The sequence below is a fragment of the Mycobacterium sp. NGS40 genome (assembly GCF_059812735.1).
Genome location: NZ_JCALDG010000015.1, coordinates 1 through 57,671, shown reverse-complemented (window position 1 = coordinate 57,671; position 57,671 = coordinate 1). Strand labels below are relative to the sequence as shown.

Annotated in this window: 36 protein-coding genes and 1 riboswitch (1 of these 37 running past the window's edge); of the genes, 15 read left to right on the top strand and 21 right to left on the bottom strand. The window is 67.5% G+C overall.

Going from position 1 to position 57,671, the window contains the following annotated elements; genetic code table 11:
- The 4 genes from glgX to AC5Y5O_RS21755 all read left to right on the top strand — a co-directional run.
- Window positions 1-1,959, top strand: partial view of a glycogen debranching protein GlgX gene (glgX, locus tag AC5Y5O_RS21770; RefSeq protein WP_500027483.1) — the 3' portion only. The gene continues 189 nt to the left of window position 1, outside the view; the window shows 1,959 of its 2,148 coding nt (coding positions 190-2,148); its start codon lies off the left edge, out of view; it ends in the stop codon at window positions 1,957-1,959.
- Window positions 1,960-1,962: 3 nt separating this feature from the next.
- Window positions 1,963-4,263: a malto-oligosyltrehalose synthase gene (gene treY, locus AC5Y5O_RS21765; protein ID WP_500027389.1), complete on the top strand. Its 2,301-nt coding sequence runs from the start codon at window positions 1,963-1,965 to the stop codon at window positions 4,261-4,263.
- The gene (gene treZ / locus AC5Y5O_RS21760; RefSeq protein ID WP_500027388.1) at window positions 4,256-5,977 is read left to right on the top strand and encodes a malto-oligosyltrehalose trehalohydrolase; all 1,722 of its coding nucleotides are present in this window, start codon (window positions 4,256-4,258) and stop codon (window positions 5,975-5,977) included. The genes treY and treZ overlap by 8 nt, the downstream gene beginning before the upstream one ends.
- A gap of 69 nt (window positions 5,978-6,046) precedes the next feature.
- Window positions 6,047-7,276: a serine hydrolase domain-containing protein gene (locus tag AC5Y5O_RS21755; RefSeq protein WP_500027387.1), complete on the top strand. Its 1,230-nt coding sequence runs from the start codon at window positions 6,047-6,049 to the stop codon at window positions 7,274-7,276.
- On the opposite strand, the gene AC5Y5O_RS21750 is transcribed toward AC5Y5O_RS21755, so the two are convergent.
- Complete coding sequence (locus AC5Y5O_RS21750; RefSeq protein ID WP_500027383.1) at window positions 7,273-8,592, bottom strand: aminotransferase class I/II-fold pyridoxal phosphate-dependent enzyme; 1,320 nt, start codon at window positions 8,590-8,592, stop codon at window positions 7,273-7,275. The two genes, AC5Y5O_RS21755 and AC5Y5O_RS21750, sit on opposite strands and share 4 nt — an antisense overlap.
- A gap of 10 nt (window positions 8,593-8,602) precedes the next feature.
- On the opposite strand from AC5Y5O_RS21750, the gene AC5Y5O_RS21745 reads away from it, so the two are divergent.
- Entirely contained in the window at window positions 8,603-9,283 is a 681-nt protein-coding gene (locus AC5Y5O_RS21745; RefSeq protein ID WP_500027382.1) for a pyridoxamine 5'-phosphate oxidase family protein, read from the top strand.
- Here the strand turns inward: AC5Y5O_RS21745 and ilvA are convergent.
- The 3 genes from ilvA to AC5Y5O_RS21730 form a co-directional block, all read right to left on the bottom strand.
- On the bottom strand, window positions 9,280-10,575 hold the full coding sequence (gene ilvA, locus AC5Y5O_RS21740; RefSeq protein WP_500027380.1) for a threonine ammonia-lyase: 1,296 nt from the start codon (window positions 10,573-10,575) through the stop codon (window positions 9,280-9,282). The two genes, AC5Y5O_RS21745 and ilvA, sit on opposite strands and share 4 nt — an antisense overlap.
- Before the next feature lie 43 nt (window positions 10,576-10,618).
- Complete coding sequence (locus AC5Y5O_RS21735) at window positions 10,619-11,056, bottom strand: nitroreductase family deazaflavin-dependent oxidoreductase (protein WP_096291068.1); 438 nt, start codon at window positions 11,054-11,056, stop codon at window positions 10,619-10,621.
- A 67-nt stretch (window positions 11,057-11,123) separates the two neighbouring features.
- Window positions 11,124-13,016, bottom strand: a complete 1,893-nt coding sequence (locus tag AC5Y5O_RS21730) for a lysophospholipid acyltransferase (RefSeq protein ID WP_279304460.1) — start codon at window positions 13,014-13,016, stop codon at window positions 11,124-11,126.
- Window positions 13,017-13,166: 150 nt separating this feature from the next.
- Between AC5Y5O_RS21730 and AC5Y5O_RS21725 the strand changes: the two genes are divergently transcribed.
- Window positions 13,167-14,012, top strand: coding sequence for a class I SAM-dependent methyltransferase (locus tag AC5Y5O_RS21725; RefSeq protein WP_096287000.1), 846 nt, complete (start codon window positions 13,167-13,169; stop codon window positions 14,010-14,012).
- On the opposite strand, the gene AC5Y5O_RS21720 is transcribed toward AC5Y5O_RS21725, so the two are convergent.
- Window positions 14,009-14,404 carry a MerR family transcriptional regulator gene (locus tag AC5Y5O_RS21720; RefSeq protein ID WP_096286998.1) on the bottom strand — a complete coding sequence of 132 codons (396 nt, stop codon included), beginning with the start codon at window positions 14,402-14,404 and terminating at the stop codon, window positions 14,009-14,011. The two genes, AC5Y5O_RS21725 and AC5Y5O_RS21720, sit on opposite strands and share 4 nt — an antisense overlap.
- Before the next feature lie 60 nt (window positions 14,405-14,464).
- Between AC5Y5O_RS21720 and AC5Y5O_RS21715 the strand changes: the two genes are divergently transcribed.
- The gene (locus AC5Y5O_RS21715) at window positions 14,465-14,899 is read left to right on the top strand and encodes a PPOX class F420-dependent oxidoreductase (protein ID WP_096286997.1); all 435 of its coding nucleotides are present in this window, start codon (window positions 14,465-14,467) and stop codon (window positions 14,897-14,899) included.
- Between the two features lie 31 nt (window positions 14,900-14,930).
- On the opposite strand, the gene dnaE is transcribed toward AC5Y5O_RS21715, so the two are convergent.
- The 4 genes from dnaE to AC5Y5O_RS21695 all read right to left on the bottom strand — a co-directional run bounded on the left by dnaE (window position 14,931) and on the right by AC5Y5O_RS21695 (window position 20,927).
- The gene (dnaE, locus tag AC5Y5O_RS21710; protein WP_096286994.1) at window positions 14,931-18,497 is read right to left on the bottom strand and encodes a DNA polymerase III subunit alpha; all 3,567 of its coding nucleotides are present in this window, start codon (window positions 18,495-18,497) and stop codon (window positions 14,931-14,933) included.
- 67 nt (window positions 18,498-18,564) lie between these two features.
- Window positions 18,565-18,996: a type II toxin-antitoxin system Rv0910 family toxin gene (locus tag AC5Y5O_RS21705; protein ID WP_096286992.1), complete on the bottom strand. Its 432-nt coding sequence runs from the start codon at window positions 18,994-18,996 to the stop codon at window positions 18,565-18,567.
- Window positions 18,997-19,102: 106 nt separating this feature from the next.
- On the bottom strand, window positions 19,103-19,906 hold the full coding sequence (locus AC5Y5O_RS21700) for an SDR family NAD(P)-dependent oxidoreductase (protein ID WP_500027377.1): 804 nt from the start codon (window positions 19,904-19,906) through the stop codon (window positions 19,103-19,105).
- A gap of 4 nt (window positions 19,907-19,910) precedes the next feature.
- Complete coding sequence (locus AC5Y5O_RS21695) at window positions 19,911-20,927, bottom strand: SDR family NAD(P)-dependent oxidoreductase (protein WP_500027375.1); 1,017 nt, start codon at window positions 20,925-20,927, stop codon at window positions 19,911-19,913.
- Window positions 20,928-21,150: 223 nt separating this feature from the next.
- On the opposite strand from AC5Y5O_RS21695, the gene AC5Y5O_RS21690 reads away from it, so the two are divergent.
- From AC5Y5O_RS21690 to AC5Y5O_RS21675, 4 genes are all read left to right on the top strand, one after another.
- Window positions 21,151-21,561, top strand: coding sequence for a group I truncated hemoglobin (locus tag AC5Y5O_RS21690; RefSeq protein WP_096286987.1), 411 nt, complete (start codon window positions 21,151-21,153; stop codon window positions 21,559-21,561).
- 80 nt (window positions 21,562-21,641) lie between these two features.
- Window positions 21,642-22,265, top strand: a complete 624-nt coding sequence (locus AC5Y5O_RS21685; RefSeq protein WP_096286985.1) for a lysozyme inhibitor LprI family protein — start codon at window positions 21,642-21,644, stop codon at window positions 22,263-22,265.
- 18 nt (window positions 22,266-22,283) lie between these two features.
- Entirely contained in the window at window positions 22,284-23,048 is a 765-nt protein-coding gene (locus AC5Y5O_RS21680; protein ID WP_096286983.1) for a class I SAM-dependent methyltransferase, read from the top strand.
- 7 nt (window positions 23,049-23,055) lie between these two features.
- A complete protein-coding gene (locus AC5Y5O_RS21675) occupies window positions 23,056-23,814 on the top strand; it encodes a methyltransferase domain-containing protein (RefSeq protein WP_500027372.1) in 759 nt (252 codons plus the stop codon).
- On the opposite strand, the gene AC5Y5O_RS21670 is transcribed toward AC5Y5O_RS21675, so the two are convergent.
- The gene (locus AC5Y5O_RS21670) at window positions 23,815-24,741 is read right to left on the bottom strand and encodes an RluA family pseudouridine synthase (protein ID WP_096286979.1); all 927 of its coding nucleotides are present in this window, start codon (window positions 24,739-24,741) and stop codon (window positions 23,815-23,817) included.
- A complete protein-coding gene (gene lspA / locus AC5Y5O_RS21665; protein WP_096286977.1) occupies window positions 24,738-25,340 on the bottom strand; it encodes a signal peptidase II in 603 nt (200 codons plus the stop codon). The genes AC5Y5O_RS21670 and lspA overlap by 4 nt, the downstream gene beginning before the upstream one ends.
- A gap of 75 nt (window positions 25,341-25,415) precedes the next feature.
- Between lspA and AC5Y5O_RS21660 the strand changes: the two genes are divergently transcribed.
- Window positions 25,416-26,342: an asparaginase gene (locus AC5Y5O_RS21660; protein ID WP_500027371.1), complete on the top strand. Its 927-nt coding sequence runs from the start codon at window positions 25,416-25,418 to the stop codon at window positions 26,340-26,342.
- On the opposite strand, the gene AC5Y5O_RS21655 is transcribed toward AC5Y5O_RS21660, so the two are convergent.
- On the bottom strand, window positions 26,307-27,722 hold the full coding sequence (locus AC5Y5O_RS21655; protein WP_500027369.1) for a DNA polymerase IV: 1,416 nt from the start codon (window positions 27,720-27,722) through the stop codon (window positions 26,307-26,309). The genes AC5Y5O_RS21660 and AC5Y5O_RS21655 overlap by 36 nt on opposite strands.
- A 40-nt stretch (window positions 27,723-27,762) precedes the next feature.
- On the opposite strand from AC5Y5O_RS21655, the gene AC5Y5O_RS21650 reads away from it, so the two are divergent.
- Window positions 27,763-28,335 carry a class I SAM-dependent methyltransferase gene (locus tag AC5Y5O_RS21650; protein ID WP_096286971.1) on the top strand — a complete coding sequence of 191 codons (573 nt, stop codon included), beginning with the start codon at window positions 27,763-27,765 and terminating at the stop codon, window positions 28,333-28,335.
- Here AC5Y5O_RS21650 and AC5Y5O_RS21645 read toward each other — a convergent pair.
- Window positions 28,324-29,274 (bottom strand): NAD-dependent epimerase/dehydratase family protein, encoded by a 951-nt coding sequence (locus AC5Y5O_RS21645; RefSeq protein ID WP_096286969.1) that lies wholly within the window; start codon window positions 29,272-29,274, stop codon window positions 28,324-28,326. The genes AC5Y5O_RS21650 and AC5Y5O_RS21645 overlap by 12 nt on opposite strands.
- Window positions 29,275-29,436: 162 nt before the next feature.
- On the opposite strand from AC5Y5O_RS21645, the gene AC5Y5O_RS21640 reads away from it, so the two are divergent.
- The gene (locus tag AC5Y5O_RS21640) at window positions 29,437-30,447 is read left to right on the top strand and encodes a hypothetical protein (protein ID WP_096286967.1); all 1,011 of its coding nucleotides are present in this window, start codon (window positions 29,437-29,439) and stop codon (window positions 30,445-30,447) included.
- Here the strand turns inward: AC5Y5O_RS21640 and AC5Y5O_RS21635 are convergent.
- The 6 genes from AC5Y5O_RS21635 to AC5Y5O_RS21610 all read right to left on the bottom strand — a co-directional run bounded on the left by AC5Y5O_RS21635 (window position 30,437) and on the right by AC5Y5O_RS21610 (window position 38,764).
- Window positions 30,437-31,657 (bottom strand): peptidoglycan DD-metalloendopeptidase family protein, encoded by a 1,221-nt coding sequence (locus tag AC5Y5O_RS21635; RefSeq protein WP_500027479.1) that lies wholly within the window; start codon window positions 31,655-31,657, stop codon window positions 30,437-30,439. The genes AC5Y5O_RS21640 and AC5Y5O_RS21635 overlap by 11 nt on opposite strands.
- Before the next feature lie 150 nt (window positions 31,658-31,807).
- Window positions 31,808-32,668 carry a DUF559 domain-containing protein gene (locus tag AC5Y5O_RS21630; RefSeq protein ID WP_500027366.1) on the bottom strand — a complete coding sequence of 287 codons (861 nt, stop codon included), beginning with the start codon at window positions 32,666-32,668 and terminating at the stop codon, window positions 31,808-31,810.
- Window positions 32,669-32,763: 95 nt separating this feature from the next.
- Complete coding sequence (gene ileS, locus AC5Y5O_RS21625) at window positions 32,764-35,895, bottom strand: isoleucine--tRNA ligase (RefSeq protein WP_500027363.1); 3,132 nt, start codon at window positions 35,893-35,895, stop codon at window positions 32,764-32,766.
- A 282-nt stretch (window positions 35,896-36,177) separates the two neighbouring features.
- Window positions 36,178-36,417, bottom strand: coding sequence for an Rv1535 family protein (locus AC5Y5O_RS21620; RefSeq protein WP_096286963.1), 240 nt, complete (start codon window positions 36,415-36,417; stop codon window positions 36,178-36,180).
- Window positions 36,418-36,694: 277 nt separating this feature from the next.
- Window positions 36,695-36,864: riboswitch (M-box (ykoK) riboswitch) on the bottom strand.
- Between the two features lie 170 nt (window positions 36,865-37,034).
- Window positions 37,035-38,159: an NAD(P)H-dependent flavin oxidoreductase gene (locus AC5Y5O_RS21615; protein WP_096286961.1), complete on the bottom strand. Its 1,125-nt coding sequence runs from the start codon at window positions 38,157-38,159 to the stop codon at window positions 37,035-37,037.
- A gap of 35 nt (window positions 38,160-38,194) precedes the next feature.
- Window positions 38,195-38,764, bottom strand: a complete 570-nt coding sequence (locus AC5Y5O_RS21610) for a carboxymuconolactone decarboxylase family protein (protein WP_500027358.1) — start codon at window positions 38,762-38,764, stop codon at window positions 38,195-38,197.
- A gap of 264 nt (window positions 38,765-39,028) precedes the next feature.
- On the opposite strand from AC5Y5O_RS21610, the gene AC5Y5O_RS21605 reads away from it, so the two are divergent.
- A complete protein-coding gene (locus tag AC5Y5O_RS21605; RefSeq protein ID WP_500027356.1) occupies window positions 39,029-39,940 on the top strand; it encodes a glycosyltransferase family 2 protein in 912 nt (303 codons plus the stop codon).
- Here the strand turns inward: AC5Y5O_RS21605 and AC5Y5O_RS21600 are convergent.
- Together AC5Y5O_RS21600 and AC5Y5O_RS21595 are read right to left on the bottom strand one after the other, a co-directional pair.
- Entirely contained in the window at window positions 39,937-47,607 is a 7,671-nt protein-coding gene (locus tag AC5Y5O_RS21600) for a non-ribosomal peptide synthetase (protein WP_500027352.1), read from the bottom strand. The genes AC5Y5O_RS21605 and AC5Y5O_RS21600 overlap by 4 nt on opposite strands.
- A partial coding sequence (locus AC5Y5O_RS21595) for an amino acid adenylation domain-containing protein (RefSeq protein WP_500027349.1) occupies window positions 47,607-57,671 on the bottom strand: 10,065 nt, incomplete at its 5' end. The genes AC5Y5O_RS21595 and AC5Y5O_RS21600, both read right to left, overlap by 1 nt.

The window sequence follows — 57,671 nt, the reverse complement described above, 5'->3', positions numbered from 1 at the left end:
CTGCCGAACATCACCCCCGGTCAGCGCTACGGATTCCGGGTGCACGGACCGTTCGATCCGGCGGCCGGCCAACGGTGCGATCCGAGCAAGCTGCTGCTTGACCCGTATGGGAAGTCGTTCGACGGGGATTTCACCTGGGGACAGGCGCTGTTCTCCTATGACCTGAAGGCCGTCGACCCGAACGGCGACACCGCCGCCACCGGCACTCCCCCGATGATCGACTCCCTGGGACACACGATGACCAGCGTGGTGATCAACCCGTTCTTCGACTGGGCCTTCGATCGCGCGCCGCTGACCCCGTACCACGAGACGGTCATCTACGAGGCCCACGTCAAGGGCCTGACCAAAACCCATCCCGGCATACCCGAGGGTCTGCGCGGCACCTATGCCGCGCTGGCCCATCCCGTGATCATCGATCACCTGAAGTCGCTCAACGTCACCGCGCTGGAACTCATGCCGGTACACCAGTTCATGCACGACGAGCGGCTACTCGACCTCGGGTTGCGAAACTACTGGGGCTACAACACATTCGGGTTCTTCGCTCCGCACTACCAGTACGCGTCGAACCGGCAGGCGGGCGGCGCGGTCGCCGAATTCAAGATGATGGTGCGCAGCCTGCACGAAGCCGGCATCGAGGTCATCCTCGACGTCGTTTACAACCACACCGCCGAGGGCAACCACCTGGGGCCGACGATCAACTTCCGCGGCATCGACAACCGCGCCTACTACCGGCTGGTCGATGAGGACCTGCGGCTGTACAAGGACTACACGGGCACCGGCAACAGCCTCAACCCGCGCCACCCGCACGTCCTGCAGCTGATCATGGACTCGCTGCGCTACTGGGTGATCGAGATGCACGTCGACGGGTTCCGCTTCGACCTGGCCGCCACGCTGGCCCGCGAACTGCACGACGTGGACCGATTGAGCGCGTTCTTCGATCTGGTGCAACAGGATCCGATCGTCAGCCAGGTCAAACTGATCGCGGAACCCTGGGATGTCGGCGAGGGGGGTTATCAGGTCGGCAACTTCCCGGGTTTGTGGACCGAGTGGAACGGGAAGTATCGCGATACTGTGCGTGACTACTGGCGGGGCGAGCCCGCAACCCTCGGCGAGTTCGCTTCCCGGCTGACCGGGTCGTCGGACCTGTATGAGTCGAGCAGCCGGCGCCCCAGCGCCAGCATCAACTTCGTCACCGCGCACGACGGGTTCACCCTCAACGACCTGGTCTCCTACAACGAGAAACACAACGAGGCCAACGGAGAGGACAACCGCGACGGGGAAAGTCACAACCGGTCCTGGAACTGCGGGGTCGAGGGTCCCACCGACGACCCCGAGATCACCGAGCTGCGCTGCCGGCAGATGCGCAACTTCTGGGCCACCCTGATGGTCAGCCAGGGCACGCCGATGATCGCGCACGGCGACGAGCTGGGACGAACCCAGCTCGGCAACAACAACGTGTACTGCCAGGACTCCGAATTAGCTTGGATGGACTGGTCTTTGGTGGACAAGAATGCCGACCTGCTGGCCTTCACCCGTAAGGTGACCAAGCTGCGCAGGAAGCATCCGGTGTTCCGTCGGCGCCGCTTCTTCGACGGCGAGCCGATTCGCAGCGGGGACGAAGTCCGCGATATCGCCTGGCTGACGGCCAGTGGCCGGGAGATGACGCACGACGACTGGAACCAGGGTTTGGACAAGTGTGTCGGGGTATTCCTCAACGGTGAGGCGATTACCGCGCCCAACGCCCGGGGGGAACGAGTTGTGGACGACTCATTCCTGTTGTGTTTCAACGCCCACAGCCGCGACGTGGAATTCGTCACGCCGCACGACGACTACGCACAGGAATGGACCGTGGAGCTGGATACCAATCATCCCGCCGGCAAGGCCGATCTGGTTGTTGCGGCCGAAGAAAAGATCACAGTGCCTGGGCGCTCGGTACTGATCCTGCGAAAGACCGCCTAACACATGGCCTTTCCGGTGCGCGCTACCTACCGGTTACAGTTGCGCGGAGCCTCCAGTGGCAGCGCCTTCACTTTCGCCGATGCCGAAAACCTGCTGGACTACCTCGACGAACTCGGGGTGTCGCATCTGTATCTGTCCCCGATCCTGACCGCGGTGAGCGGCTCGGGTCACGGTTACGACGTCACGGATCCGACCACGGTGTCGCCGGAGCTGGGCGGTGCCGAGGGATTGGCACGACTGTCGGCCGCGGCGCGGGCGCGCGGCATGGGGCTGATCGTCGACATCGTGCCCAACCATGTGGGCGTCGACCAGCCCCAGCAGAATCCGTGGTGGTGGGATGTATTGCGGCACGGCCGATCATCGGACTACGCAACGTTTTTCGATGTCGACTGGGATCTCGACCCGGACGGCCGCATCGTGCTGCCGGTGCTGGGTTCCGACGACGACGCCGCGGATCTGACCGTCGACGGCGACCTGCTGCGGTTGGGCGATCTGGCGCTGCCGATCGCCCCGGGCACCGGCGAGGGCACCGGCCCCGAGGTACACCAGCGTCAGCACTACCGGTTGGTGGGCTGGCGTAACGGCATCGTCGGCTATCGGCGTTTCTTCTCGATCACCTCGCTGGCCGGGCTGCGCCAGGAAGATCGTGCGGTGTTCGACGCCAACCACGCGGAGGTCGCCCGCTGGGTCCGCGAGGAACTCGTCGACGGGGTGCGCATCGACCATCCCGACGGATTGACCGATCCCACCGGGTATTTGGCGTGGCTGCGCGAGTTGCTCGGGCCCACGGCGTGGATCGTGATCGAGAAGATCCTGGCCGTCGACGAGGCGCTAGAGCCGACGTTGCCGATCCAGGGCACCACCGGCTACGACGTATTACGGGAAGTCGGTGGGGTTTTCGTCGACCCGGCCGGAGCCCCCGCGCTGACCGAGCTCGTCGAGTCCGCCGGCGTGGACTATGACGGTATCCCGCGGCTGCTGGCCGACCTCAAGGTTGCGGTGGCCACCGAGACGCTCGGTAGTGAGCTGGGCAGGCTGCGGCGGGCCATCGTGGCGACCGCCGGGAAAGATCACCCGCAGCTGCCCGAGGCGGTGGCCGCGCTGCTCACCCACATCGAGCTCTACCGCAGCGACTACCGGGGCCTGAGCGCCGTCCTGCCGACCGCGCTCGCCGAAACTCAAGCCGCGCAACCGGAACTGGGGCCCGCACTGCAGGTGCTCGCCGCGGCACTGGCGTACGGTGGCGAACCCGTCGCGCGCCTGCAGCAACTATGCGGTGCGGTCACCGCCAAGACCGTCGAAGACTGCTTGTTCTACCGCGACGCCCGGCTGGTCTCGCTCAACGAGGTGGGCGGCGAACCACACCGGTTCGGCGTCGGCGCCGCGGAGTTCCACCAGAGCGCGGCCACCCGCGCCCGGCTGTGGCCGCAGGCGATGACCACGCTGACCACCCACGACACCAAACGCGGCGAGGACGTGCGGGCCCGCATCGGGGTGCTGTCCCAGGTTCCCTCGCTGTGGGCGCAGTTCGTCGCCCGTTGGGAAACCGAGACACCGTCCCCCGATGCCGCGACCGGACAGTTTCTGTGGCAGAACATCTTCGGCGTGTGGCCACTCAGCGGCGAAGTCACCGCGCAGCTGCGCGACCGGTTGCACGGATACGCCGAGAAGGCCATCCGGGAAGCGGCGCTGCACACCTCATGGAACGAACCGGACTCCGACTTCGAGGATGCTGTGCACGCGTGGTTGGACGCCGTGCTGGACGGGCCGGTAGCCGGCCAACTGACCGAGCTTGTCGCCCAACTCAATCCGCACGCCGCCAGCGATGCGCTGGGCCAGAAGCTACTCGCGCTGACGGTGCCCGGCGTCCCCGACATCTACCAGGGCACCGAGCTCTGGGACGACAGTCTGGTCGATCCCGACAACCGCAGGCCTGTCGACTATGCCGCGCGCAGGGCCGCTCTCGCGGAGTTGCGGCACCCGAAGCTGCGCGTCGTCACCACGGCGCTGCGGGTGCGCCGTTCCCATCCGGAGACCTTTCGGCAGGGTGGCTACCTTCCCGTGCTCGCCGACGGCGATGCCGGCGAGCACGTGCTGGCCTTCAGCCGGGGTGACGACATCGTGGTCGCGGTGACTCGCTGGACGGTGCGCCTGACCGAAACAGGCTGGGGCAATACAGTTCTGGCGTTGCCCGACGGCACCTGGAAAGACACACTCACCGGCGCCGTCGCCGAGGGTCCGACGTCGGCGACTCAGCTGTTCGCAGATTTGCCCGTCGTCTTATTGGAGCGCCACCATGGCTGATTTCCGGGTCTGGGCCCCCAAGCCCGCACAGGTACGTCTCGACGTCGACGGCGCGGTGCACGTGATGACGCGCACGGAAGACGGCTGGTGGCACGCGAGTGTCGACGCACCGCCGGATGCTCGCTACGGCTTCCTGCTCGACGACGACACCAAGGTGCTGCCCGACCCGCGATCACCGCGCCAACCCGACGGCGTGCACGAGCGCTCACAATTGTGGGAACTCGGCCACACGTGGACGGACGGCGACTGGGCGGGCCGGTCAGTCGAAGGTGCGGTGATCTACGAGCTGCACATCGGTACCTTCACCGCGGCGGGTACCTTCGACGCCGCGATCGAAAAGCTGGACTACCTGGTCGATCTCGGGATCGACTTCGTCGAGGTGATGCCGGTCAACTCCTTCGCCGGAACCCACGGCTGGGGATACGACGGCGTGCTGTGGTACAGCGTGCACGAACCCTACGGCGGCCCGGACGGTTTGGTCCGATTCGTCGATGCCTGCCACGCGCGAGGTTTGGGCGTGTTGATCGACGCGGTGTTCAACCACTTCGGCCCGTCGGGAAATTACCTGCCGCGGTTCGGCCCGTACCTGTCGTCGGGAAGCAACCCGTGGGGCGAGGGCGTCAACATCGCCGACGCCGACTCCGACGAGGTACGCCGCTACATCATCGGCTGCGCACTCCGGTGGATGCGCGACTTTCACGCCGACGGGCTGCGACTGGACGCGGTGCACGCGTTGGTGGACACCACGGCCGTCCACATCCTCGAAGAAATGGCAAGCGAAACCGACTGGCTGTCACAGCAAGTGGGCCGTCCGCTGTCGCTGGTCGCCGAAAGCGACATGAACGATCCGCGGCTGATCACCCCGCGTGATCACTACGGCTACGGGGTCACCGCGCAGTGGGACGACGACATCCACCACGCCATTCACACCGCGGTCTCGGGCGAACGCCAGGGCTACTACGCGGACTTCGGTTCGCTGGCCACGCTGGCCGACACGCTGCGCCGCGGCTTCTTTCACGCCGGCACCTATTCGTCGTTCCGCCGGCGCCGGCACGGCCGGCCGCTGGACACCAAAGCCATCCCGGCGAGCCGATTGCTCGCCTATACCTGCACCCACGACCAGGTCGGCAATCGCGCACTCGGCGACCGGCCTTCGGCGCACCTCACCGGTGGCCAGTTGGCGATCAAGGCCGCCCTGGTCCTCGGATCGCCCTACACCGCAATGCTTTTCATGGGTGAGGAGTGGGGGGCATCGACGCCGTTCCAGTTCTTCAGCTCGCATCCCGAACCGGAACTGGCCAAGGCGACCGTCGAGGGCCGCAAGTCGGAGTTCGCCGAGCACGGCTGGGACGCCGACGACATCCCCGACCCGCAGGACCCGCAGACCTTCGGTCGCTCCAAGCTGAACTGGGGTGAGGTCGACGCCGGCGAGCATGCACGGCTACTCGCGTTCTATCGGGAGCTGATCGCCTTGCGACACAGCGACCCCGACCTGGCCGACCCCTGGCTGGAGCACCTCACCGTCGATTATGACGAGCAACTGCGCTGGATCACGTTGTCGCGCGGGCAATTACGCATCGCGTGCAACCTCGGCGACAAACCGGTCACGGTGCCGGCCGCGGGCGATGTCGTCCTGGCGTGGGGTGAGCCGACCGCCGGCGAGGGCGGCACCGTGCTGGAACCGCAGTCGGTCGCGATCCTGCGGCACGGGTAAGACTCGACCTTTCGCGTCCTGCTCAGCTAGCGCTACCATCACCGCACCAATAACTGCGACGGAGCGGACATGGCGCAAAAGGTGCAGATGTCGGCCGACCTGATCGGCGGCGACGTCGACGAAGGGTACGGCAAGGTCGCGGATGCCTTCCGCCGCAACCTGAGCAGCGGCCAGGAGATCGGCGCCGCCATGGCGGTCTATCGGAACGGCCGCAAGGTCGTCGACCTATGGGGTGGCTACCGCGACCGCAACACCCGGGCACCGTGGCAACAGGACACCCTCGTCAACGTCTTCTCGACCACCAAGGGCATTGCGTCCCTCGCCGTCGCGGTGGCGGCTTCGCGGGGCTACCTCTGCTACGACGCCAAGGTGACCGACTACTGGCCGGAGTTCGCACAGGCCGGCAAAGAGGCGGTCACGGTTCGCCAGCTGCTGGCGCATCAGGCCGGATTGCCTGTCGTCAAGCCGCCGCTGACGTTGCAGGAATTGGCCGACCCACCGACGATGTCGGCCAAGCTCGCGGCGCAGGTACCGGCATGGACACCCGGCACGCGACACGGCTACCACGGCATCACACTCGGCTGGTACGAGGGCGAGCTGATCCGTCGCACCGACCCCGCCGGACGCACGCTCGGCCGGTTCTTCGCCGACGAGATCGCCGGTCCATTGGGGCTGGATCTCTACATCGGGCTGCCGGATTCGGTGGACCGCGGCCGCGTGGCACTCCTGGATGCCTGGTCGTTCCCCCGGCTTCTGTTGCATCTGAATACGATGCCGCGGCGTTTCGTGCTGGCGTTGTTCAATCCGTTCGACCTCGCGGCGGCGTCGCTGACAGTCGCCAAGGGCGTCCAAGGCCTCGGTCAGTTCAATCGCGATGAGCTGCGCGTGGTCGAGATGCCCGCGGTCAACGGCACCGGCACCGCGCGCTCGATCGCCAAGCTCTACGGCAGCGCCGCCACCGGTTCGCCCCAGCTCGGTTTGACACCCGCTACCCTGCAGGCCCTACACAAGCCCGCGCTGCCACCGACAAAAGGACTGCGCGACAAGGTGTTACACATCGACACCACGTTCTCGCTGGGGTTCAACAAACCCATCCCGATGTGCATCTTCGGCTCGTCCGAAAACGCGTTCGGCACGCCGGGGGCGGGCGGCTCGTTCGGCTTCGCCGATCCCGACACCGGCATCGGATACGGCTACGTGATGAACAAGCTGGGATTCCACTTGATGAGTGATCCGCGGGAACTCGCGCTGCGCAACGCGCTGTTCTACGAAACCCTCGGTACCAGGCGCCAGGTCTAAACGCTGGATCGCCCGGCGGTGCGCAGCGCCTCGGCGATGGACTCGGCGAGCGGACTGATCTCGGCGTCGGCCAAATCGGCGATGGTGACCCGGATTCCGGCCGGGGTGCCGATCCGGAACCGCGAACCGGGTGCGGCGGCCCAACCCGAATTGATCAGCCGGGTGATCGCGACGGTCTCGTCGGGCACCGGGATCCACACGTTAAGCCCGGAGCGGCCGTGCGCGGCGATCCCACGGTCGGCCAGCGCCGCACACAGCCGGGTGCGGTTGCCGGTGTAGCGCTGCTCGGCTCGGCAAATGAGACGCTCGGCAGCGTCGTCGGACCACAACCGCACCGCGAGATCCTGCAGTAGATGACTCACCCATCCCGGTCCCAGCCGCAGTCGTCCGTGCACGCGCTCGACGGTGCGCTGATCTCCGGTCAGAACGGCCACCCGCAGATCGGGGCCATACGCCTTCGACGCCGACCGCACGAATGCCCAGTGATCGCTCGATCCGGCCAGCGAATGCAGCGGCACACCGGAAATACCGGCGCAATGGTCATCCTCGACGACCAGAACGTCGTGGCCACTCAGTAGCGCGCGCAGCTCGCCGGCACGCTGTGCGGAAAGCGCCGCGCCGGTCGGGTTCTGCGCGCGCGTGGTGACGACCAGCGCGCGCACCCCGTGGTTTAGTGCGCGGCCGACGTCGGCAACCAGGGGGCCGTCGTCGTCCACCCGTACCGGCTCGACCGAAAGTCCCAGCGCCCCAATCAAATCCAGTAGGTTGGCCCAGCCCGGATCCTCGACGGCTATCCGGTCGCCGGGGCGCAGCTGCGCGGTGAGTGCCCGCTCGATGCCGTCCAGCGCCCCGCTGGTCACCGCGAGATGGTCGGCCGGAACGCCGTCGGCGCTCAGCGCGGCACGGGCGGAGTCGACCAGCTCGGGTGACATGGCCGGTTCGCCGTACAGCACCGGGCGCCCGAGCGAATCATTAAGCGGCACAGCAGCAATGGGCAGCAATGCGGGAGCCGGATTGCCGGTGGACAAGTCGCGCACGCCGGCCGGGATGTCCAGGCCGAGCACCGACCGGGGCGTCGTGGCAGGGCGGTGCCGCACCCGGGTGCCGCGCCGGCCCGAGGTTTCGACGGCCCCGCGATCGCGCAGTAGGCGGTAGGCGGCCGCGGCCGTGTTGGGGTTCACACCGAGTCGCGCGGCCAGTTCCCGCACCGGGGGCAGCGAGTCACCGGGCGCCAGGGCGCCGCTGGAGATTCCCTCTTCGATGTTGGCGGCTATGGACTCCGCGCCCGTCCCCGCTATGCTATATTGCACTGGCACATTTCCGATTATGTACTATTACAATAGCGAAGGCAATCCGATGGACTATCGCGCCACGTCCCGCACCACGCCCACCCGCTATCGGGAACGCGCCCGCTACGACCGCGACACCGTCCATCGCATCCTGGATGAAGCCCTGATCTGTCACCTGGGCTACCTCAACGCCGGCCGGCCGGTGGTCTTGCCGACCACACACGCCCGCCTGGACGAAACCCTCTACCTGCACGGTTCCACCGGCAGCCGGCCCATGCGCGGCGCCGGGGCGGGCCTGCCCGTGTGCGTCACCGTCACCCTGGTCGACGGGCTGGTGCTGGCCCGCTCGGCGCTGCATCATTCGCTGGTCTACCGCTCGGTGATGGTGCTCGGCGACGCCCGCCTGGTTGACGACCCGGCGGAGAAGTCGCGCGCGCTGGCTGGGCTGCTCGACCACATCGCGCCCGGACGGGCCGCCGACTGCCGGGCGCCGAACGCCAAGGAGCTTGCCGCGACCGCGGTGCTCGCCCTGGACCTCGTCGAAGTCTCGGCCAAGGTGCGCGACGGCGGGCCCGTCGACGAGCCGCAGGATTACGCGCTACCGCACTGGGCCGGCGTGGTTCCGCTGAGTATGACGGCCGGTGCACCGATACCGGCCGACGACCTCGACCCCACTACCCCGGCGCCGGACTATTTGACGCCCTACTCGCGCGCCTAGAGCAGCAGATAGCGGTAGGCCGGCGAACCCGGCTGCAGCGTCTCGAAGTGGATCTCGGTGTCGCGCATCCGGTCCAGCAGGTCGTCCAGGTCGGCCGACGAACCCAGCTGGATGCCGACCAGCGCCTCGCCGGTCTCGCGGTTGTTGCGCTTGACGTACTCGAACAAGGTGATGTCGTCGTTGGGCCCGAGCACGTCGTCGAGGAACCGGCGCAACGCACCGGGCTCCTGCGGGAAGTCGACCAGGAAGTAGTGCTTAAGGCCGAGGTGGACCAGGGAGCGCTCGAGCACCTCGCCGTAGCGCGACACATCGTTGTTGCCGCCCGAGATGAGGCTAACGACGGTGGACCCGGGCTCGACGTCGGTTTCCAGCAGGCCGGCCACCGACAGGGCGCCCGCCGGCTCGGCGATGATGCCCTCGTTCTGGTAGAGGTCCAGCATCGCGGTGCACACGGCGCCCTCGTCGACCGCCGTGATCGACACCATGTCGCCCGCGGCGGCCAGAGCGGCATGCGTCAACGTTCCCGCCCGCTTCACCGCGGCGCCGTCGACGAACTGGTCGACATGGTCCAGCGTCACCGGCTCGCCGGCGGCCAGCGCCGCCATCATCGCCGCGGCACCGGCGGGTTCGACACCGAGCACCGCGGTGTTCGTCGTGCGTTCGGACAGATAGGTCGTGATGCCCGCGATGCAGCCCCCGCCGCCCACCGGGACCACCACCAGATCGGGCTCCGCGAAACCAAGCTTGTCGAGTTGGTCGAGCATCTCCACGGCGATCGTGCCCTGGCCGGCCATCGTGCGCGGGTCGTCATACGGCGGCACCAGCGTCGCCCCGGTGCGTTTGACGTCTTCGAGGGCCGCCTCGGCGGCCAGATCGTAGGTCGATCCGCCCACGATCAGCTCGATGAAGCCGTCCCCGTGGTAGCGGATGCGGTCGCGCTTCTGCTTGGGCGTTTTGGCCGGCACGTAGACGCGGCCCTGCACGCCGAGGGTCCGACAGGCGTAGGCGAAGCCTTGCGCGTGGTTGCCGGCCGAGGAGCACACCACGCCGGCGCCGATCTCCTCCGCGGACAGCTGCACCAGCAGGTTGTAGGCGCCGCGCAGCTTGTAGGAACGCACGATCTGCAGGTCTTCGCGCTTGAGGTAGACCTGCGCACCGGTGATCGCCGACAGCCGATCGCTGTACTGCAGCGGGGTCGGGGTGACGACCGCGGCGATCCGCTGAGCAGCGCTGTCAATGTCGGCCGCGCGCAGCGGCGACATGTTCGGGCTCTGGGTCAGTTCGGCGGACACCGGTTAATGGTGCCACGCACCCCCCGCCACCTGCCTAATCGGCTCAGCTCACCGGCGTCAGCACGAACACCGGAATCTGGCGATCGGTCTTCGTCTGATATTCGGCGTAGTCCGGCCAGGCCGCCACGGCACGCTCCCACCACACGGCCTTCTCGTCCCCGAACACCTCGCGAGCGTCGTAGTCACGAGTGACCGACCCGTCCTGCAGCTCGACCCGCGGGTTCTTGACGATGTTGTAGTACCAGACCGGGTGCTTCGGGGCACCACCGAGCGAGGCGACGACGGCGTACTCCCCGTTGTGCTCGACGCGCATCAGCGGAGTCTTGCGCAGCTTGCCGGTCTTGGCGCCGATGGTCATCAGCAGAATGATGGGCTTGCCCTTCATGTCCGCTGCCTCGGCGCCGCCGGATTCGGCGTACTTGTCGGCTTGTTCGCGGGACCAATCCCAGGGGCTGGGTGCGTATTCACCTTCGAGTGGCATGGCCACCACTGTATGCCCGTTTCGGTGCCGCCGGGCGGGCGCGAATTGGCGCGCAAGCGGTTTGGCGTCAGACCTGCGCGCGGGCGAGTTCGGCGATTGCGTTGACGCGCCGGGTCGCCGTCGCGATCTCGTCCGCGAACTCCTGGCGGCGCTTGGCGAGTTGCTCGGAATCCGACCCGTCGACCAGCTCGCGGTGGCGCGCCAGCCGCAGCGCGGTCTTGAACAACTCCATCGACCTCGACTCGGCGCTGGCGATTCTGCGCTGCAGCTCCCACTGCTTGCCCAACTCCAGACATTCGGCGAGGAAGGCGTTTTCGTCGAGGGACTCGTCCCCCAGGGCGGCTAGCCGGTCGGCGACGATGTGATACGCGTCGAGGAACGGCCGCAACACCAAGTGCGCCAACAACACATCGGCCGCCGCCAGCAGCCCACGCACGTCGGCGGCGGCCGCGGCGTGACTGGTGTCCACCGCCCCGATCAGGCGTACCTCGTCGGCGAGCTCCTTTTCGAACTGGGCGCGGCCGGAAAACAGGAACTCGAACTTCAGCAACTCACGCAGACTCAGCGCCTCGTCGCGCACCGTCACCGGAGACACCATGCCATCGGCGGAATTCTCGGCGTTTTCGGCGGCGGCCAGCAACGCCGTCTCGGCGATCGCGCGATCGACCAAGATGTGGATCGCGGTATTGCGGTAGAACGCCGCGACCAAGTGCTGGTCCTCGCCGATCCCCCACACCGCCTCGGTGCCGGCGTCGTACACGCTGACCACACCGGAGGCGACGAGCTGGTGCAACGTCCACCGGATGGTGGAGCGATTCGTCAAGTCCGCCGCCCCGGCCACCGACCAGTTTCGCGCCGTGATGTAGCTGGCCAGAGGTCGCACGGTGGCCAGCACCTCGCTGATCGACAGCGACCGGTCCGCACCCAGCAACGACAGACTCACCACCGCGGTGGGAGTGACCGGCGTCGCGCGGTTGATCCGGTGTTCGACGTCGAGTGCGATGCGTTCGATCTCGGTCCCGGTCCCGGCCTCATCGCCGCGCATTTCCTCGAGGCGTTTGCGCAGCGGCAGCGGCTCGCCGAAGTCCAGGTACGCGCGACCGAGCCGCTTGCCCTGCTGGCGCGCCAAGCCGACCAGGAAGCGTAGATCTTCGGGCCGTTTCACCGCCCCGTAGGCTTCGGTGGTCATCGCCTCCACCTCGTGCAGCTGGTCGTAGACGATCGAGGTCGGCACCAAATACACTTCGGGGCCGTCGATTTCGTCGACGGCGTCGGTGAGGTAGCGCAGGATCCCGAACACCGGTGGCCGCAGCTTGCCGGTGCGGGTGCGCCCGCCTTCGATCGACCAGGTGACGTTCGTGTGGTTTTGCACCAGCTGAGCGATGTAGGCGCGCAACACGAACCGGTAGACGGGGATGTCCTTGGTCTGGCGCCGGATGAAGATCGTCCCGGTGCGCTTGGCGAAGGCGCCCATCGGGAAGAAATTGAGATTGGCGCCGCCGAATGTGAAGGCCGCGGACAGACGGTTGTCCTGGATCTCCTCGGGCAGCAGCATGCCGTCCAAGTAGGACCGGTGCGAAAAGGCAAAGGCCAGCGTCGCTTTGCGATCCAGTTTGCGCAGTTGCGCGATCTGGTCCTCGTCGACCAGTACGTCGTAGGCCCGCATCAGCCAGCGGCTGAACCCGCGCCAGCCTTGCACCGCCCGTTCGTCCAGCGAGGCGGCCATCTCGCGCAGGTAGCCGGCCGCCTCGGCGCGCACGTCGCCGGCGTCGCGACCCAGCTCGTCGGCCAGCGCGGCCAGCCGCTCGTCGTACCACGAGGCGCCCAGCAATTGGGCCACCGCAACCGGGTCGCCGGGCACCGGCGTCACCGACTCCTCAATAATTCCGGGGCGCTGCAACATCTTTCGCACCCCGACGCGGCCGAATTCACGCGCTGTGGCGAGCCGCCCGCCGGTCACGCGCCTCGCACCGTTCTCGTCATTGGCGTTCTCCTTTGCCCACATCCCTTCGGTGAGCGTACGTCCGCCGTTGGGTGGCACGGAATACAATTCACGATTTGGCGGGCGGACCGACCTGCCCGATCGACGGGCGCCGAGTACCTTCGGAGCATGCGGCCCCAACCCGGTCTCGGCGCGAGCAACCTCACGCCGCTCGAGGAGACCGCGTTGCTGACCCAATACGCCCGGGCCCTGGACAGCCGATGGCCGCGACCCATTCTCGCGGATCCGCTGGCCGCCGACATCGTCGACACGATCGACTACGACTTCGCGGGGCTCGGCGTCCCGGCGAGCGTGGTGTGCCAGACGGCGCTGCGCGCCAAGATGCTCGACGAACGGGTGCGGGCCTTCACCGCCAAGCATCCCGATGCCGTCGTCGTCGACCTGGGCGCCGGGCTGGACTCGGGGCCGTTTCGGGTGCGACCACCCGCCACCGTCGACTGGTACAGCGTCGACCTTCCGGGTGTCAGCGCGCTGCGCCGCCAGCTGTTGCCACCCAGCAGGCGGGCCCACGTGGTAACCGCCTCGGTGGCCGATCAGAGCTGGCCCAACACCATTCCCAGCGACCGGCCGGTGATGGTGATCGCCGACGGGCTGTTCGCGTTCTTATCCGAACCGGTGCTGATCGCCCTCTTTCGGCGCATCACCACGTATTTCCCGTCCGGCGAACTGGCCTTCAACGACTACGGCCGCATCGGCTGGCTCACCCGGCTCGCGGTGAAACTGGCCCCGCAGCGGATGTTCAGCACCGTCGGCGCCCAATGGGGCTTTCCCGGGTTCGAGGACCCGCACGTGCCGCAGACCTGGAATCCGTCGCTCCAGCTCGTCGAAGAGGTCAGCCTGGCACACGCTCCCGAGGTCGAGCTGTTTCCGGGCTGGATTCGGTTCGCCACCAAGGTTTCCGGGATGTTCGAGGTCTCCGCGCGCAAAGCGCGGATCTTGCGCTATGAGTTCTAGGCCGGATGGATGCCGCAGGTGCAGGCGTCGATCGACGGACAGGTGCAGCTCATCCCCCACTCGATAACGGCCCGCGCCCGTGCCAGCGACGCCATCTGGTCGTCGATCTCGGCGAGTTTGGCCTGCGCCAACGCGCGGCTGGCGGGGCGACCCGGCGCATCGTCGGCGAACAGCAGCTGGATTTCTTCCAGCGCAAAGCCGGCGGATTTGCACAGTCGGATGACCTCCAGCCGGGCCAGGATCGAGTCGTCGTAGCGGCGCCGGCCTGACAACCGCGCGGGTGACGGCAGCAGCCCGATCTGCTCGTAGTAGCGCAGCGTCGTCGCGGCCACCCCGGTCTCACGCGCGACATCGCCGATCGTCAGCGTCGTCCGCACGGCAGCGGCAGCCATCGAGCCTCCCGGAATCCCAGCACTTGACTTCGAGTCAACTCTAAGTCGTTGACTGGGACCATGCAGCACAGCGCACTCGGCGATGCCCGCTACGTCCTGCTCCGATCCTTCCGGCGCGACGGCACACCCCGCGACACTGCGATCTGGTTCGCGATGGACGGCGACGCACTGGTGTTCCGGACCAAGGTCGGGCCCAAGACCAAACGGCTGACGGCCCACCCCGACATCGAACTGCGGGCGTGCGACCACCGCGGCCGGGTGCGCGACGGGGCACCGACGCTGGCCGGGCGCGCCACGCTGCTGTCGGGCGCCGACGCCGAGCGGGCCAATCGGCTCCTGCACCGGCGCTACGGCTGGCAATGGAACATCGTCCCGCTGATCAAGGTGCCGGGCGTGACCAACGTGCACCGGGATCTGGGTCTTCGGGAGAAGCTGCGCCGGGCCCGCGATCGTGGGGTCTGGTCCGACAGCGTCATCGTGCGGGTGGAGCTGTAGGGGCGCGTCGAGCGATCCCGACCGGCGGCGACTAGCTGCCCAGGCAGCCCGGGCCGAGCAGTTCCTTCAGGTCGCCCATCAGCGCCGGCGACGGCGTCACCCGCAGCGACTGATCGAGCTCCAGCGTGGTGATCCGGTCTCCGCTGATCAGCCGCAGATGCACCTGCGAGGTGCCCGGATGCCGCGCCAGCACCTGCTTGAGTGCGCTCACCTTGTCGATCGTGCACTGCCGGGTGGGCAGGCTGACCGCGATCGGCCGGTTCGGCTGGGCGTTGGAAAAATCGGGCACCACAAGCTCATTGGCGATCAGTGAGATCCGGTCGTCGCGGATCGCGACCTTGGCGTTGATCAGCACCACCGCGTCGTCGACAATGTCGGCGCCGTAGGCCGAGTACGCGTGCGGGAAGAACATCACCTCGATGCCACCGGTGAGGTCCTCCAATTGAGCTGATGCCCAAGGCATTCCATTCTTGTTGACCCGACGGTTCACCGAGGCCAGGATGCCGCCCACCCGCACCTGGGTCTCGTTGCCGACGTCGCCGTCCAGGATCGCGGGAATCTGCGTGTCCACCTGCGCGGACAGCAGGTGCGCGACCCCGTTGAGCGGATGCCCGGACACGTAGAGCCCCAGCATTTCTCGCTCGAGGGCGAGCTTGTGCTTGTCTTCCCATTCGTCCTCGGGCACCCGGATGGTGAACACCGCGTCTCCGCCGGCATCGCCGCCGCCGAACAGGTCGTACTGGCCCATCGCCTCGGCCTTCTTGGTGCCCAGCACCGAGTCGACGGCGTCGGTGTGCACCAGGAACAGCCCCTTGCGGGCATGCCCGAGGGAATCGAACGCGCCGGCCTTGATCAGCGATTCAGTGACCTTCTTGTTGCACGCGGAGATGTCGATCTTGTTCAGGTAGTCCGAGAAATCGGTGAATTTGCTTTTCTCGCTGCGGGTTTTGATCAGCGAGCCCACCACGTTGGCACCGACATTGCGCACCGCGCCCAAGCCGAAGCGGATGTCCTTGCCGACCGACGCGAAGTTGACCAGCGACTCGTTGACGTCCGGCGGCAGCACGGTGATGCCGAGCTTGCGGCAGTCGGCCAGGTAGACCGCGGCCTTGTCCTTGTCGTCGCCCACCGACGTCAACAGCCCGGCCATGTACTCGGCCGGATAGTTGGCCTTCAGATACGCGGTCCAGTACGAGACCAGGCCGTAGCCGGCGGCATGCGACTTGTTGAACGCATATCCGGCGAACGGAAGAATGGTGTCCCACAACGCTTTCACCGCTTTTTCGGAGAAGCCGTTGGCGGTCATACCTTCGTAGAAGCCTTTGTACTCGGCCTCGAGCACCTCGAGCTTCTTCTTGCCCATCGCCTTGCGTAGCGCGTCGGCCTTACCCATCGTGTAGGAAGCGACCTTCTGGGCGATGAACATGATCTGCTCTTGATAGACGATCAAACCGTAAGTCTCGGAGAGAATTTCGCGCAGCGGCTCCTCGAGCTCCGGGTGAATCGGCTTGATCGCCTGACGCGCGTTCTTGCGGTCGGCGTAGTCGTTGTGGGCGTTCATGCCCATCGGTCCGGGCCGGTACAGCGCCAGTACGGCAACGATGTCGTTGAACTCGGTGGGCTGCATGCGGCGCAGCAGGTCGCGCATCGGTCCACCGTCGAGCTGGAACACACCCAGGGTGTCGCCGCGGCCCAGCAGTTCGTAGGTAGCCTTGTCGTCGAGCGGAACCGACTCCAGGTCGAGGTCAATTCCCCTGTTGGCCTTGATGTTATCCAGCGCGTCGCCGATGATCGTCAGGTTGCGCAGGCCCAGGAAGTCCATCTTCAGCAGGCCGATGGCCTCACACGACGGGTAGTCCCAGCCGGTGATGACGGCGCCGTCCTGCGGGCGCTTCCACAGCGGGATCGCCTCGGTCAGCGGCTCGCTGCTCATGATCACCGCGCAGGCGTGCACGCCGGCGTTGCGGATCAGGCCCTCCAGGCCGCGCGCCGTCTGGTAAATCGTGCGCACGTCCGGATCGGTTTCGATCAGGCTGCGAACCTCGGAGGCTTCCTTGAACCGCTCGTGATTCGGATCGGTGATGCCGGACAACGGGATGTCCTTGGCCATGATCGGCGGCGGCAACGCCTTGGTGATCCGGTCGGCGATCGCGAACCCGGGCTGCCCGTAATGGATGCGCGCCGAATCCTTCAGTGCCGCTTTGGTTTTAATCGTGCCGAAGGTAATGACCTGGGCGACGCGGTCGGAGCCCCACTTGTCGGCGGCGTAGCGCACCATCTCACCGCGCCGACGGTCGTCGAAGTCGATATCGATATCGGGGGCCGACGGACGCTCCGGGTTGAGGAAGCGCTCGAACAGCAGACCGTGCGGAATCGGGTCAATGTTGGTGATGCCCAGCGCGTAGGCGACCAGCGAGCCCGCCGCCGAACCACGCCCCGGCCCGACCCGTATGTCGATCGACTTCGCGTGGTTGATCAGGTCGGCGACGATCAGGAAGTAGGCCGGAAAACCCTTGTCGCAGATGACCTTGATCTCGTACTCGGCCCGGTCGATGTAGTCCTGGCCGACACCGGATCCAAAGCGCCGCTGCAGGCCCGCCATCACCTCGTGGTGCAGCCAGGTCGCCTGGTCATGTCCCTCGGGCACCGGGAAGACCGGCATCCGGTCGCGCGGCGCCCACACGTCGGCGTAGGACTGCACGCGCTCGGCGATCAGCAGGGTGGAGTCGCAGGCACCGGGCACGACGCCGTCCCAGATCTGGCGCATCTCGGCGGCCGACTTCAGGTAGTAGCCGTCGCCGTCGAACTTGAAGCGGTTGGGGTCCGACAGCGTCTTGCCGGTCTGCACGCACAACAGCGCCTCGTGGTTGTGTGAGGCGTCTCGGGTGACGTAGTGGCAGTCGTTGGTGGCCAGCGGCGCGATGTTGAGCTTGCGGCCGATCTCGAGCAGGCCGTCGCGGACCCGCGTCTCGATCGACAGCCCGTGATCCATCAGCTCCAGGAAGAAGTTGTCGGCGCCGAAGATCTCGCGCCACTTGGCGGCCGACTCCAGGGCCTCGCGTTCATGCCCCAGCCGAAGACGCGTCTGCACCTCGCCCGACGGGCACCCGGTCGTGGCGATGATGCCCTCGGCGTGCTCGGCGATCAGCTCGGCGTCCATGCGCGACCACTTGCCGAGCTGTCCCTCGAAGGAGGCCAACGACGACAGTTTGAACAGGTTGCGCAACCCGGTGGCGTTTTCGGCCACCATGGTCATGTGGGTGTAGGAGCCACTACCCGAAACGTCGTCCGACTTCTGGCTGGGATCACCCCACAGGATCCGCTTGGTGTCGAAGCGCGAGGCCGGCGCGATATAGGCCTCGACGCCGATGATCGGCTTGATCCCTACCTTGGTCGCCGCGTTGTAGAACTCGCTGGCGCCGAACATGTTTCCGTGGTCGGTCATGCCGACCGCGGGCATTTCCAGCCGCTGGACCTCGGCGAGCATCGGCGTGATCTTCGCGGCACCGTCGAGCATCGAATACTCGGTGTGATTATGCAGGTGCACGAACGACGACTCGCGACGAACGCTCGCGTGAGGAGGAATCGGACCGGCCATAGGCACGTCAGTCTATGACCGACCACCGACACCGGTTCGGCGTGTCGCGGCGTGTGTCTTGTCCGGTTTATCCGTACAGCTCGACGAAGTTCTTCAATGACTTCTCGACATCGCCCTTGACGGCTCGCGCCGCCGCCGATCCGACTGGGCCGAACAAAGCCCGACCGCCCAGCTCCAGGCGCACACCGAGGGCCGATCCGTCGCCGGTGGACCGCACGGTCAGGGTGACGCCGTATTTGGTGCCGCCCTTACCCGAACCCGACATCGCGACCTCATGCGGCGGGTCCCACCTGGTCACCGTCCAGGTCACACGGTTGCGCATGCCCTTGGCGCGGGCCACGCCGATGATCTGGGTGCCTTCGGCGATCTCGTCGGGCAGCTCGCTGCGCCACCCCTCGTGCATCGTCAGCCAGTCCCCCAGGTCCGACAGGTCCGAGACGTGATCCCACATGTCCTGCGGGGTCATCGGGACGTCGGCGGTCAGCTCCACAGCGGCCATGACCGGAGCCTAACGCCCGCGGACGCCACGCTGGCGTGACGCTCGGCGCTCAACGCCACGCAGGCGTGACGCTCACAAGCGGGAGGTGCCCCAGCTCGACGCACGCTCAGTGGCTGGGGCCGCCGCGGAATCGGTTGCCGATCCGGATCGCCGGCAGCAGCAAGCTGCGCGGCGTGTACCGGCCGCCATTGCTGACGACCTTGGGCACGACGCCGGGCACGACGGTGCGCTTGCCGGCCAGCATCCCGTCGATCGCCGCCTCCGCGACCTCGGCCGGCGAGACCTGCGCCAGGGGCACGCTGAACCGCTTGGCGTTGGCGATCTCGGCCCACTCGGTGGGTACCGGGCCCGGGCACAGCGCGGTGACCGACACCCCCGTCCCGTGCAGCTCTTCGTGGACGGCTTCGGAGAAGGTCTGCACGAAGGCCTTGGTCGCCGAGTACACCGCCATGTAGGGCAGCGGCTGAAACGCGGCGATCGACGCGATATTCATCACCGCGCCGGCGCCACGCTCGACCATGCCGGGCAGCGCCGCGTGGGTGAGTTCCATCAATGTCAGCGCATTGAGGGTGACCTCTTCACTCTCACGTTCGACCGGCAACTCGTGAAACACCCCGCTGGTGCCGAACCCGGCGCTGTTGCACAGCCCCGCGATCGGTTCGCTGTGCAGCCGGCCGGCCAATTTCGCGCGCCCTTTGCTCTCACTGAGGTCCAACGGCATCACCTCGACCGCGACCGAATTGTCTTCTCCCACTTGGTTGGCGAGTTCGTCGAGACGCTCGCGGCGCCGCGCGACGAGCAACAGCGGGAAGCCGCGGCGGCCCAGGCCGCGAGCCAGTTCGGCGCCGATCCCCGAGGAGGCGCCGGTGATCACAACGGTCGTCTGGTTGCCGGCTTTGGGAAGGCTCATCGCGTCACCAGTGGATTCCGCGCGTCGCTTGCAAAAACGTCTCGCTGCTTCGGTTTAATTGCGCTGCGCTGGTTGGGGTTTCGTCTCCCTTAGCCGCGGTGGAGTCGTCGAACATGCCGAACGCCCGGTTGCGCACGCGATCCATCACCGCCGGGTTGACGGCGTCAGCGACGGCGGCGAATTGCCCGAACGGCGAGCTGGCCCGCCGCGGCCGGTGCACGATCGCGTCGGTGATCACCCCGGCCGCCTGGTCCGGCGTCAGCGCGGGAAATTTGTCGTACATCTTGGTCGGGCTGATCATCGGGGTTCGCACCAGCGCCATGTGCACCGTGGTGAAGTGCACGCCGTCGTTGACGACTTCGGCCTGCAGTGCGTCGCAGAGACTGTCCAGCGCGGCCTTGCTGGCGATGTAGGCGCCGAACCGCGGTGCGCGGGTCTGCACACCGACGGACGAGACGTTGATGATGTGCCCGAAACCACGCTCGCGCATCCCGGGGATGAACTTCAGGATGAGCTGGACCGCGCCCAGATAGTTCAGCTGCATCGTCCGCTGATAGTCGTGAATCCGGTCGTAGGACAGTGCCAGCGAGCGCCGAATCGACCGGCCTGCGTTGTTGATCAGGATGTCCACTCCCCCAAGCTCATTGAGCACTTTGTCGGCCATCGTGGCGATGGCGTCCATGTCCGAGAGATCACAGGGGTAGACGTGGGCGACGCCGCCGCCGCTTCGAATTTCAGCGGCGACCTTCTCCAGCTTCTCCGGCGTGCGGGCCACCAGCACCACCGCCCCGCCAGCCTCGGCGATTTTCTTCGCGGCGGCCTCCCCGATGCCCGAGGAGCCGCCGGTGATCAGGACGGTCTTGCCGTCGACGGCGTCGCCGAGGCTGTGGCCCTGCACCGCGTCGAGCAGATTCCGCAGATAGAACGGTCGATATCGCCCGGCCGAGTTCGGGGTGTTGATGATGTTGGAGACCACCGCGAATGGCTTTTCCACCAAGTTCGTCAAGTCACCAAGGTTCATCGGTTGTCGCTCCTCAGGGCGGATGGTGTGACGTGGGTCATACTGCCAACCTAGGGCATGGCGCGGCGGCGACGAACAGATGACCGTCATCTGAACGAGGCGAACCGTCTCACCCGGCGGCCGACGATGCGGCCACCCGCCGGCAATCGGCTTGTTACGTCGGGCAATCCGAGCGTGATCGCGGACTAACTGAGGGGCAACGCCGAGGTGGTCCGCTGGTTACATGAAACTCTTGGCAACGTTCCACAAACCGGAGCCGACAACCATCTACGACCGGATCGGCGGGCACGAGGCGCTCGAAGTCGTCGTAGAGGACTTCTACGTTCGGGTGCTCGCCGATAATCAACTGTCCGGCTTCTTCACCGGAACGAATATGAACCGCCTCAAAGGCAAGCAGGTGGAGTTCTTCGCGGCCGCACTCGGCGCGCACGAGGTCTACACCGGCGCCCCGATGAAGCAAGTGCATCAAGGGCGCGGCATCACGATGCACCACTTCAGCCTGGTGGCCGGGCATTTGGCCGACGCGCTGGCCGCGGCCGGAGTCTCGCCGACGACGGTGACGGAGATCCTGAGCGTCATCGCACCGCTTGCACCCGAGATCGCATCGAGTGAAGCCGGTACCGCCAAGCTCTAAGCCCGTGCAGCGCCTATGAATTTGGCGGCGCGCGGGCGTGTCGCGCCCGGGGATCGCGGCGCAGCCGGTAGTCAGCACATATGAGGACGATCGCAGTCATCGCCGCGGCATTGACGGTGTGCGCGTGCAGCTCCCCGAGTGCCCCGCCGTCGGGTTCGGGGATGCCGACCGTCACCAGCAAGGCGCCGGCGTCGGTGGCGGTCGACTGCGGCAAACCCGTGAACGCCGTGCAGCAGCTGGTCTGTAGTGACCCACACCTGACCGATCTCGACCACCGCCTGCAGACCGCCTACCAGCAAGCGCTTGCCCGCACGGGCGCCGATCCCGCCGCGCTGGCGGAGGCCCAAACCGGCTGGACGACGGCCCGCGACGACTGTGCCCGCAACGCCGATGTCCACACCTGCGTGCTGGAGGCCTACCAGACCCGGCTCGTCCAGTTGGCGATCGCCGACCCCGCCACGGCGGCTCCGCCGGTCATCACCTACCACTGCCCCGCCGACGCCGGCCCGCTGACCGCCCAGTTCTACAACCAGTTCGACCCGCACACCGCGGTGCTCAACTGGAAAGGCACCCAACAGATCCTGTTCCTGCTGCCGTCCGGCAGCGGGGCGAGGTACGGCCGGCAGGGCTCCGAATACTGGGAGCATCAGGGCGAGGTGACGATTGACTTCAACGGCACCAAGTTCGTCTGCACCACGCCTTGATGCACCACAATGCCTAGCGTGGGCCGCACATTCGAAGATCTCGTCGCAGAAGCCGATTCGGTATCCGTCGACGGCTGGGATTTCTCGTGGCTGGACGGCCGTGCCACCGAGGAACGCCCATCCTGGGGCTATCAACAGCTGATCAGCCGCCACTTCGCGGACGTGTCGTCCGCCGTGGATCTGCAGACCGGTGGCGGCGAAGTCCTGGCCGGCGCCGGGCCATTCCCGCCCACCATGGCGGCCGTCGAGTCCTGGCCACCGAACATCCCGCTGGCGACCAAGCTCCTGCACCCACGCGGCGTGGTCGTGGTGGGCACGCCCGACGAGTCGGTCCTGCCGTTCGCCGACGAGGCCTTCGACCTGGTCACCAGCCGGCACCCGCACACGCTGTTCTGGCCCGAGATCGCCCGCGTGTTGCGGCCCGGCGGCACCTACCTGGCTCAACACATCGGACCCGCGACGGTGTCCGAGCTGATCGAGCACTTCATCGGGCCACCGGCCGAAGGGACGGATCCGCGACACCCGGACAACGAAAGCGCGGCGGCGCGGGCAGCCGGGCTGGAGATCGTCAGGATGCGCCCGGAGCGACTCCGACAGGAGTACTTCGACATCGGCGCGGTGGTCTACATCCTGCGCAAGGTGATCTGGTGGGTACCGGACTTCACCGTCGAGCGTTACCGCGATCGGCTGCGCGAGCTGCACGAGCGCATCGAATCCGACGGCCCGTTCGTCGCGCACGCGACGCGGGTTCTCGTCGAGGCGCGCAAGCCGGCTGGCAGCTGAGCCCGGCATGCGACGGTCGTTCGACGAGCTGATGGCCGAGGCCCTCGCGGCGCCCGTCGTCGGCTGGGACTTCTCCTGGCTGGACGGCAGGGCCACCGAGCAGCGCCCGTCCTGGGGATACCAGCGGCAGCTGGGCGCCCGGCTCGCCACGGTGTCGGCAGCCCTGGACATCTACACCGGGGGCGGCGAGGTGCTCGACGGAGTCCCGTCGTTCCCGCCGACGATGGCGGCCACCGAGTCGTGGCCGCCCAACGCCGCACTGGCCACCCGGAGATTGGGTCCGCGTGGCGTGGTGGTCATCCGGACCCGCGACGAGCCCCCGCTGCCGTTCGCCGCCGAGGCCTTCGACCTGGTGACCAGCCGGCATCCAATTACCGTGTGGTGGAGCGAGATTGCCCGCATGCTGCGCCCCGGTGGCACCTACTTCGCGCAGCACCCCGGCCCGGCGACGGTGTGCGAGCTGGTCGAGTCCGTGATGGGGCCGCACCCCGAGCTGGGTGCTCACCTGCGGCCGGCCGTGCAGCGCGCCGACGCACAGGCCGCCGGGCTGCAGATCGTGGACCTGCGCATGGAGAAGCTGCGCGCGGAGTTCTTCGACATCGGCGCGGTGGTGTACTTCTTGCGCAAGCTGATTTGGACCGTGCCGGACTTCACCGTCGAGCCCTACTACGGGCGACTGCGTGCCCTGCACGACATCATCGAGGCGGACGGCCGGTTCGTCACGCACCCGACGCGGGTACTGGTCGAGGCCCGCAAGCCCGGCTGATCAGCCCTCGCCGCGCAGCACGTTTAACGCGTGCTGCAGGTCGGCCGGATACGGGCTGACGAATTCCACCCACCGCCCGTCGGCCGGATGGGCGAACCCCAGCGACCGGGCGTGTAGCCATTGACGTTCCAGGCCAAGCCTTTTCGCGAGCTTCGGGTCGGCGCCGTAGACCAGGTCGCCGCAGCACGGATGATGCAACGCGGCGAAATGCACCCGAATCTGGTGGGTGCGACCGGTTTCCAGGTGCACGTCGAGCAGACTGGCGGCGACGAAGGCTTCGACGGTGTCGTAGTGGGTGACGCTGTGCCGGCCGTTCTGGGTGACCGCGAACTTCCACTCCCCGCCGCGATGCCGTCCGATGGGCGCGTCGATGGTCCCGCTGGACGGGTCCGGATGTCCTTGCACCAGAGCGTGATAGCGCTTGTCGACGGTGCGCTGTTTGAACGCCCGCTTGAGCAGGGTGTAGGCCCGTTCGGAGATCGCGACCACCATCACCCCGGAGGTGCCCACGTCGAGGCGGTGCACGATGCCCTGCCGCTCGTGCACACCCGACGTGGTGATCCGGTAACCGGCGGCGGCCAAGCCTCCGAGCACCGTCGGCCCGCTCCAGCCGACCGAGGCGTGCGCGGCCACCGCCGCCGGCTTGTCGACGACGACGATGTCGTCGTCGGAGTACAGGATGGCCATGCCCTCGATCTCGACGGGCGTGTTCTCCGGCGGCGCCGGCGCCTCGGGCAGCCGCACCTCCAGCCAGGCACCGGGCGTCAGGCGATCGGACTTGCCCGCCTGCACGCCGTCGAGTTCGACCCCGCCGTCCTCGGCGATGGCCGCCACCGCGCTGCGGGACAACCCCAACAGCCGCGATAGCCCGGCATCGACCCGCATGCCCCCCAATCCCTCCGGAACCGGCATCGAGCGGTTGGTCATTTGGCTGGGTCGGGCTTGCGACGACCTACCGAGTCGAAATCGAATCCGAACACCGAGAGCACGACCAACAGGAACGCGCCGCCGACCACGGCCGGGTCCGCGACGTTGAACACCGGCCACCAGCCGATCGACAAAAAGTCGACGACGTGGCCCCGAAGCGGCCCGGGAGCGCGGAAGAAGCGATCGACCAGGTTGCCGGTGGCGCCGCCGAGAATCATGCCGAGGCCCACCGCCCACCAGGGCGATACCAGCCGCCGGCCCATCCAGAAAATGCCGATCACCACGCCGGTGGCGATCAGGGTCAACACCCAGGTGTAGCCGGTCGCCATCGAGAACGCCGCCCCCGAGTTACGCACCAACGTCCAGGTCACCGTGTCGCCGATGATCGACACCGGTTGCCCCGGCGGCAGCAGCCGCACGGCGAGCACCTTGGTCACGATGTCGAGAGCCAGCACCACGGCAGCGACCGACAGCAGCAGCCGCAGCCGCCTCGGAGCGGACCGCGGCGCGGGGGCGTCGGGTTCGGCCACTTCGCCGGACGTCGCAGCCTCCCCGGCTGACGTCACCGGCTCGGCCGATCCTGTTGGTTCTTCGGGCACCTCCCCATCATCCCCTAGCACCCGGCCTGGTTGGGTGCGGCCTCGCCGCCCCGGCGCGTGCGGAATGATTCGGCTATGGGGCCCATCACCGTCATCACCACCGGCGGCACGATTTCGACCAGCACCGGCGCCGACGGCGTGCGCCGTCCCAGCCGCAGCGGTTCCGACCTCACCGCCGGCCTCGACGTCGACGTTGTCGACTTGATGGCGGTGGACAGTTCGGAGCTGACGACGGCCGACTGGGACCGGATCGGCGATGCGGTGCGGGCCGCAGTCGACGGCGGCGCGCAGGGCGTGGTCGTCGCGCACGGCACCGACACCATGGAGGAGAGCGCGTTGTGGCTCGACCTCACCTATGCGGGCAGTCCGCCGGTCGTCCTGACCGGCGCGATGCGCAGCGCCGACGCCCCGGACTCCGACGGGCCCGCCAACCTGCGCGACGCCGTGGCGGTGGCGGCCAGCCCGGCCGCGCGCGGCCTCGGCGTGCTGGTGTCCTTCGCCGGGCGGGTGCTACAGCCGCTGGGCATGCACAAGGTGGCCACCCAGGACCTGAGCGGCTTCGCCGGCGAGCTGGTCGGCACGACGCCGGGCGGCGTGGCACTCAACGGCGCGAAAATCCGTCCCCACCTCGGGGAGCTGCGGGCCACCGACGCGCCGCGGGTCGACATTGTCGCGGCCTACCTGGGCAGCGACTCGGTGGCGCTGGACGCCTTCGTGGCGGCCGGAGCGCGGGCCGTCGTGCTGGAGGCGCTGGGCTCGGGCAATGCCGGGGCCGCGGTGGTCGACGGCGTGCGGCGGCACTGCGCGAACGGGATCGTCGTCGGGGTGTCCACCCGGGTCCCCGGCGGCGGGGTCAGCGCGGGCTACGGCCCCGGCCACGACCTGGTCGAAGCCGGCGCCGTGATGGTGCCGCGGTTGCGGCCGCCGCAGGCCCGGGTGCTGCTGATGGCCGCGCTGGCCGCGCAGTCACCGGCCGGCGACGTCATCGCCCGCTGGGGCTGAGGCCTGCGCGGTGTCCTCGGTGCGCAGCTCGCCGAGATAGTCGCGCCAGTCCAGCGAATCGATCGGGTTGGCGCCGACGAGATCGGCGGTATCGGCGGGAAACGTCCGGGCCTGGCCCGGGCCGCTGCTCCGCGTTTCGAACCGCACGGTGACGACGCCATGGCCGGCGCCCTGCACCCAGCCGTGCCCGAGTTCGCGGTGCTCGACGTCGAGGCCCACCCGCCACGGCGAGGCCTCGGGGGCGGCGGGTGCGAACATCGCGTCGGTCGCGGTTTCGACAGAATGCTGCGCCTCCGGTTCCGGCGCCGCGAGCTCGAGGTCCGGGAACAGCGACTCCTGGCGCACGTCGCTCAACCCCGAAAAACCAACGCCGAGTAGACGAATCGGCCCGATCTCGCGCGGATCGAGCAGCAATCGCCGGGCCAGCGCGACCAGCGCGCCGGCCTCCGTCGTCGCGTACGGCAAGGTCGCCGACCGGGTCAGCGTGCTCATGTCCGACTTCTTCAGCTTCACCGTGACGGTCCGGGCGCCGCGACCGTCGCGCAGCAGCCGCTGATGCGCATGCTCGGCGATCGGAGCGATCGCGTCGTGCAACTGCTCGAGACTGGTCAGGTCGACGGCGAAGGTGGATTCGGCGCTGATCTGCTTGGCTTCGGCACGCTCGGCGACGGGTCGATCGTCGACGCCGCGGGCCAGCCGGTGTAGCGCCAGGCCGACCGTCGCGCCCAGGATGTTGGCCACCTCGGCGTCGGTCAGTGCGGCGAGCTGCCCGATCGTCTCGATGCCCAGCCGATTCAGCTTCTCCTCGGCGACCGGGCCGATTCCCCAGAGCCGCCGCACCGGCAGACTGTCGAGCAGCAACCGTTCCTCGGCGCGCCCGACCACCCGGATGCCGTCGGGTTTGGCCAGCCCGGAGGCGATCTTGGCGATCTGCTTGCCCGAGCCGGCGCCCACCGACGCGATCAGCCCGGTCTCGTCGCGTACGCGTCGTCGCAACCCCTCGCAGAACTCCTCGACGTCCTGCGCGGACGCCCCGGCGAGCTGCGGCGGCTCCCCGAACGCCTCGTCGAAGGACAGCTGCTCGACGACGGGCACCACGGCCCGCACGACGTCGAACACCCGCCGGCTGGCGACCCCGTACACCACCCCGCGCGGCGGCAGCACCACCGCGGTCACGCCGACCATGCGGCGGGCCTGGTGCATCGGCATCGCCGAGCGCGCCCCGAACACCCGCGCCTCGTAACTCGCCCCGGCCACCACGCCGCGGCCGCCCAGACCGCCGACCAGCACCGGCCGACCGCGCAGCGTCGGGCGGGTGAGCTGCTCGACGGAGGCGAAGAACGCGTCCATGTCCAGGTGCAGGACCCAACGCGACTCCATCCGATAAATGCTATTGCGCTACTCGGCTAACGTTTTCCACATGGCCATGAACCTCGCGCACCGACGGATCTGCAGCTCGGACCGCTGGGCTAAAGCGGTCGAAGACGACCTGCTGCCCTGGGCGCTGGCCGACGTAGACCTGGGCGACAACACCCTCGAGATCGGGCCCGGCTACGGCGCCATCCTGAAGGTGCTGGTCGACAGGACGCGCAAGCTCACCTCGGTGGAGATCGACACCCCGATGGCGCAGCGACTGCAGCGCCTCTACGGCGACCGGGCGCGCATCATCAACGGCGACGCCACCAACACCGGGTTGCCCGCCGACGAGTTCAGCTCCGTGGTGTCGTTCACGATGCTGCACCACGTCCCTACCGTCGAACTGCAGGACAAGTTGTTCGCCGAGGCTTTCCGGGTGCTGCGCCCCGGCGGTGTCTTCGCCGGCAGCGACAGCGTGAATTCGCTGCGGTTCCGGATCCTGCACTTCCGCGACATCTGCAACACCGTCTCGCCCGACACGTTGCCGGATCGCTTGCGCGCGGCGGGATTCGGCGACGTCGAGGTCGAGGTCCGCGGTGGCAGGCTGCGCTGGCGCGCCGTCAAACTAGCCGGTTAGTTGCGGGGGCTGCTCTTTCGCCCACGCGATGTAGCGGTCTATGCCTGCCCAGATGTCGACCTTCGGTGCGAACCCGATGCGCTGCGCCAGGGCGATGCTGGCGGGGAACCGGCTCACCTCGCCCGGTCGCGCGGGTCCGTTGACCACCCGGGCGTCGAACTTCGCGGCGATGTATTCGGCGATGTCGCGCACCCGGGTATTCGTGCCACTGGCGAAGTTGATCGCCCGGCCCTGCAGATCTGGGGTGTCGAGCACCAGTAGGTAGGCGTCCACGACATCGCTGACGTGGAGGTAGTCCCGGGTCGCGCAGCCGTCGCCGAAGACGGTGAGCTCCTGGCCGGCGATGGCGCGGCGCACCAGGATCGGAATCAGCGCGCCGAAGGCTCCGCTTTTCTGTCGCTCACCAAAGATGTTGAACGGTCGAACAATAGCGATGTCCATGCCGTAGGAGCGGAAGTACGAGTAACACAGCCGGTCGGCGGCGGCTTTCGACGCGGCGTACGGGCTGTTCGGTCTCGGCTCGGCCGTTTCGTCGAGTAGGGCATCCGGGGCGAGGCTGTGACCGTCTCCGTACACCTCACACGTCGAGGCGAAGATGACTCGTGACCCGTATTCGCGTGCGGCCTCGAGAATGTGATGCGTGCCCATCACATTGGTCTCGAGAAAGCTTCTCGGATCATCAAGTGACTTGTCCACGTTGACATTTGCCGCCAGGTGGAAAATCACGTCGTGGTCGCGCGCCGTTTTGCGGACCAACTCCCAATCGGTCACGGAGCCGAATACGACGTCCGCCGATTCGTTCATCTGGAAGGTACGAAGATTTCCCTTGGCGGCAATGGAAAACGTGTTGAGCACGGTCACGTGGTGTCCCATGGCGAGCAGCGCCTCGGACAGATGACTGCCCTGGAAGCCCGCCCCGCCAGTTACCAGAATTCGCACTACTTTCCGCTCTCCCGTCATATGCGTGTTGTGGCGCATCCTAGCCACTGCGCGGGCCGGATTTGTCGCTAATGCAAATTCCGTGAAGTGCGCGGTGGGTGCTGCGGATTGGCGGTACGTTGTGAATCGCCCAACGAGCGCCCAGCTTTCGAAGGGAGCCACATGTGTTCGTCACATGCCGGGTCTGCCGCGATCGACACCGGCGAGCTCGAGCAGCAGGTCGCGTCGTGGTGTGCCCACCCCGCGCTGGCGGAGCTCGTCGGGGTGTTCGGCGGTGTCATCCCCGACGGACTGAGCCTGAGCGACCGGCTGGCGTTCCTCGACGAGTTCAGCGAGGCGTGGGACTATCGGGGCCGGGCCCGCGCAGCCGCCGCGGAACGGCTCAGTAGCCAGGATGCCGCAGGCGCGGCCCGGTGGCTGATCCCTCGATTAACCCTGCCCGCCGCGCAGCTGGAGAGGATCGAGGCGGCGACGGCCGCGTTGGGCATGACGGGCGAAACCGCGCCTGGGGGAACGGATTTCGATCACATCCTAGTGATCGGCGGGGCGCGCTACACCAACCTGCTGCGCGCCCGGTATGCGCGCGAGATCGCCACCGGCCGGCGCGTCGGCCACGTGGTGCTGGCCGCCGCGTCCCGGCCGGTGCTCGACTCCGAACAGGACGCGATCGACGCGTGCGCGCCGGGTGCCCGCACCGAATTCGAGCTGATGACCTACGGCGCGGCCGACGCGTTCGGGCTCGACACCCGCGAGCTGATGGAGCATCTGCGCGGGCGGGTCGGTAAGCCGCAAGGCGACGAGACGGTGTGGCGCTTCGCACCGCAGAGCAACAAACTCCGCGTGCCGATCACGCTGCTCGAGACCCCGTCGCCGGACCCGGACCGTCGCCGGGCGAACTCGTCGGACACCTACACCTTCGCCGCTCGGACGCTGGGCATGAGCGGCTCGTCATGTCTGATGGTGACCGGCCAACCGGTAGGCCACTATCTGCACTTCGAAGCACTGCGATCGTTGGCGGTGCCGTTCGGAATACGGGTGGAATCAGCAAGTTTCGGCGTCGAGCGCTACAACCGGCTCGGCGAGTTGGACGAGCAGCATCCTGCCAAGGTGCTGCAGGAGGTCCGCTCGGCGATCCGGTCCGCCCGCGGATTGGTCGACGAGCTCAGCCGGTAATGGTGCACGGCGAGGACGCCGGGAAGGTCCCCGACACCGGTCGCGGGCGCCCCGCCGGAGGCCACGGCTGCAGCCCCAGGTTGGCCAGATAGCGCACCGGACTGGTGTGCTCGCCGCCGACGCGAACCTCGAAATGCAAGAAGCCGTCCAGGGATTGGGTTTCTGGGCCCAGCGCGCCGATCCGTGCGCCCGCGGCCACCTGGTCGTCGACCGCGAGCCGGCTCTCGTCGCCCGGGCGGAACACGTAGACGGTGTCGAGGTCGCGACACGAGACGGTCACCGACCGAAGCCCGCTGGCGGCGAGATCGTGCACGGCCGAGACGGTTCCCGACGTGACCGCGTGGATCGGTGTGCCGGGATCCGCGGCGAAGTCGACGCCGGGATGAAACGTCGCGGCCCGGCGACCGTAGCCGGAACCGAGCGCCAGGCTGTCGCGGTCGATGGGTAGGCGGGTGCCCGGCTCGGCCGGGTCGAAGTCGCCGCGCACCCGGCGCTGGTAGTCGGCCTTGAGCAGGTCGATCTCCTCGTAGGCGTAGCCGAACAGCAGGGCGCGGTCGTAGGGCACGCCGTAGTTCATCTCCGAGTCCGGATCGATCTTGCGGTAGTGCTCGACCTTGCCGATCCGTTCGGCCAGGGTTGCCCACCCGGTGTGGTGCAACCGGATCTCGTTTACCAGGCCGATGCGGCCGTGCTCGGTGATGTTGGCGGGCCAGTGCGGGTTGTGGATCACCCGGGTTCCGGCCCGCAGCCCGGGGCGCCACCGCCAGAACGGTCCGCGCACCGATTCCGCCGTTCCCATCACCGGGATCATGTCCGGATAATCCGGGTCGTTCCAGGCCGGGATCATCGGGCACATCAGCGCCGCGACGTCGTCCGGCGTGCCCGCCAGCACCTCGCGGATGTCGACGTCGGCCTCGACGATTTGGTCGGAGTCGATCATCACGATCCAATCCGGCCGGCAGAAATCGGCCATCCGGTACAGCAGTTCCAGGCCGGGCGGTTCGGGGATCAGCCACGGCGTTCGTGGCAGGTCGGAGCGGGCCCGCACCAGGTTGGTCACCGCGGGGTGCCGCCGCAGGATCTCGGCGCTGTCGTCGGTGCTGCGGTCGTCGATCGCGTAGATGTCGTCGCACCAGCCGGCCAGCGCGTCCAGGACCCGGGGCAAGACGTCGGCACCGTTGTGCACCCGGAACACACCCAGAATCCGCAACGACGCCTCCATGTGATGGCTTCCGTAACCAGACGCTACCCGAATCGCTTGCTGACAGTAGGCTCGGCAGCCGCAGCCTTACTTTCTCCGCGAGAGTGCAACTAGGGACGGTCGCTCTCGAGAGATGTGTTCCCCGTTGCACTCTCGCGGTCACAAGGGGCACCCCGCGGCCAGCAACGCACTCCGGGCGCGGTCGACGACGACATCCGGGCGGTGACGCAGCAGGTCGGCGCTGACCCGAACCAGGCGCCATCCCCGTCGCTCCAATTCGGCGGTGCGGTCGATATCGTTGGCGCGGATGCGCGAGTCCGTCCAGTGCTGGGCCCCGTCGTACTCCACGCCGACGAGCCATTCCTCCCAACCCATATCAATGCGGGCCAATACCGCACCCCACATGTTTCGCACCACGATCTGGGTCTGCGGCCGGGGCAGGCCGCCCCCAATCAGCGCAAGCCTGGTTCTCGTCTCTTGCGGCGATTCCGCGCCCGCGTCGATCAGAGGCAGCACCCGCCGCAACTGCTTCATCCCCCGCGCACCGCGGTGGGTATCGATCAAGGGGTATACATCGGCGGCCGTGACGCCCGTGGCTCGTGCCAGTGAATCGATCCGTATGACCGCGGCCTGAAATCCCGGCCGCCGACCGAGGTCAAACGCGGTGCGGGCAGCCGATGTCACCGGCACGCCACCGATGCACACGCTCTCGCCGGCGAGCAGTGTCTCGTTGCGCACGACAATCAGCGGCGGTGGCCGCTTGCGATCGGTGATCAGTTCAGCCGGCGAGTGTGGGTCGACCCATTCCGCGCCGTGCAGCGCTGACGCTGAAACTCCCGCAACTACGGCCTTCTTTCCCGACCAGAGCCACGCGGCGATCGCCCGGTCTCGCGCCGTCAGCGGGCCGCCGCGGCGCAGGTAGACGTCGCGGTATACGCGGGTGCAGGAACGCCGCAAATCACGCTTCGTCCAGGTGCCCGCGCGGACCGCCGCGCTCCCGACAAACGGTGTCGCACTCACGACCGCAGCTTGCCACCGCCGTCCGACAAGGCCGCGAGAGTGCAACCAGGGACGTCCCGTCCCGAGAAACGCGTTCCCAGTCGCACTTTCGCGGTTCACGCCTTGGCGATCTCGACCCGTACGCCGTCGCCGATCTCCGCCGCCTCCACGGGATCACCGAATTCGAAGCTGGTGGCCAGGATTTCACCCGCGATCAGGTCGCGGTGAGCGCGCGCCCAGTCGGCCCGCTCGGCGGGCACCGCCATCACCACACGGATGCGGTCGGAGACGTCCAGGCCGGTCGACTTGCGCAACTCCTGCAGCTCGCGGATCCGGTCCTTGGCCCAGCCTTCGGCCTCCAGCTCCGGGGTCACCGCGCCTTCCAGCACCACCAGACCCGCTCCCCCGGGCAGCGCCGCGGTGAACTCCGGGTCGGCGGCCACCAGCCGCGAGCTGTACTCCTCGGGCTGCAGCACCGCGGGGCCGGCGGTCAGGGTGCCGTCGGGGTTGACGACGCCCTCGCCGGCCTTGACCGCTTTGATTGCGGCCTGCACATCCTTGCCCAGCCGCGGCCCGGCCACCCGGGCGTTGACGGTGAGCTCGAAGCGGCCGTAGGTGTCGATCGCGTCGGTCAGTTCCACCTTCTTGACGTTGAGCTCGTCGGCGATCAGGTCGGTGAACGGCATCAGCTGTTGCGGATCCTCCACTGCCACAGTCAGTTTCGGCAGCGGTAGCCGCACCCGCAACTTCTTGGCCTTGCGCAACGACGACCCCACCGAGCACACGTCGCGCACCTGATCCATCGCGGCCACCAGATCCGTGCCAGAAGGCACCACGCCAGGCTCGGGCCAGTCGGTGAGGTGCACCGAACGCGCGCCGGTCAGCCCCCGCCAGATGATCTCGGTAGTCAGCGGCAGCAGCGGCGCGGCCAGCCGGGTGACCACTTCCAGCACGGTGTGCAGCGTGTCGATCGCGTCCCCGTCTTCCTCCCAGAACCGCGAACGTGACCGTCGCACATACCAATTCGTCAGCGCCTCAGTGAACTGGCGCAGTTGCTCGCAGGCCCCGGAGATGTCGCAGATTTCCAGCGAATCGGTGAGCTCGTCACGCAGCACGGCGAGCTTGGCCAGGATGTAACGGTCCAGCACGTGCGCCGAATCGGTACGCCAGGTACCGACTTTCGGCGCGTACAGGGCCAAGAAGCTGTAGGCGTTCCACAGCGGCAGCAAAACCTGGCGCACGCCCTCGCGGATGCCCTGCTCGGTGACGATCAGATTGCCGCCGCGCAGGATCGGTGAGGCCATCAGGAACCAGCGCATCGCGTCGGAGCCGTCGCGGTCGAACACCTCGCTGACGTCCGGGTAGTTGCGCAGCGACTTGCTCATCTTCTGCCCGTCGGAGCCGAGCACAATCCCGTGAGCCACACAGGTTTTGAAGGCAGGCCGGTCGAACAGTGCGGTGGCCAGCACATGCAGCGTGTAGAACCAGCCGCGGGTCTGCCCGATGTACTCCACGATGAAGTCACCGGGGTAATGGGTGTCGAACCAATCCGCGTTCTCGAACGGGAAGTGCACCTGGGCGTACGGCATCGATCCCGAATCGAACCACACGTCGAGCACGTCGGGGATGCGCCGCATCGTGCTGTTACCGGTGGGGTCGTCGGGGTTGGGCCGGGTGAGCTCGTCGATGTAGGGCCGATGCAAATTGGTGGGCCGCACCCCGAAGTCACGCTCCAGTTCGTCGAGGCTGCCGTACACGTCGATGCGCGGGTAGGCCGGATCGTCGGATTTCCATACCGGAATCGGGCTGCCCCAGTAGCGGTTTCGCGAGATCGACCAGTCGCGCGCGCCCTGCAGCCACTTGCCGAATTGGCCGTCCTTGACGTGTTCGGGGTACCAGGTGATCTGCTGGTTGAGTTCCACCATGCGATCCCGGAATTCGGTGACCGCGATGAACCACGACGAAACCGCCCGGTAGATCAGCGGATTGCGGCATCGCCAGCAGTGCGGGTAGGGATGCTCATAGGTCTCGTGACGGATCAGTACCGGCTGGTTCACCGCCGCCGGACCGCTCTGGTTCTTCAGGTCGCGGATGATGTGCGGGTTGGCGTCAAAGACGTGCTGACCCTGGTACTCCGGGACCGTGGCGTCGAAACGACCCTTGCCGTCGACCGGGGTGACCGGCACGATGCCCACCTTGTCGGTGGTCGCCATGTCGTCCTCACCGTAGGCCGGTGCCATGTGCACGATCCCGGTGCCGTCGTCGGTGGTGACGAAGTCGCCCGGCAGCACCTGAAATGCCTTCACCCTGTCCATGAAATACGGGAACGGTGGCAGGTAGCGGATCCCCAGCAGATCGGCGCCCAAATAGCTGCCGAGTATCTCGGGCTCTTCACCCAACTCGCGGGCGTAGGCCGCAACGCGCGCCTCGGCCAGGACGAACCGCCGGTCCCCGACCTTGGCCTGGACGTAGGTCACCTCCGGATTGACGGCAACGGCCAGGTTGGACGGCAACGTCCACGGCGTGGTCGTCCACACCAGCAGGTAGGCGCCTTCCAGATTCACCTTGCTGTCGACTACCTGGAAGCCAACGGTGAGCGCCGGGTCCTGGCGACTCTGATAGACGTCGTCGTCCATCCGCAACTCGTGGTTGGACAACGGGGTTTCGTCGCGCCAGCAGTACGGCAGCACCCGGTAGCCCTCATAGGCCAGGCCCTTGTCCCACAGCTGTTTGAACGCCCAGATCACCGACTCCATGTAGGGCAGGTCGAGCGTCTTGTAGTCGTTGTCGAAGTCGACCCAGCGGGCCTGGCGGGTGACGTAGGCCTGCCATTCGCCGGTGTAGCGCAACACCGATTCCCGGCAGGCCTCGTTGAAGGCGGCGATGCCCATGTCGTCGATTTGGGACTTGTCGGTGATGCCCAGCTGGCGTTCGACTTCGAGTTCGGCGGGCAGCCCGTGGGTGTCCCAGCCGAAACGGCGGTCCACCTTGTAGCCACGCATGGTGCGGTAGCGCGGGACGATGTCTTTCACGTATCCGGTCAGCAGGTGCCCATAGTGGGGCAGGCCATTGGCGAACGGCGGCCCGTCGTAGAACACGTACTCTTGCGCGCCCTCGCGGTTTGCGAGGCTGGCCCGGAAAGTGTCGTCGCGGGTCCAGTAGTCCAGAACCTCGAGTTCCAGCGCCGGGAAGTCCGGGGCTCCCCCGGCCAGCTTGGGATAAGCCCTGGCGTCAGCGTTTTCGGTCACGGTGCGCGTCGTCTCCTGCGTGCCTACGGTCAGGCCGGGGACGAGGTCGCGCAACCTGCGCGAGCACCGCGGTACCACCCCGCTTGCCGTGCTGGCGCACGGCCGCTCGATTCAGGCTGTGACGGGCCTACCCGTTCGGGTCTACTGGGCCGTGCGGGCTGTTCTTCCGAAAGCTCCCCGGTGATAGCCGGATCGATGCGCACCCACTCTACCGCGAGACTGCAACTGCCTACTCAAACGCCGAGTAAAGCTCTACGCAGCTGCAGTCTCGCGGTAGGGATCTCAGGCAGTGATCTCAATGAACCCGACGCGCCACAGCGCCGCGTAGAGGTGGCGGACGGGGACGCTCAGCAGGCGGGCGGCACCGGCCACCAGCGGGTCGCCGGCGCCGAAGTATCCGGTGTCGGCCGGACGGGCGGCCTTCGTGGGCACGGGGGCCTGCGTGGGCGTGGTGTCGCGCACGACGCGCAGGTTGCGGACGGGCGCTACGGCAACTACTTCGTCGAAGAGTACTGCGGTCATGATCGTCTCCTAACGGAATTGCAAACGGGTTCTGACTGGACTGATGTGTCCCGACCCGTCAGGGTTCCGATCCGAGAACGCTTGAGCGCTAAGTCGATTCGCTAGCTCGAGGCCTCGGGCCGGAGGTCGGATTGGGACGGAGCTTGTCCTGGATATCCATCCGGACTGCCACTGGAACTCATACGTCCCTCACCTCCTCTACAGCCACGACGCGTGTGGTTACCCGCGCCTATTTGCGCGCACCAGAAGGAGTTCAGAATCCGGCGACCGCCGGAAATCCGCACCCCTCTCGTCAGAGCTTTGGCACCACACGACGTGTCCGGAACTCCGGAAGCCACTTGGACTCAACCCTTAAGCCGGGAGGAGCTGTCCTGACCCGGGGCGTCTTTCGACGTTCGGGGTCAGTGGCCTGTGTTCGTGTAGCCGCCTCACCTAACGAGGTGCTGCAGTAAATACTCCACGAGGTATCCGGCCCGGTCAATGTGATCTGAGCCGTGTCGCGCAACTTTATGGGTTTATTACGCCGCTTCACAGCTTTCGATCAGCTTTGACACCCCTGAGCTGGCTAAACACCTCGCTGTGGCATGGTTCACACCCAGCTGAACGGACCCCGACAGTCAGTTCTCAGCTAAGTCTTCCAGCCGCCCGATGGTGTCGACGAACTCCTCGATCATGTCGAGCACGACCGCACGGGTCGGCCGGACCCGGTCGAGCGAACCGACCACCTGGCCGACGAAATAGGTTGCCAGCTCCCGTGCCTTCGCACCGGGATGGGCCGCCGCTTGGTTGATGCGCAGCTGCGGTTCGGTGACGAGGTTGGTCTGCAGCGGCATGCCGAGCGGAGCAGGATTGTCGGGCCGCTCCCACTCGTCGGTCCAAGCCGTTCGCAGCATCCGCGCCGGCTTGCCCGTCATCGACCGCGACCGCACGGTGTCCGAGGAACTGGCGGCCAGGAACTTCTCCTTGACCACCGGGTCGGTCTCGGCTTCCTCGGTGGTCAGCCAGACCGAGCCGCACCACACGCCCTCGGCGCCCAGGGCCAGGGCCGCCGCGATCTGGCGCCCGCGGGCGATCCCGCCCGCCGCCAGGACCGGGACCGGCGCGACCGCGTCGACGACTTCGGGAACCAGGACCATGGTTGCCACCTCGCCGGTGTGGCCACCGGCTTCGGTGCCTTGCGCGACGATCAGGTCGACGCCGGCCGCGGCATGCCGTCGCGCGTGTGCGGTGGTGCCGGCCAGCGCGGCCACCAGCACGTTGCGGCTGTGCGCGCGTTCGACGAGGTCGTCCGGGGGCGGCCCGAGCGCACTGGCGATCAACCGAATGTCGTGCGCGAAGGCCACTTCCAGCAATGGCTCGTAACCCTTGGGCGAGACGTTGAGACCCCCGACAGATGCCCGCGGCGGTTCGGGCGGAGCCGTGATGCCGTACCGGGCGAGCAAGTCTTCGACAAAAGCACGATGCTCCTCGGGGAGCAACTCCCTGACCTGCTTCGCGTCGATGCCGCCCTTTTCCGCACCGACGTATTTGGGCGGCAACAACAGGTCGACCCCGTAGGGCTTGCCGCCGGTCTGCTCCTCGATCCAGGCCAGTTCGCTCTGCAGCCGTTTCGGGCTGTGTGCGACGGCGCCCAGGACTCCGAATCCGCCCGCGTTGGTGACCGCGGCGACGACGTCGCGGCAGTGACTGAAAGCACAAATCGGGAACTCCACACCGAGCATCTCGGCGACTCTGGTCCGCATTCCTCGACGCTATGAGTTATCGCCTGGCATGGCAATCAACTCGCCGGAGCACGCCCGTCCGGCGGCCAGCCCACCACGCCATCCTCCAAGGGCACCTCGAGGCTCCGCAGAATCGACGAGATCATCCGCCACGCGCTGATCGCGGTGACGAGCTCGACGAGAGTCGTTCTGTCGCCGTGCAATTCGCGCTCGCAAGCCGCCCAGCTGTCAGCGCTGACCGCGCCGTCGCGCACCACGTCGTCGGTGGCCGCCAGCACCGCGCGCTCGCGGGACCCGAAGCCCTCGTGCTGTTGCCAATCGTGCACACCCAGCAGGTCCTCGGTCGTGACACCCAACCGGGTTGCGACGCGCCAGTGCTGCGTCCATTCGTATTCGCACGCGGTGAGCCAACCGATCCGCATGATCACCAGCTCTCGCAACCGCGCGTCGAGCGAACCGTGCCACAGCATCGTCGCGAGCAGATCATTGACCGCGCGCGCCAGCTGCGGATGGTTCAGCAACACCTGGAAGATGCTGAGCTCTGCCATGTAGTCGGGTACCGCCGCCTCGTCGGCGGCGGCCTTGGCCTCGCCGAGTGGCAGTCCGGGCACGCGGGCTGTCGTCATCGGGCACTCCGATCAACTGGCGGAACGTCTGTCATCGTAGTCACGGGCAACCGGGGCCGGGCACAGATAGACACGTGTTGAACAACAGGCGGTCACCGGTGAACGTTCTACCAAAATGCGGCTATTCACCCCGTTATGCAGGCCCGATCACCACTACGGTTTACCGAAAAGGGCGCACTGAATTACTCGCCCTCGCAGCTGAATTCGGGGCCGGCTGTCTATGGCGCTGGCTGACCCCACATGTCCCCAGATTGGGTGTAAGCCATGCCGCAACAGCCCTCGGTCACGATCGTCATTCCCGCCTACAACGAAGAACGGTTCATCGGCAATTGCCTGGAATCGTGCATTAACCAGACCTCGGCACCGGACGAGATAATCGTCGTCGACAACAAGTCGACCGACGAGACCGCGTCGATTGTGCGCGAATACCAGGCGGCCGCACCGCACCTGGACATAAAGCTTCTCGACCAAACCGTCTACCAAGGCGCCGCCCCGACCCGCGACTGTGGATTCGACCATGCCCGGTGTGACGTGTTGGGCCGCATTGACGCCGATACCGTCATTCCGCCGGATTGGGTCGAGAAGGTTCGCGGTTACTTCCAGGATCCCGACATCGACGCCGCGAGCGGTCCGATCGCGATTTACGACCTGCCGCTGCGGGCATTTCTGTTCTGGGTGGATTCCACGCTTCGCTACCACCTGCACAAGCACGTCAAGAACGAACGGTTTCTGCTCGGCTGCAACATGGCAATTCGCGCAACCGCATGGAAGGGCGTGCGTCTTCAGACGCAGCCGGACCCCGAAATGCTCCTGCACGAAGATATCGACTTGGCGCTGACGCTGTTCAAGAACAATTTCAAGATTTCCTATGAGCCGTCCATGGTCGCCGCCATCTCGGGCCGGCGGGTGCAAGAGTCACCGCGTGATTTCTACCGATATGCGACGCGGTACACGCGAACGACCAAACTGCACGGCATCAAGAGCCCCACGGCACACACGACGATCGCCACTCTGCTGGCGCTGTATTACCCGTTCCGCACGATGCGGTTCTTCTATGACGCCGACCGACAACAATTCACGTTGGCAAGGCTGCGGGACCGCATCCAGAAAGTGGGCTTGTCTGCCACGGTGCGCATGCGGGTAAGCATTCGGCGCGGACCGGCCCCGGCCGCCTAGAGCAGTCCCACCAGCTGCAGGTCCGTCACGTACTTGATGATGACCCCTGGTGTGATGTGCGGGATGTCGTTGTCCGCACCGATTTTCGCTTCCTGCACCGCGGCGCGGAATCGGTCTGTCGGTGCGAACGACCCGCGGGTCGGCTCGAGCGGCTGAATCTGCTCGGGGTTGTGCAGCATCAACTGCAGCATCTGCAGCACGGAATGCTGGCGCTGCCGGTCCGGCAGAGCCCGCAGGCCGATCTCGAATTGCCGCACCCACTCCGCGAAGTCGTCGATGCGCTGGATCGGATAGCCGGCCTCAATGAGCCAGTCGACACAAGTATCGACTCCGATGCCGTCGTCGTGCGGGTTCATCACGTGATAGGTCTCGAACCCGTCGACCACCTGAGCCCCGAGGGTGGCGATCGACTCGGCGACGAATTCGACGGGCAGCGCGTCGTAGTGCGCCCGCTGCCGGTTGCCGCTCTCGTCAAGGCGGTAGAACGAACCGGGCGCGACGCCGGTGGCCACCAGGCTCAGGATCATCCGGGTGACGACGTCGGTCATGTTGAACTGGCCCGCGTAGCTGACGTCGGACAGGATCATGCCGCTGCGGAACACCGAAACCGGAAGCCCGAACTGCTCATTGGCCTCCCGGAGCAGCACCTCGCCGGCCCACTTGCTGTTGCCGTAGCCGTTGGCGAAGCTGCCGTCGAGGACGCGGGTAGGACTGATCACCCGGATGTCGGCGTCTTCGGTGAACAACGCCGGCTCGACCTGGCGGCCGAGGTCGGAGGTCGACACGTAGGTGTACGGCTTCATCCGCGAGGTCAGCGCGAACTTGATCAGTTCGCCGGTGCCAACGACGTTGGGCCCGAACAGCTCTCGGTAGGGCAGCACTTGGTTGACCACGGCGGCCGAGTCGACGATCAGATCGACGGTGTCGGCCAGTCGCTGATAGGTCTGCTCGTCGAGGCCCAGGTTGGCTTCGCCCTTGTCGCCGGCGACGACCTCGAGATGGTCGGCGGCCAGCTGATGGAAGTGGTCCACCAACCGCGGGTCGCCGCTGTCGAATGCCTTCTCCAGACGACGCCATGCCTCCTGGTCGGAGCCGGCGCGCACCAGGCAGATCAGCTTGCCGTCAACACGTTTCAGTTGCTTGAGCCACTCCAGCGCCAGGTACCGCCCCAGGAAGCCGGTCGCCCCGGTCAACAGCACCGTGCGCGCTTCGGCGCTCGGGCCCGGCAGCGTCGGAGCGCCGAGCAGCGTCGTCTCGTCGATGAACTTGTCCAAGGTGAGGTCGCTGGCACGCAGCCCCTCGGGGTCGCGGCCGTGCACCGCAACGAAACTCGGGCCGTTGGAGTCGGTCTCGTCGGCGTCGGGGTCGCTGTCCAGACGCACGCTCATGGCGCGAACCGACGGCGCCTCGAACAGCGTGCGCACCGACAGGTTGGAATCGAACGCCGTGTTGATCGCGGCGACCACCCGCATCGCCGATAGCGAATCCCCACCCAGGTCGAAGAAGGAGTTCTCGACGCCGACCCGCTCGATGCCGAGCACCTGGCCGTAGATCCCGGCCACGATCTCCTCGGTGGGCGTCGCGGGCGGAATGTAGCGGACCGCACTCTGGTATTCGGGTGCGGGCAGGGAGCGTTTGTCGAGCTTGCCGTTGACGGTGCGCGGCAAGGTGTCGAGCACGACGATCGCCGTCGGAACCATGTAGGCCGGCAGCCGCTCGCCCAGCAGGGCGCGCATCTGCGCGGTGTCCACCTCGCCGGTGACGGTGACGTAGCCGACCAGCCGCTTGTCACCCGGACGGTCCTCGCGAGCGATCACCGCCGCGGCCTGCACCCCGTCCAGGGCGGCCAGCGCCGCCTGCACCTCACCGAGCTCGATGCGGTAACCGCGGATCTTGACCTGCTCGTCGGCACGGCCCAGGTACTGCAACTGCCCATCGGCGCCCCAGCGCACCAAGTCGCCGGTGCGATACATGCGTTGTCCGGATGCTTCCGCGCCAGCGAACGGGCACGCCACGAACCGCGACGCGGTCAGGCCGGCCCGGCGCAGATAGCCGACGGCCACACCCCGGCCGGCGATGTACAACTCGCCGACCACACCTTCGGGCGCCGGCCGCAGCCACTTGTCCAGTACGAACAACGCCGCACCCGGCACCGGCACGCCGATCGGGGCGCCCTCGCCGGCCTTCATCGGCGCACTGATCGCCGCGTAGATGGTGGCTTCGGTCGGGCCGTAGGCGTTGATCATCACCCGTCCCGGCGCCCACTTGTCGACTATTTCATTCGGGGATGCCTCCCCCGCCATCACCAGCGTCGCGGACTCCAGCCCCTCGCCCGGCATCATCGCCAGCGCCGACGGGGTTTGGCCCACCACGGTCACCTGCGCGGCGACCAGCAAGTCCCGCAGCTCGTGAGCGGATGCCGCCGCCGAATCGGGCACCACGACCAACCGCGAACCGTGGAGCAAGGCATTGAAGATCTCCCACACCGAGACGTCGAAACTGTAGGAGTGCCACTGCGACCACACCTGGCCAGGGCCGGTCGGTGCGCCGGGGTCGGGCGCTTCCAGCAACGACGTCGCGTTGTGGTGGGTAATCGCCACGCCCTTGGGCACCCCGGTCGTCCCCGACGTGTAGATCGTGTACGCCAGGTCCTCCGGCGTCGCCACCGGGAAGGTGATGTCCGAAGGGATCGACAGGTCGGGGTCGTGGACGTCGATGACCGGCAGGTCGGCCCCGTCGAACCGCGACCGCATGGTCTCGTCGGTCATCGCGGCGACCGGCGTGGCATCGCCGAGCATGAATTCCAGACGCGCGTCGGGCATCGCCGGGTCGATCGGCAGGTAGGCCGCCCCGGACTTGAGCACCGCCACCATCGCGATGATCGCCTCGGCCGACCGGTTGAACAGCAACGCCACACATTCGCCCGGGCGCGCGCCGTTGCTGACCAGCACCCGCGCGAACCGCTCGGCCGCCTCGTCGAGCTCGCGGTAGGTCCACGACCGCTCGCCGTCCACCAGCGCGACCCCGTCCGGGGTCCGGGCCACCTGCGCGGCGAACATCGCCGGGATCGTCGTGCCCTGCGCCGGCTGGGTCAGCACGGCGCGGTTGCCCCACTCGTCCAGGCGGGCATGCTCACCGGCATCCAGCACGTCCATCGACGACAGCCGCTGGCTCGGGTCGGCGGTCATCGCCACCAGCACCCGCTGGAATCGCTCCACCAGCGTCTCGATGCTCGCCGGGTCGAACACGTCCGTGTCGTACTCGACGCGGATGCCCAGTTCGTGGCCCGGCAAGGCCATCACGGAAAGCGGGTAGTGGTTGTATTCGCGGTTCGTGACGTCGGTGATCGCCAGCTCGTGCACACCCACCGGCACGTTCGTGTCGATCGGGTAGTTCTCATACAGGAACAGCGTGTCGAACAACTGGTCGTGGCCGGTGGCGCGATGAATGTCGGACAGCCCCAGGTGCTCGTGCTCGAGCCGGTTGTTGTGCGCCGTCTGCAGCTGGTCGAGCAGCTCGGCGACCGTGGTGGCCACGGTCGTGTTCGCCCGCACCGCAACGGTGTTGATCAGCAGGCCGACAATCGATTCCGAACCCAGCACCTCGGGGGGCCGGCCCGAGACCGCGGTGCCGAACGCGACGTCGCGCTGGCCGGTCAGCCACATCAGCAACTGCGCCCAGCCGGCCTGCAGCACCGTGTTGACGGTGGTGTGGCAGGACCGGGCCAGCGTGCTGAGCGCGCGGGTGGTCTCGGCGGACACCCGGTACGAGTCGACGCGTCGCCGCCCGAGCCCTATCCGCGTGGCGGGACCGACCAGGGTCGGGTTGTCGAAGCCTTCGAACATCTGGCGCCAGGCCGCCTGTGCCGCCGGGCGGTCCTGTTCGGCGAGCCAGGTGAGAATGCTGCGGTAGGACGCGGGCGCGGGCAGCCGCTCGCCGTAGTAGCTGGCGAAGATTTCGCGCAGCAGGATCGGCAGCGACCACCCGTCCATCACGATGTGGTGGTTGGTGATCACGAACCGATGCTTGTTCTCGGTGGTCCGAATCAGCGCCGCACGGAAGGCCGGCCGGCCGAGAAGGTCGCTGACCGCATCGCGCTCGTCGGCGCACAGCTGCTCGATTTGCTCGTCGTGGCCGGCTTCGTCGCTGTCGAGCTGGATGTAGCGCCAGGCCATGACGGGCTCGGCGGGGATGATTTGCACCGGCTCGTCGAATTGGGCGGAGAACCGGGCCGCCAGGTTAGGGTGCCGGTTGACCACCGTCTGCACCGCTTCGCGCAGCCGCTGCGGGTCAATGGCACCGGCGATCGTGATACCCAGCTGCACCGCGTAGACGTCGTCGCCGTTGTCGCCGCCCTGGGCAACGCTGGCGTGGAACAGCAGACCCTGCTGCACCGGGGTCAGCGGCAAGACGTCGGCGAGGTGGTACTGCTGCTCGAGTTGGTCGAGCTGCCGCTGGGTCAGCCGTGCCGGGGCCAGGTCGGACGGCGTCAGGCCGCCGCCGCCGTTGCGCACGTGGGCACAAATGCCGGTCAGGGCCTCGAACCACAGCGTGCTCAGCCGGCCGATCTGCTCACCGTCCAGCGCCGAGGGCGCCCAGGTCCAGTTGGCGTGCAGGTGCGGGCCCGCTTCAGTGTCCATCGTGCCGGCGTTGAGGTCGACGGTGTGCATCAGCGGCAGCGGCACCGCGGTGGCCGCGCCGGCGACCGACAAGCCTTCTTCGGAGATCCGCCACAGATCACCGGCAAGCTCCGTGGCCGTGCCGGCGCCCAGCCGGCCGAGGTAGTTGAACCCGATTGCCGGCTCGCTGCCCTGCAGGTCGACCTCGTTGTTCGTGTAGCGCAGCAGTCCGTAGGTCAGCGGATCGGGCAGGCCGCGCAGCTGCTCCTTGGCGTCCTTGATCACCGGCCCCAGGGCCGCGTCACCCGCGACCACCCGCGACCAGTCCAGTCCGGCGACGGCCAGCGACACCGGGTACTTGGTGGTGAACCAGCCGACGGTGCGCGACAAGTCGACGCCCCGAGCCAACTCTTCGTGGCGGCCGTGTCCTTCGACGCCGATGCCGATCGGCGAGCCGTTCCCCAGGAACTCCGCCCAGGCCAACCCGAACGCGATCAACAGAATGTCTTGCACCCCAGCGTGAAACGCCGACGGCACCTCACCCAACAGCAATCGCGTCGTCTCGACGTCGAGCTCGGCCGACATGTGCTCGGCACTGACGTAGGTGTCCACCTCGGGTCGCACGGCCGGTAATGCGGCCGGCACCGATGCCACTCGCCGCCACGCCTCGGCCTGCTCCACCACCGCGGGGCGCTGCGCGTACTCCTCGAGCAGCGACGACCAGCGGGCGAAGGACGTCCCGCCCGGGGGCAACTCGATCGGTTGCCCGCTGTGGTGCTGAGCCCAGGCAATGTTCAAGTCTTCCAACAGGATTCGCCACGACACCCCGTCGACAGCCAGGTGATGAATGATCAGCACCAACTGCGACGCGGAGCTCACCCACAACGCGCTGAGCATCACGCCGGCGGCGGGGTTCAGCCGTGACCGCGCCTCGACGAGCGCCTCGTCGGACAGCACCTCTACCGACTGCAGCAGACCGGCGGCATCCACGGTCCCCACTTCGGGTACCTGAAGCGACCACTCCCCCGCGTCGTCGTCCTCGACCCGCAGCCGCAGGGTGGCATGCCGATCGATCAACGCCTGCAGCACGGGTGCCACGTCGGCTTCGGTTACCCCGGACGGAGCCTGCACCACCATGGTCTGGTTGAACTGCTCGACGGGGCCCACCACGCCCTGCAGCCACCGGATGATCGGGGTGGCGACCACGTCGCCGATACCCTCGTCGACGACGCCGTCGGCGCCGTCGGTCATCGTGGCTACCCGGGCCAGCCGGGCCACCGTCTGTTCGACGAAAATGTCTCGCGGACGGCACATTACGCCGGCCGCCCGGGCGCGCGCCGACACCTGCATCGACAGGATGCTGTCACCGCCCAGGTCGAAGAAGGAGTCGTCGACACCGACCCGTTCGACACCGAGCACTTGGGCGTAGATTCCGGCCAGGATCTCCTCGACCGCGTCCGACGGCGCGCGATATTCGCCGCCGCCGGCGTATTCGGGCGCGGGCAGGGCACGTTTGTCGAGCTTGCCGTTGACGGTCAGCGGCAGCGTGTCGAGCACGACGATCGCCGTCGGAACCATGTAGGCCGGCAGCCGCTCGGCCAGCGTGCTGCGCATCGTGGCGGTGTCCACGTCCGCGGTGACCGTGGCGTAACCGACCAGCCGCTTGTCGCCCGGGCGATCCTCGCGAGCGATCACCGCCGCGGCCTGCACCCCGTCCAGGCCGGCCAAAGCCGCCTGCACCTCACCCAACTCGATGCGGTAACCGCGGATCTTGACCTGCTCGTCGGCACGGCCCAGGTACTGCAACTGTCCGTCGGCGCCCCAGCGCACCAGGTCCCCGGTGCGATACATCCGGTCACCCGGCTCGCCGAACGGGCACGCGACGAACCGCGACGCGGTCAGGCCGGCCCGGCGCAGATAGCCCACGGCCACACCGCGACCGGCGATGTACAACTCACCGGTCACCCCCTCCAGCGCCGGCCGCAGCCACTTGTCCAGCACGAACAGCGCAGCACCGGGCACCGGCGAACCGATCGGCGCACCCGTGTCCGGGGTCAACGGCTGGCTCATCGCCGCGTAGATCGTGCCCTCGGTCGGACCGTAGGCGTTGATCAGCACGCGACCGGGCGCCCACCGGTCGAGCACCTCGGACGGGAGCGCCTCGCCGGCCACGAACACCGTGGTGGACTCCAAGCCGTCCGACGACAACATTGCTGCCGCAGAAGGGGTTTGGCACAGGACATTGACCTTTTCGGCGATCAGCAGTGCATGCAGATCGTCAGGCGAACTGGCCACCGCTTCGGGAACGATCACCAGCCGTCCGCCGTGCAGCAGGGCGCCGAAGATTTCCCACACCGAAACGTCGAAGCTGTAGGAGTGCCACTGCGACCACACCTGCCCCGGACCGGGCGGCACCGCCGAGTGCAGCTTCTCCAGCAGGGACGTCGCATTTTGGTGAGTGATCGCCACGCCCTTGGGCACCCCGGTCGTCCCCGAGGTGTAGATCATGTACGCGAGATCCTGCGGCGCCGGCGCGGACAATTCGGTGCCGGGATCCTCGCCCGGCTCGTCGAAGTCCACGACGAACAGGTCGGTCCCGTCTAGCCGCGACCGGTGGGCCGCGGTCGTGAGCGCCGCGACCGGCGTGGCGTCGCCGAGCATGAATTCCACCCGCGCGTCCGGCAGCGCGGGATCGATCGGCAGGTACGCCGCCCCGGCTTTGAGCACCGCCATCATCGACACGATCGCCTCGGTCGAGCGCGAAAACAGCAGTGCCACAGTCTGTCCCGGGCCCGCACCGTGCGCGGTCAGCACCCGCGCCAACAGCTCCGCGGTCTCATCGAGCTCACGGTAGGTCCACGACCGGTCCCCGCACACCAGCGCGACGGCCTCCGGGGCGTTCGCGACCTGCGCCGCAAACAGCTCGGGAATCGTCACGCTCTTAGCCGGGCGGGTCAATACGGCGCGGTTGCCCCACTCGTCCAGCCGCGCGACTTCACCCCCGTCGAGGAGATCAATCGATAAGAGCCGCCGTTTACCGTCGGCCATTACTCATCCCCTGAATCGTCAGTCATGGCTACCAGCACTCGCCGTAACCGCTCGACCAACGTTTCGATACTGGCCTTGTCGAAGACATCGGTGTCATATTCGACTCGAAGGCCCAGTTCGTGGCCCGGCACGGCTTGCACTGACAGCGGGTAGTGGTTGTACTCGCGGTTCGTGAACTTGGTGATCGTCAGATCCTGAACCCCCGACAGCGCTGCGGTGTCGATCGGGTAGTTCTCGTAAACGAACATAGTGTCGAACAGCTGGTCGTGCCCGGTGATTCGGTGAATTTCGTTCAACCCCAGATACTGGTGCTCGAGCGTTTCGGTGTACGAGCTTTGCAATTGGTCCAGCAGATCGCCGATGGTGGTGGCCGAGTTGATGTTGGCGCGGACCGGAACCGTGTTGATCATCAGGCCGACGATGGATTCCGCGCCGGGCAGGTCGGTCGGCCGTCCCGAGACCGCGGTACCGAACGCGACATCCGGCTGACCGGTCATCCGCATCAGCAGCTGGGCCCAGGCGGCCTGCAGCACGGTGCTGACGGTGGTGCGGCAGGAACGGGCCAGCTCGCTCAGCGCAGCGGTGGTCTCGGCGGACACCTGGAACTCTTCGACACCTCGCTGGCCAAGCCCCATCCGCTGCGGCGGGCCGACCAGGGTCGGGGTGTCGAAGCCGTCGAACACCTCGCGCCACGCCGCCCGGGCCGTGCTGCGATCCTGACTGGCCAGCCAGGTGACGAACTTGCGGTACGACACCGCCGCAGGAAGCCGGGCACCGTAGTAGCCAGCGAAAATCTCTTGCAGCAGAAGCGGTTTCGACCAACCGTCCAGCACGATGTGGTGGTTGGTCAACACGAACCGGTACTGGTTTTGCGCGGTGCGTAGCAGTGCCGCCCGGAAGGCAGGCTTACCGACGAGGTCGCAGACGGCGGCGCGTTCGGCCGCGGATACCTGCTCAACCTGCCCGTCGACATCGGCGTCGCCCAATTCGAGGTACTGCCAAGTCAATTCGGGCTGGGCCGGCAAAATTTGCAGTGGCTCGTCGAAGTCACCGCTGAAGCGGGCGACCAGGTGCGGGTGCCGGGTGACGACCGTGTGCACCGCATCGCGCAGCCGGTCCGGGTCGACCGCACCGGTGATGCTGATGTCGAGCTGCACCGCGTACAGGTCGTCGCCGCTGACACCGAGGTCCTCGGCGGTGCTGGCGTGGAAGAACAGGCCCTGCTGCAGGGGAGTCAGCGGCAACACGTCGGCGATCTGCTCGCTCTGTTGCAGTTCGTCGATCTGCTGCTGGCTCATCCGCGCCGGCGCGAGGTCGGACGGCGTCAAGCCACCGCCGCCGCCCCGGACGTGCTCGCAGATGCCCGACAGCGCGTCAAACCACAACTGGCTCAACCGATTGATCTGAGCCTCGTCGAGCGCCGAGGTCGCCCACGTCCAGTTGGCCTGCAGCTGCGGGCCACCTTCGGTGTCCATGGTGCCGGCGTTGAGCTCGACGGTGTGGGCCAGCGGCATGGCGACGGCCGTCGCTGCCGCCGCGGCCGGCAGGTCGTCCTGAGAGAGCTGCCACAGGTCACCGGAAAGGTCCGTCGCGCCCGCGCCGAGACGGCCGAGGTAGTTGAAGCCGATCGCCGGGTCGGATTTATCCAGCTCGACATCGGGGTTCAGGTAGCGCAGCAGACCGTAGGTGAGCGGGTCGGGCAGACCACGCAGCTGCTCCTTGGTGTCCTTGATCACCGGGCCCAGCGCAGTGTCACCGGCGACCACTTTCGTCCAGCCCAGCTCACCGACGGCCAACGACACCGGGTACTTGGTGGTGAACCAGCCGACCGTGCGCGACAGGTCAACGTCGGCGGCCAGTTCCTCGTGCCGCCCGTGGCCCTCGACGTCGACACCGATCGGCGAGCCGGTCCCCAGGAACTCGGCCCAGGCCAGTCCGAACGCGATCAACAGAATGTCTTGCACCCCAGCGTGAAACGCCGCCGGCACCTCACCCAGCAGCATGCGGGTCGTCTCGACGTCCAACCCGACCGACAGTTGCCCGGCCGTGGCAAACGTGTCCGTGGGCTGCACCGCGGGCAGTGCGGCGGGCACGGCGGCGACCTGCCGCCACGCCTCGGCCTGGGCGAGGACCTCGGGTGCACGGGCGTGCTGGTCCAGCAGCGACGACCAGCGGGCGAACGACGTGCCCGGTACCGGCAACGCCACCTCTTGCCCACTGTGATGCTGCGCCCAGCCGATGTTCAAGTCTTCCAACAGGATTCGCCACGACACACCATCGACCGCGAGGTGGTGGACGATCAGCACCAATTGCGACGTGGAGTTGACCCACAGCGCACTCAGCATCACACCGGCGGCCGGGCTCAGCCGCGACCGCGCGTCGACGAGCGCCTCGTCGGACAACATGTCGACCGACCGGAGCAGCGCGCCGGCATCCACCGACCCGACCTCAGGCACCCACAATGACCAACCACCGGCGCCGTCGTCGTCCACGCGCAGTCGCAGCATCGCGTGGCGATCCACCAGCGCCTGCAGCACCACCAGCGCGTCGGATTCGGTCACGCCGTCGGGCGCCTGGACCACCATCGTCTGGTTGAACTGCTCGACCGGGCCGTCGGTTTCCTGCAGCCAGCGAATGATCGGGGTGGCAATGACCTCGCCCAGGCCCTCGTCGGCCGCGCCGTCGCCTTCGGCACCCATCCTGGCCACCCGGGCCAGCCGCGCCACGGTCTGCTCGACGAAAACGTCACGGGGACGGCACATCACACCGGCCGCCCGGGCCCGGGCCACCACCTGCATCGACAGAATGCTGTCGCCGCCCAGGTCGAAGAAGGAGTCGTCGACACCAACCCGCTCCACACCCAGCACCTGCGCGTAGACCCCGGCCAGGATCTCCTCGATCGCGTCGGTCGGTGCGCGATAGCTGTCGACGTCGGAGTACTCCGGCGCGGGCAGCGCGCGGGTGTCCAATTTTCCGTTGACCGTCAGCGGCAGCGCGTCCAGCACCACCACCGCGACCGGCACCATGTACGACGGGAGCCGCTCGGCCAGCTGGCTGCGGATCTCGGTCGGGTCAGCCGTTCCGGTGACGTAGCCGACCAGGCGCTTGTCACCGGGCCGGTCCTCGCGGGCGATCACCGCGGCCTGGTAGACCCCGTCCAGACCGGCCAGCGCCGCCTGGATCTCGCCGAGTTCGATGCGGTAGCCGCGGATCTTGACCTGCTTGTCGGCACGGCCCATGTAGCGCAGCTGTCCGTCGGTGCCCCAGGACACCAGGTCGCCGGTGCGATACATCCGCGATCCGGGTCCGCCGAACGGGCAGGCGACAAACCGCGTCGTGGTCAGGTCCGGGCGTCCGACGTACCCGCTCGCCACGCCGGCGCCGGCCACGTACAGCTCGCCGACCACGCCGGGGGCGACGGGCCGCAGCCAGCCGTCCAGCACGAAGAAGGCGAGATGCGCCAACGGCACCCCGATGGGGCTGTTGTTGCTGTCGACGTCGGCGTCGACGATCTCCCGGAACGAGGCGTGCACGGTCGTCTCCGTGATGCCGTACATGTTGATCATGCGCGGTAGCCCCGGGTGGTTGTGCAACCACGTCTGAAGACGTTGCGGCTCAAGCGCTTCGCCACCGAAGACCACGGTCTGAAGCTTCAGCTGCTGTCCCAGCTCGGGTTGCAGCGCGTCGGCGGCCTGCAGTGCGTAGAACGCCGACGGCGTTTGGCTCAACACACTGACTTGTTCGCTGACCAGCAGGGCGTGCAGGTCTTCCGGTGAGCGGACCACGGCGTCGGGCACCACGACCACCCGGCCGCCGTGCAGCAGCGCGCCCCAGATCTCCCAGACCGAATAGTCGAAAGCCAGCGAATGGCATTGCGTCCAAACCTGTCCCAGCTCCATCTCGGCGTCCAGGGACTCCAGCAGCTGGGTCACGTTGCGGTGGGTGACGGCCACGCCTTTGGGCTTACCGGTGGTGCCCGAGGTGTAGATGATGTAGGCGACGTGGTCGGCCGCGGGTATCGGCAATGCGGTGCTGGGCGCCGCGCCGATGGCCGGGTCCTCGACATCGATGACCAGCAGGTCGGCGCTTTCCAGCCGGGGGCGCAGGTCCGCGGTGGTCAGAGCGGCGATCGGCGCCGAGTCCGACAGCATGAACTCCATCCGCGCCGTCGGGTGCGCGGGATCCATCGGCAGATACGCCGCGCCCGTCTTCAGCACCGCCAGCAGCGACACGATCGCCTCGGCGGATCGGTTGAGTAGCACCGCAACTCGCTCGCCCGGGCCGGCTCCGCGGTCGGATAGCCAGTGCGCCAACCGGTTTGAGGCCTCGTCGAGCTCGCGGTAGGTCCACGACCCGTCCCCGCTGTTGACGGCCACGGCCTCCGGAGCGCGCGCGACCTGCGCGGCGAACAGTTCCGGAATCGACACCGGCGCGCTCGCGGGCAGCGTCAGCACCTCGCGGTTGCCCCATTCCTCGAGCCGCGAGTGCTCGTCGGCGTCGAGCAGGTCGATCGACGACAGCCGTCGGGTGGGGTCGGTGGTCATCGTGACCAGCACCCGCCGCAACCGCTCGATCAGCGAATCAATGGTGGCGACATCGAAGACGTGGCTGTCGAATTCGACGCGCAGGCTCAGTTCGTGGCCCGGCGTCACTACCACCGACAGCGGGTAGTGGTTGAATTCGCGGCTGCTGAAATCGGTGATGGCCAACTCTTGGACGCCGAACAGCGCGCCCGCGTCGATCGGGTAGTTCTCGTAGAGGAAAAGCGTGTCGAAGAGCTGGTCATGGCCGGTCACGCGGTGAATGTCACGCAGCGCCAGGTGGTCGTACTCCAGGGTGTCGTTGTGGAACCGCTGCAGTTGGGCCATCAGGTCGGCGATCGTGGTCGTCGCCGTGGCGCTGGCCCGCACCGGCACGGTGTTGATCAACAGACCCACCAGCGCGTCGGCACCGGGCAACTCGGTGGGCCGGCCGGAGACCGCGGTGCCGAATGCGACATCGTGATGCCCGGTCAGCCACATCAGTACCTGCGCCCAGGCGGCCTGTAGCGCGTTGCTGACGGTGGTGTGGTTCGAGCGCGCCAGCTCGGTCAGGGCCTGAGTGACGTCGGCAGGCACCCGGTACGACTCCACGCCGCGCTCGGCGGCCTGCCCCGGCGGGCTCACCAGCGTCGGCGTGTCAAAGCCGGCCAGGACTTCGCCCCACGCCGCTTGCGCCGCGTCGCGATCCTGCGCGGCCAGCCAGGTGACAAAGCTGCGGTACGACGGCGGCGCGGCCAGCCGCTGCCCGTAGTAGAGAGTGAAGATCTCCTGCAGCAGGATCGGCAGCGACCAGCCGTCGATCACGATGTGGTGGATGGTCAGCACGAACCGGTGCCGGTTGTCCGCGGTGCGGATCAAGGCCACCCGGAAGGCCGGCTGGTCGGCGATGTCGCACACCGCGGCGCGCTCGTCGGCGCACAGCTGCTGGACCCGCTGATCGACTTCGGCCTCGCCGCCGGCCATTTCGACGTACTGCCACGCCATGACGGGTTCGGCCGGAATGATCTGGATCGGCTCGTCGAACTGTTGGTTGAACCGCGCCGCCAGGTTGGGGTGACGGTTGACCACCGTCTGCACCGCCTCGTGCAGCCGCTTGTGATCGAGCGGGCCGGTCACGGTGATGCCCAGCTGCACCGCGTACAAGTCGTCGCCGGAGCCCTCCGCGAGCGCGGAGTGGAACAACAGCCCCTGCTGCACCGGGGTCAGCGGCAGCACGTCGGCAATGCGGAGCTGGCGGGACAGGTCGTCGATTTGTTGCTGGGTCAGCCGCGCGGGGGCCACGTCGGACGGCGTCAGCCCGCCCCCGCCGCGGCGGACGAGCGCGCAAATGCCGGCCAGGGCCTCGAACCACAGCTGGCTGAGCCGGTTGATCTGGGTGTCGTCGAGCGCCGACGGCGCCCAGGTCCAGTTGGCGTGCAAGTGCGGACCGGCGTCGCTGTCGACGGTTCCGGCGTTTAGTTCGACGGTGTGCGCCAACGGCATCGGGATCGACGCGGCCGCGCCGGCCAGGGCGAGGCTCTCCTGGCTGACCCGCCACAGGTCCTCGGAGAGCTCGGCCGCCGAGGCGCCCAGGCGGCCGAGGTAGTTGAAGCCGATCGCCGGGTCGGCTCCGGCCAGGTCGACGTCGGGATTCAGGTACCGCAGCAGGCCGTAGGTCAGCCCGTCGGGCAGGGCGCGCAGCTGCTCCTTGACCGCTTTGATGACCGCGCCGAGGGCGGGGTCGCCGTCGACCACCCGCGCCCAGTCCAGGCCATCCACGGTCAGCGCCACGGGGTACTTGGTGGTGAACCACCCGACCGTGCGCGACAGGTCCACGTAGGGATTCAGTTCTTCGTGGCGACCGTGACCCTCGACGTCGATGGCGAGCGGCTTGCCCGCAGAACCCAGGAATTCCGCCCAGGCCAAGCCGAACGCGATCAACAGAATGTCTTGCACCCCAGCGTGAAACGCGGCCGGGACCTCACCCAGGATCTGGCGGGTCGTGTCGACGTCCAGGTCCACCGACAACCGTCCGGCGTTGGCGTGCGTGTCCACCGCCGGCTGTACGGCCGGCAGTGCGGCCGGGGTCGCCGCCACCTGGCGCCAGGCGTCCACCTGCGCCACGACGGCCGCGTCGCGGGCGTGCTCTTCGAGTAGCGATGACCACCGGGCAAACGAAGTCCCCGGCGCAGGCAGCTCCACCTCTTGCCCGCTGTGGTGCTGAGCCCACGCGATGTTCAAGTCTTCCAACAGGATTCGCCACGAGACGCCGTCGACGGCCAGGTGGTGAATGATCAACGCCAATTGCGACGTCGAGGTCACCCACAGCGCGCTGAGCATCGCCCCGGTAGCCGGGTTCAGCCGCGACCGGGCCTCCGCGAGCGCCTCGTCGGTCAACACGTCGACCGAACGCAGCAGACCGGCGCCTTCCAGCGATTCCACTTCGGGCACCCACAGCGACCAGCCGCCGGTGCCGTCGTCGTCGGCCCGCATCCGCAGGGTGGCATGGCGATCAACCAGGGCCTGCAGTACCACCGCCACGTCGGCCTCGGTCACTCCGGCCGGGGCTTGCACCACCATCGCCTGGTTGAACTGCTCGACAGGGCCGTCGACGTCTTGCAACCAGCGGATGATCGGGGTGGACACCACCTCGCCGAGACCCTCGTCGGCCACCCCGATCTCGCCGGTGGCCACGCTGGCCACCTGGGCCAGCCGGGCCACGGACTGCTCGACGAAAACGTCGCGCGGACGCAGCAGTACACCGGCCGCCCGGGCCCGCGACACGACCTGCATCGACAGGATGCTGTCGCCGCCCAGGTCGAAGAACGAGTCGTCGATGCCGACCCGCTCCAGCCCCAGGATTTCGGCGTAGATCCCGGCCAGGACCTCTTCGACGGCGGTGGTCGGGGCGCGATAAGCGCCACCGACGTTGTGGTATTCGGGCGCCGGCAGGGCGCGGGTGTCCAGCTTGCCGTTGGGCGTCAGCGGCAGCGTCTCCAGCACCACCACGGCGGCGGGCACCATGTATGCCGGTAACCGCTCGGCCAGTCTGGCCCGGGCCGCGGCGGGGTCGACGGTGCCGGTGACATAGCCGACCAGGCGCTTGTCCCCGGGGCGGTCCTCGCGGGCGATGACCGCGGCCTGCTTGACCTCGTCGAGGGCGGCCAGGGCGGCCTGGACCTCACCCAATTCGATGCGATACCCGCGGATCTTGACCTGCTCGTCAGCGCGGCCTAGATAAAGGAGTTGTCCGTCGTCACCCCACGAGACCAGGTCTCCGGTGCGGTACATCCGCTCCCCCGGTTGCCCGAACGGGCATGCGACGAATCGCGACGAGGTCAGACCGGCCCGGCGGATATAGCCGCACGCGACGCCGGCGCCGGCTACATACAACTCACCGACCACGCCGGGCGGCACCGGCTTCAGCCACCGGTCCAGCACGAACAACGCCGCACCCGGGACCGGCGAACCGATCGGCACCACACCGGATCCGGGCACCAGCGGCGCGCTGATCGCCACACACACCGTGGTCTCGGTGGGGCCATAGCCGTTGATCATCACCCGGCCGGGCGCCCACTGATCCATGACCTCGGGCGGGCAGGCCTCGCCGGCGACCACCAACGCGGCGGTCTCCAAACCCTCGGGCGAGAGCATCCCGACTGCCGACGGAGTCTGGGTGAGCACGCTGACGTGTTCGCCGACGAGTAAGGCGTGGAAGTCGTCTGGCGAGCGAGTCACCGACTCCGGCACGACCACCAGTCGCCGGCCCCCCAGCAGGGCAGCCCAAATCTCCCAGACGGAGAAGTCAAAGGCCAGGGAGTGGCATTGCGACCAAACACCGGTCCGCGGCAGACCCGCATCGAAGCAGGCGAACAGTTGCGTGACGTTATGATGAGTAACGGCAACGCCTTTGGGAGTCCCCGTGGTTCCGGACGTGTAGATCACGTGGGCGAGGTTGTCCGGGTCCGGCATCGGCAGTGCCGTGCTGGGTTGGGCCGCGATGCGGGGATCGGCGACGTCGATGACCACCAGATCCTGTCCGTCCAGCCGCGATCGCAGGTCAGCGGTGGTCACGGCGGCCGCCGGCGCGGCGTCGGAAAGCATGAACTCCGTGCGTGCTGCAGGGAGTGCCGGGTCGATCGGCAGGTATGCCGCGCCGGTCTTCAATACGGCGAGAATCGCGATGATCGCGTCGGCGGAACGCGAGAACTGAAGTGCCACAACCTGGCCCGGGCCCACGCCCTCGCTGACCAGCAGGTGCGCCAACCGGTTGGCGGCCTGGTCGAGTTCCCGATAGGTGGTGGACCGTCCTTCGAAGGTGACCGCGACCGCCTCGGGGGTGCTCTCCACGTGCTTGGCGAACGTCGCCGGAATCGACACCTTGGTCGGCGCAAGCTCGGTCAGGACGGCCCGATTGCCGAATTCGTCGAGGCGGGCCGTGTCGTCGGCATCGAGCGCCTCGATCGACGACAGCGTCGCGGTGGGGTCCTCGACCATCAGCAGCAGCACCTGCTGCAACTTCGCCGCGAGATCGGCGACGTCGAAATTCGCAAACGGTTGCCCGGGACCGGCCGTGCTCAGGAAAAGCTGATCGCCCGCGCCGAGGAAGAAGAACCCGAAGTGGCCGACGGGGCCATGGTTCGTGTACCCCGCGTGCGCCGGTGCGCCGGCAAGATTCAGGGTCAGGCGGGACGGGATGAAGTTCACGCCCACCCGGTTTGCGCCCTGCCGGGCGCCGCCTTCGCCCTCGAGGGCGTGGACGGGGTAGCGCTGATGCGCCAACAGCTCCCGGATACGTGTGTCGACGTGGGCGACAAAGTCGCCAACGGTCGTTTCCGGTGATGTCGTCAATACCAATGGGACGACGCCGGCAAGCATCGCGGGCAATTTCTTCGACTCTTCGGTCACCCGGCGGCTGACCGGGAAGTCCAGCGTCACCTCGTTGGCGTTACCGGACCATCCACGCACCAACAGCGCGCACGCGGCGGTGATGGCCGAATACCGGCGGACCCGCAACTGTTTGGTCAACTGCTGCATTCGACCCACCACCGCCGGGTCCAACTGGACCGATGCAGAGGTCAGATACGGGTCACGCTCCTCGGTGACCTGAGGTAGCCGGTAATGGAATCCGCTCTCGGTCGGCAGGTGTTCCTGCCAATAGGCCTCGTCATCCTGGTAGTCGGCCGAGGCCTCGTAACCGGATTCGCAATCGATCAGGTCCTGCAGGGAACCGAAGTACGCGTCAGGCACCGGATCGCCGGCGACAAGTGCCGTGTAGACGGTGGCGACGCGGCGGCTCACCAGCGCCATGCCCATGCCGTCTACGGCGATGTGGTGGCAGCAGGCGAACAAATAGAATTCGTTATCTTGCGTCTGGAATAAGGTAAAGATGAAAAGCGGACCCGAGAATGGCATGGGCGTGCGTTGAATTGAAGACGCCATTTCCCGGACTTTTCGTACGGGATCATCCGAGCCCCGGAAATCATAGAAGCCCAGCTCGGTATCGGGATAATCGACAGCCTTCTGCAAAACAACATGGCCGTC

What these genes read in the sequence shown, in the direction of transcription:
- AC5Y5O_RS21700 (WP_500027377.1), bottom strand. Translation starts at nt 19,906, where the DNA reads ATGAGCCTTCCCAAAGCCGGCAACCAGACGACCGTTGTGATCACCGGC.
- AC5Y5O_RS21685 (WP_096286985.1), top strand. Translation starts at nt 21,642, where the DNA reads ATGAGGACGATCGCAGTCATCGCCGCGGCATTGACGGTGTGCGCGTGC.
- AC5Y5O_RS21640 (WP_096286967.1), top strand. Translation starts at nt 29,437, where the DNA reads ATGTGTTCGTCACATGCCGGGTCTGCCGCGATCGACACCGGCGAGCTC.
- AC5Y5O_RS21620 (WP_096286963.1), bottom strand. Translation starts at nt 36,417, where the DNA reads ATGACCGCAGTACTCTTCGACGAAGTAGTTGCCGTAGCGCCCGTCCGC.
- AC5Y5O_RS21720 (WP_096286998.1), bottom strand. Translation starts at nt 14,404, where the DNA reads ATGGCTGCCGCTGCCGTGCGGACGACGCTGACGATCGGCGATGTCGCG.
- AC5Y5O_RS21755 (WP_500027387.1), top strand. Translation starts at nt 6,047, where the DNA reads ATGGCGCAAAAGGTGCAGATGTCGGCCGACCTGATCGGCGGCGACGTC.
- AC5Y5O_RS21705 (WP_096286992.1), bottom strand. Translation starts at nt 18,996, where the DNA reads ATGGCCGCTGTGGAGCTGACCGCCGACGTCCCGATGACCCCGCAGGAC.
- AC5Y5O_RS21655 (WP_500027369.1), bottom strand. Translation starts at nt 27,722, where the DNA reads ATGGAGTCGCGTTGGGTCCTGCACCTGGACATGGACGCGTTCTTCGCC.
- AC5Y5O_RS21715 (WP_096286997.1), top strand. Translation starts at nt 14,465, where the DNA reads ATGCAGCACAGCGCACTCGGCGATGCCCGCTACGTCCTGCTCCGATCC.
- dnaE (WP_096286994.1), bottom strand. Translation starts at nt 18,497, where the DNA reads ATGGCCGGTCCGATTCCTCCTCACGCGAGCGTTCGTCGCGAGTCGTCG.
- AC5Y5O_RS21695 (WP_500027375.1), bottom strand. Translation starts at nt 20,927, where the DNA reads ATGAACCTTGGTGACTTGACGAACTTGGTGGAAAAGCCATTCGCGGTG.
- AC5Y5O_RS21600 (WP_500027352.1), bottom strand. Translation starts at nt 47,607, where the DNA reads ATGGCCGACGGTAAACGGCGGCTCTTATCGATTGATCTCCTCGACGGG.
- treZ (WP_500027388.1), top strand. Translation starts at nt 4,256, where the DNA reads ATGGCTGATTTCCGGGTCTGGGCCCCCAAGCCCGCACAGGTACGTCTC.
- AC5Y5O_RS21745 (WP_500027382.1), top strand. Translation starts at nt 8,603, where the DNA reads ATGTACTATTACAATAGCGAAGGCAATCCGATGGACTATCGCGCCACG.
- AC5Y5O_RS21725 (WP_096287000.1), top strand. Translation starts at nt 13,167, where the DNA reads ATGCGGCCCCAACCCGGTCTCGGCGCGAGCAACCTCACGCCGCTCGAG.
- AC5Y5O_RS21605 (WP_500027356.1), top strand. Translation starts at nt 39,029, where the DNA reads ATGCCGCAACAGCCCTCGGTCACGATCGTCATTCCCGCCTACAACGAA.
- AC5Y5O_RS21660 (WP_500027371.1), top strand. Translation starts at nt 25,416, where the DNA reads ATGGGGCCCATCACCGTCATCACCACCGGCGGCACGATTTCGACCAGC.
- AC5Y5O_RS21670 (WP_096286979.1), bottom strand. Translation starts at nt 24,741, where the DNA reads ATGACCAACCGCTCGATGCCGGTTCCGGAGGGATTGGGGGGCATGCGG.
- AC5Y5O_RS21650 (WP_096286971.1), top strand. Translation starts at nt 27,763, where the DNA reads ATGGCCATGAACCTCGCGCACCGACGGATCTGCAGCTCGGACCGCTGG.
- treY (WP_500027389.1), top strand. Translation starts at nt 1,963, where the DNA reads ATGGCCTTTCCGGTGCGCGCTACCTACCGGTTACAGTTGCGCGGAGCC.
- AC5Y5O_RS21675 (WP_500027372.1), top strand. Translation starts at nt 23,056, where the DNA reads ATGCGACGGTCGTTCGACGAGCTGATGGCCGAGGCCCTCGCGGCGCCC.
- AC5Y5O_RS21610 (WP_500027358.1), bottom strand. Translation starts at nt 38,764, where the DNA reads ATGACGACAGCCCGCGTGCCCGGACTGCCACTCGGCGAGGCCAAGGCC.
- AC5Y5O_RS21735 (WP_096291068.1), bottom strand. Translation starts at nt 11,056, where the DNA reads ATGCCACTCGAAGGTGAATACGCACCCAGCCCCTGGGATTGGTCCCGC.
- AC5Y5O_RS21690 (WP_096286987.1), top strand. Translation starts at nt 21,151, where the DNA reads ATGAAACTCTTGGCAACGTTCCACAAACCGGAGCCGACAACCATCTAC.
- AC5Y5O_RS21615 (WP_096286961.1), bottom strand. Translation starts at nt 38,159, where the DNA reads ATGCGGACCAGAGTCGCCGAGATGCTCGGTGTGGAGTTCCCGATTTGT.